Annotated in this window: 53 protein-coding genes and 1 tRNA gene (1 of these 54 cut by a window edge); 29 read left to right on the top strand and 25 right to left on the bottom strand. The window is 73.5% G+C overall.

Features of this window, described 5'->3' with window-relative positions:
* Together hpt and EAD89_RS30730 are read right to left on the bottom strand one after the other, a co-directional pair.
* Positions 1–273 carry the beginning of a hypoxanthine phosphoribosyltransferase gene (hpt, locus tag EAD89_RS12670; protein WP_074315138.1) on the bottom strand. The gene continues 303 nt to the left of window position 1, outside the view, so 273 of the gene's 576 nt are visible here — the first part of the coding sequence; its start codon is at positions 271–273; the stop codon falls past the left edge of the window.
* 100 nt (positions 274–373) lie between these two features.
* Positions 374–511, bottom strand: coding sequence for a hypothetical protein (locus EAD89_RS30730; RefSeq protein ID WP_199733497.1), 138 nt, complete (start codon positions 509–511; stop codon positions 374–376).
* Between the two features lie 150 nt (positions 512–661).
* Between EAD89_RS30730 and EAD89_RS12660 the strand changes: the two genes are divergently transcribed.
* The gene (locus tag EAD89_RS12660) at positions 662–1624 is read left to right on the top strand and encodes a GlxA family transcriptional regulator (protein ID WP_121675843.1); all 963 of its coding nucleotides are present in this window, start codon (positions 662–664) and stop codon (positions 1622–1624) included.
* A 106-nt stretch (positions 1625–1730) separates the two neighbouring features.
* Here the strand turns inward: EAD89_RS12660 and tilS are convergent, their stop codons facing one another.
* From tilS to dacB, 3 genes are all read right to left on the bottom strand, one after another.
* Positions 1731–2726 carry a tRNA lysidine(34) synthetase TilS gene (gene tilS / locus EAD89_RS12655; RefSeq protein ID WP_121675842.1) on the bottom strand — a complete coding sequence of 332 codons (996 nt, stop codon included), beginning with the start codon at positions 2724–2726 and terminating at the stop codon, positions 1731–1733.
* Positions 2727–2736: 10 nt separating this feature from the next.
* Complete coding sequence (locus EAD89_RS12650; protein ID WP_121653634.1) at positions 2737–3807, bottom strand: zinc-dependent metalloprotease; 1071 nt, start codon at positions 3805–3807, stop codon at positions 2737–2739.
* Positions 3808–3964: 157 nt separating this feature from the next.
* Positions 3965–5395 carry a D-alanyl-D-alanine carboxypeptidase/D-alanyl-D-alanine-endopeptidase gene (gene dacB / locus EAD89_RS12645; RefSeq protein WP_121675841.1) on the bottom strand — a complete coding sequence of 477 codons (1431 nt, stop codon included), beginning with the start codon at positions 5393–5395 and terminating at the stop codon, positions 3965–3967.
* Between the two features lie 621 nt (positions 5396–6016).
* Here dacB and EAD89_RS12640 point away from each other — a divergent pair.
* On the top strand, positions 6017–6523 hold the full coding sequence (locus tag EAD89_RS12640) for an inorganic diphosphatase (RefSeq protein ID WP_121656698.1): 507 nt from the start codon (positions 6017–6019) through the stop codon (positions 6521–6523).
* Between the two features lie 31 nt (positions 6524–6554).
* On the opposite strand, the gene eccD is transcribed toward EAD89_RS12640, so the two are convergent.
* Positions 6555–7958, bottom strand: a complete 1404-nt coding sequence (gene eccD / locus EAD89_RS12635) for a type VII secretion integral membrane protein EccD (protein ID WP_121675840.1) — start codon at positions 7956–7958, stop codon at positions 6555–6557.
* A gap of 101 nt (positions 7959–8059) precedes the next feature.
* On the opposite strand from eccD, the gene eccCa reads away from it, so the two are divergent.
* From eccCa to EAD89_RS12615, 4 genes are all read left to right on the top strand, one after another.
* On the top strand, positions 8060–12043 hold the full coding sequence (gene eccCa / locus EAD89_RS12630; RefSeq protein ID WP_121675839.1) for a type VII secretion protein EccCa: 3984 nt from the start codon (positions 8060–8062) through the stop codon (positions 12041–12043).
* Between the two features lie 70 nt (positions 12044–12113).
* Entirely contained in the window at positions 12114–13454 is a 1341-nt protein-coding gene (gene mycP, locus EAD89_RS12625; RefSeq protein ID WP_233578573.1) for a type VII secretion-associated serine protease mycosin, read from the top strand.
* Positions 13455–13509: 55 nt separating this feature from the next.
* Positions 13510–14304, top strand: a complete 795-nt coding sequence (locus EAD89_RS12620) for a phosphatase PAP2 family protein (RefSeq protein WP_121675837.1) — start codon at positions 13510–13512, stop codon at positions 14302–14304.
* A 37-nt stretch (positions 14305–14341) separates the two neighbouring features.
* Complete coding sequence (locus EAD89_RS12615; protein WP_121675836.1) at positions 14342–15049, top strand: phosphatase PAP2 family protein; 708 nt, start codon at positions 14342–14344, stop codon at positions 15047–15049.
* A gap of 12 nt (positions 15050–15061) precedes the next feature.
* On the opposite strand, the gene EAD89_RS12610 is transcribed toward EAD89_RS12615, so the two are convergent.
* From EAD89_RS12610 to EAD89_RS12585, 6 genes are all read right to left on the bottom strand, one after another.
* Entirely contained in the window at positions 15062–16240 is a 1179-nt protein-coding gene (locus tag EAD89_RS12610; RefSeq protein WP_121656704.1) for a MarP family serine protease, read from the bottom strand.
* Positions 16241–16304: 64 nt separating this feature from the next.
* On the bottom strand, positions 16305–16997 hold the full coding sequence (locus EAD89_RS12605; RefSeq protein WP_121675835.1) for a CoA pyrophosphatase: 693 nt from the start codon (positions 16995–16997) through the stop codon (positions 16305–16307).
* Positions 16994–17605 (bottom strand): TlpA disulfide reductase family protein, encoded by a 612-nt coding sequence (locus EAD89_RS12600; RefSeq protein ID WP_121656706.1) that lies wholly within the window; start codon positions 17603–17605, stop codon positions 16994–16996. Before EAD89_RS12600 ends, EAD89_RS12605 begins: the two co-directional genes overlap by 4 nt.
* On the bottom strand, positions 17602–18390 hold the full coding sequence (gene nth, locus EAD89_RS12595; RefSeq protein WP_121675834.1) for an endonuclease III: 789 nt from the start codon (positions 18388–18390) through the stop codon (positions 17602–17604). The genes EAD89_RS12600 and nth overlap by 4 nt, the downstream gene beginning before the upstream one ends.
* Before the next feature lie 40 nt (positions 18391–18430).
* Positions 18431–19606: a CapA family protein gene (locus EAD89_RS12590; protein WP_121675833.1), complete on the bottom strand. Its 1176-nt coding sequence runs from the start codon at positions 19604–19606 to the stop codon at positions 18431–18433.
* A gap of 56 nt (positions 19607–19662) precedes the next feature.
* A complete protein-coding gene (locus EAD89_RS12585; protein WP_121656363.1) occupies positions 19663–20325 on the bottom strand; it encodes an adenosylcobinamide amidohydrolase in 663 nt (220 codons plus the stop codon).
* Between the two features lie 143 nt (positions 20326–20468).
* Between EAD89_RS12585 and EAD89_RS12580 the strand changes: the two genes are divergently transcribed.
* From EAD89_RS12580 to EAD89_RS12540, 9 genes are all read left to right on the top strand, one after another.
* Entirely contained in the window at positions 20469–21146 is a 678-nt protein-coding gene (locus EAD89_RS12580) for a Crp/Fnr family transcriptional regulator (RefSeq protein ID WP_007466162.1), read from the top strand.
* A gap of 108 nt (positions 21147–21254) precedes the next feature.
* Complete coding sequence (locus EAD89_RS12575) at positions 21255–21998, top strand: metallophosphoesterase (RefSeq protein WP_121675832.1); 744 nt, start codon at positions 21255–21257, stop codon at positions 21996–21998.
* Between the two features lie 122 nt (positions 21999–22120).
* The gene (locus EAD89_RS12570; RefSeq protein ID WP_121675873.1) at positions 22121–22726 is read left to right on the top strand and encodes a TetR/AcrR family transcriptional regulator; all 606 of its coding nucleotides are present in this window, start codon (positions 22121–22123) and stop codon (positions 22724–22726) included.
* A 37-nt stretch (positions 22727–22763) separates the two neighbouring features.
* The gene (locus tag EAD89_RS12565) at positions 22764–23573 is read left to right on the top strand and encodes a TIGR03084 family metal-binding protein (RefSeq protein WP_121675831.1); all 810 of its coding nucleotides are present in this window, start codon (positions 22764–22766) and stop codon (positions 23571–23573) included.
* Positions 23570–25249, top strand: a complete 1680-nt coding sequence (locus EAD89_RS12560; RefSeq protein WP_121675830.1) for an acyclic terpene utilization AtuA family protein — start codon at positions 23570–23572, stop codon at positions 25247–25249. The genes EAD89_RS12565 and EAD89_RS12560 overlap by 4 nt, the downstream gene beginning before the upstream one ends.
* The gene (locus EAD89_RS12555) at positions 25246–26442 is read left to right on the top strand and encodes an acyl-CoA dehydrogenase family protein (RefSeq protein ID WP_121656360.1); all 1197 of its coding nucleotides are present in this window, start codon (positions 25246–25248) and stop codon (positions 26440–26442) included. The genes EAD89_RS12560 and EAD89_RS12555 overlap by 4 nt, the downstream gene beginning before the upstream one ends.
* On the top strand, positions 26439–28040 hold the full coding sequence (locus EAD89_RS12550; RefSeq protein ID WP_121675829.1) for an acyl-CoA carboxylase subunit beta: 1602 nt from the start codon (positions 26439–26441) through the stop codon (positions 28038–28040). The genes EAD89_RS12555 and EAD89_RS12550 overlap by 4 nt, the downstream gene beginning before the upstream one ends.
* Positions 28041–28053: 13 nt before the next feature.
* Entirely contained in the window at positions 28054–30060 is a 2007-nt protein-coding gene (locus tag EAD89_RS12545) for a biotin carboxylase N-terminal domain-containing protein (RefSeq protein ID WP_121675828.1), read from the top strand.
* Positions 30057–31220, top strand: a complete 1164-nt coding sequence (locus EAD89_RS12540; RefSeq protein WP_121675827.1) for an acyl-CoA dehydrogenase family protein — start codon at positions 30057–30059, stop codon at positions 31218–31220. Before EAD89_RS12545 ends, EAD89_RS12540 begins: the two co-directional genes overlap by 4 nt.
* A 50-nt stretch (positions 31221–31270) precedes the next feature.
* Here EAD89_RS12540 and EAD89_RS12535 read toward each other — a convergent pair whose 3' ends face one another.
* Both EAD89_RS12535 and EAD89_RS12530 read right to left on the bottom strand, forming a co-directional pair.
* Positions 31271–32467, bottom strand: coding sequence for a hypothetical protein (locus EAD89_RS12535; protein WP_121675826.1), 1197 nt, complete (start codon positions 32465–32467; stop codon positions 31271–31273).
* A complete protein-coding gene (locus tag EAD89_RS12530; RefSeq protein WP_121675825.1) occupies positions 32464–33405 on the bottom strand; it encodes a transporter substrate-binding domain-containing protein in 942 nt (313 codons plus the stop codon). Before EAD89_RS12530 ends, EAD89_RS12535 begins: the two co-directional genes overlap by 4 nt.
* A 210-nt stretch (positions 33406–33615) precedes the next feature.
* Here EAD89_RS12530 and EAD89_RS12525 point away from each other — a divergent pair, with 210 nt between their 5' ends.
* A complete protein-coding gene (locus tag EAD89_RS12525; protein WP_147458796.1) occupies positions 33616–33915 on the top strand; it encodes a hypothetical protein in 300 nt (99 codons plus the stop codon).
* On the opposite strand, the gene EAD89_RS12520 is transcribed toward EAD89_RS12525, so the two are convergent.
* The 7 genes from EAD89_RS12520 to EAD89_RS12490 form a co-directional block, all read right to left on the bottom strand.
* Positions 33902–35413, bottom strand: coding sequence for a serine/threonine-protein kinase (locus EAD89_RS12520; RefSeq protein ID WP_121675823.1), 1512 nt, complete (start codon positions 35411–35413; stop codon positions 33902–33904). The genes EAD89_RS12525 and EAD89_RS12520 overlap by 14 nt on opposite strands.
* 30 nt (positions 35414–35443) lie before the next feature.
* Positions 35444–35968: a hypothetical protein gene (locus tag EAD89_RS12515; RefSeq protein WP_233578564.1), complete on the bottom strand. Its 525-nt coding sequence runs from the start codon at positions 35966–35968 to the stop codon at positions 35444–35446.
* Positions 35969–36128: 160 nt separating this feature from the next.
* The gene (locus EAD89_RS12510) at positions 36129–39776 is read right to left on the bottom strand and encodes an adenylate/guanylate cyclase domain-containing protein (protein ID WP_121675822.1); all 3648 of its coding nucleotides are present in this window, start codon (positions 39774–39776) and stop codon (positions 36129–36131) included.
* Positions 39773–40609, bottom strand: coding sequence for an MBL fold metallo-hydrolase (locus EAD89_RS12505; RefSeq protein ID WP_121675821.1), 837 nt, complete (start codon positions 40607–40609; stop codon positions 39773–39775). Before EAD89_RS12505 ends, EAD89_RS12510 begins: the two co-directional genes overlap by 4 nt.
* A 121-nt stretch (positions 40610–40730) precedes the next feature.
* Entirely contained in the window at positions 40731–41192 is a 462-nt protein-coding gene (locus tag EAD89_RS12500; protein WP_121656350.1) for a RidA family protein, read from the bottom strand.
* On the bottom strand, positions 41189–41344 hold the full coding sequence (locus tag EAD89_RS12495) for a DUF4177 domain-containing protein (protein WP_088950574.1): 156 nt from the start codon (positions 41342–41344) through the stop codon (positions 41189–41191). The genes EAD89_RS12500 and EAD89_RS12495 overlap by 4 nt, the downstream gene beginning before the upstream one ends.
* 44 nt (positions 41345–41388) lie before the next feature.
* The gene (locus EAD89_RS12490; RefSeq protein ID WP_121675820.1) at positions 41389–41874 is read right to left on the bottom strand and encodes a hypothetical protein; all 486 of its coding nucleotides are present in this window, start codon (positions 41872–41874) and stop codon (positions 41389–41391) included.
* A gap of 357 nt (positions 41875–42231) precedes the next feature.
* On the opposite strand from EAD89_RS12490, the gene EAD89_RS12485 reads away from it, so the two are divergent.
* The 3 genes from EAD89_RS12485 to EAD89_RS12475 are packed head-to-tail and all read left to right on the top strand — an operon-like array spanning position 42232 to position 45173.
* Positions 42232–42963, top strand: coding sequence for a hypothetical protein (locus EAD89_RS12485; RefSeq protein ID WP_368666358.1), 732 nt, complete (start codon positions 42232–42234; stop codon positions 42961–42963).
* Between the two features lie 26 nt (positions 42964–42989).
* Positions 42990–43967 carry an ArsA-related P-loop ATPase gene (locus tag EAD89_RS12480; protein WP_121675819.1) on the top strand — a complete coding sequence of 326 codons (978 nt, stop codon included), beginning with the start codon at positions 42990–42992 and terminating at the stop codon, positions 43965–43967.
* A gap of 54 nt (positions 43968–44021) precedes the next feature.
* On the top strand, positions 44022–45173 hold the full coding sequence (locus tag EAD89_RS12475) for an ArsA-related P-loop ATPase (protein ID WP_199733496.1): 1152 nt from the start codon (positions 44022–44024) through the stop codon (positions 45171–45173).
* 6 nt (positions 45174–45179) lie between these two features.
* Here EAD89_RS12475 and EAD89_RS12470 read toward each other — a convergent pair whose 3' ends face one another.
* A complete protein-coding gene (locus EAD89_RS12470) occupies positions 45180–45500 on the bottom strand; it encodes a WhiB family transcriptional regulator (RefSeq protein ID WP_030328078.1) in 321 nt (106 codons plus the stop codon).
* 405 nt (positions 45501–45905) lie between these two features.
* Here EAD89_RS12470 and EAD89_RS12465 point away from each other — a divergent pair, with 405 nt between their 5' ends.
* Complete coding sequence (locus tag EAD89_RS12465; protein WP_199733495.1) at positions 45906–48341, top strand: transglycosylase domain-containing protein; 2436 nt, start codon at positions 45906–45908, stop codon at positions 48339–48341.
* 125 nt (positions 48342–48466) lie between these two features.
* Here the strand turns inward: EAD89_RS12465 and EAD89_RS12460 are convergent, their stop codons facing one another.
* Positions 48467–48922 carry a GatB/YqeY domain-containing protein gene (locus EAD89_RS12460; protein ID WP_121675816.1) on the bottom strand — a complete coding sequence of 152 codons (456 nt, stop codon included), beginning with the start codon at positions 48920–48922 and terminating at the stop codon, positions 48467–48469.
* A gap of 25 nt (positions 48923–48947) precedes the next feature.
* Between EAD89_RS12460 and EAD89_RS12455 the strand changes: the two genes are divergently transcribed.
* The 6 genes from EAD89_RS12455 (at position 48948) to EAD89_RS12430 (ending at position 52865) form a co-directional block, all read left to right on the top strand.
* A complete protein-coding gene (locus EAD89_RS12455) occupies positions 48948–49841 on the top strand; it encodes a metallophosphoesterase (protein WP_121656344.1) in 894 nt (297 codons plus the stop codon).
* A 219-nt stretch (positions 49842–50060) separates the two neighbouring features.
* Positions 50061–50137, top strand: a tRNA-Pro gene (locus tag EAD89_RS12450).
* Positions 50138–50530: 393 nt separating this feature from the next.
* Positions 50531–50788 (top strand): sigma factor-like helix-turn-helix DNA-binding protein, encoded by a 258-nt coding sequence (locus EAD89_RS31025; protein WP_233578562.1) that lies wholly within the window; start codon positions 50531–50533, stop codon positions 50786–50788.
* Complete coding sequence (locus tag EAD89_RS12440; protein ID WP_121675815.1) at positions 50785–51789, top strand: CU044_5270 family protein; 1005 nt, start codon at positions 50785–50787, stop codon at positions 51787–51789. Before EAD89_RS31025 ends, EAD89_RS12440 begins: the two co-directional genes overlap by 4 nt.
* 110 nt (positions 51790–51899) lie before the next feature.
* Positions 51900–52523 carry a TMEM175 family protein gene (locus EAD89_RS12435; RefSeq protein WP_121656341.1) on the top strand — a complete coding sequence of 208 codons (624 nt, stop codon included), beginning with the start codon at positions 51900–51902 and terminating at the stop codon, positions 52521–52523.
* Positions 52524–52604: 81 nt separating this feature from the next.
* The gene (locus EAD89_RS12430) at positions 52605–52865 is read left to right on the top strand and encodes an AAA family ATPase (protein ID WP_121656340.1); all 261 of its coding nucleotides are present in this window, start codon (positions 52605–52607) and stop codon (positions 52863–52865) included.
* Here EAD89_RS12430 and EAD89_RS12425 read toward each other — a convergent pair.
* Entirely contained in the window at positions 52826–53089 is a 264-nt protein-coding gene (locus EAD89_RS12425) for a hypothetical protein (RefSeq protein WP_147458795.1), read from the bottom strand. The genes EAD89_RS12430 and EAD89_RS12425 overlap by 40 nt on opposite strands.
* Before the next feature lie 90 nt (positions 53090–53179).
* Here EAD89_RS12425 and EAD89_RS12420 point away from each other — a divergent pair, with 90 nt between their 5' ends.
* Together EAD89_RS12420 and EAD89_RS12415 are read left to right on the top strand one after the other, a co-directional pair.
* Positions 53180–53611 carry a helix-turn-helix transcriptional regulator gene (locus EAD89_RS12420; protein WP_121675813.1) on the top strand — a complete coding sequence of 144 codons (432 nt, stop codon included), beginning with the start codon at positions 53180–53182 and terminating at the stop codon, positions 53609–53611.
* 78 nt (positions 53612–53689) lie between these two features.
* The gene (locus EAD89_RS12415; protein ID WP_121675812.1) at positions 53690–54508 is read left to right on the top strand and encodes a class I SAM-dependent methyltransferase; all 819 of its coding nucleotides are present in this window, start codon (positions 53690–53692) and stop codon (positions 54506–54508) included.
* A gap of 28 nt (positions 54509–54536) precedes the next feature.
* On the opposite strand, the gene EAD89_RS12410 is transcribed toward EAD89_RS12415, so the two are convergent.
* A complete protein-coding gene (locus EAD89_RS12410) occupies positions 54537–55010 on the bottom strand; it encodes a hypothetical protein (RefSeq protein ID WP_199733494.1) in 474 nt (157 codons plus the stop codon).
* A 147-nt stretch (positions 55011–55157) separates the two neighbouring features.
* Between EAD89_RS12410 and EAD89_RS12405 the strand changes: the two genes are divergently transcribed.
* Positions 55158–56441, top strand: coding sequence for an MFS transporter (locus EAD89_RS12405; protein ID WP_121656364.1), 1284 nt, complete (start codon positions 55158–55160; stop codon positions 56439–56441).
* Positions 56442–56443: the final 2 nt, after the last annotated feature.

Below are 56443 nucleotides of genomic sequence, written 5' to 3'. Positions count from 1 at the left end.
GCGGACCACGCCGGAGGAGGTGGTGCCCTGGCCATAGGAGGAGATGGCCATGAAGTCCAGCTCGGCCGGGGGGCCGTTGCGACCCAACGCCCGGGCGAAGTCCGCCATGAACATCACCGCGCCCTTGAGCACGCAGACCAGCAGCAGTCCGTCGCCCACGTGGGCGTAGTCGGCGGAGACCTGTTTGGCCAGTTCCGCCGTCTTCTCGCGGATCTGCGCCTCGGAAATGATCACGTGGTCGATGTCGGCGTCGTACCAGGAGCCGTCAGCCATGACTCCTAGCCTGCCGTACGTCTGATGGCCCCCGTCGGCGGGGCCGCACCTTTTGGCGCGGTCCCGCCCTGGATTTTTCTCGCAAAGGCCATCAAACACATCAGCTGGTACGGGACCGCCAGCGGCGGCCGTCCTCGCTGGGCTTCCAGTCGGCCGAATCGTGACTGTCGGCGGTGAGGCCGGCCGCCGAGGCGGCGACGAGCAGGACGAGGAACAGGAGGAAGAGCAGGAACTCCATGGCGGCGCTCGCTTTCGCATGGTTGCTGTCGGTTTCGCCGCCGGTGCGCACCGGACTGAGACCAGTCTGCGACGACTCACGTCGATCGAACAGTGGCAGAGATGCCACTGGGCATCGATTTTCTGCCATCGATCGGGTTACCCTCGTCACATGCTTCGTTCCGTGGCCGTCCTCGCCCTCGACCAGGTCGCCCCGTTCGAGCTCGGCGTGCTCGCCGAGGTGTTCGGCACCGACCGCACGGCCGACGGCTTCCCCGGTTACCGCTTCCACGTGTGCAGCCCGGACGGCGCGCCCGTGCGCACCTCGTCCGGCTTCCACCTCACGCCACACGCCGACCTCGGCCCCGTGGAGGAGGCCGACCTGGTGGCCGTTCCCGCGCACAGCCAGGGCACCGAGGTTCCCGGCCCGGTGCTCGACGCGCTGCGCCGGGCCGACGCGCGCGGCGCGCACCTGTTCAGCGTCTGCTCCGGCGCCTTCCTGCTCGGCGCGGCCGGGCTGCTCGACGACCGGGAGTGCACCACGCATTGGCGGTACGTCGACGAGTTGCAGAGCCGACACCCGGCCGCCCGGGTGCGCTGCAACTCGCTGTACGTCCAGGACGGTCGGCTGCTCACCAGCGCCGGCACGGCGGCCGGCATCGACGCCTGCCTGCACCTGGTCCGTCAGGAGCACGGCTCGGCCACCGCCACCCGGCTGGCCAGACGGATGGTGGTCCCGCCGCACCGCGACGGCGGCCAGTCGCAGTACGTCGAGGCACCCATCCCGAAGGCGCCCGAGGCGCCGACCCTGGAACCGGTGCTGGAGTGGCTGATGGGACACCTGGACCGGACGATCACCGTTGAGGAGCTGGCTGCCAGGGCCGGCATGGCTCCGCGTACGTTCGCCCGCCGGTTCCGGGCCGAGACCGGCACCACCCCGCACGACTGGCTCACCAACCAGCGGGTGCTCCTGGCCCGACGGCTGCTGGAGGAGACCCCGTTGAGCGTGGAGGCGGTCGCCGACCAGGCCGGCTTCAGCGACGCGGCGGCGCTGCGCCACCACTTCAGTCGCCGGGTGGGCGCCACCCCGCACGGCTACCGGACCACCTTCCGCGACCGGACGCACACCGCCTGAGGCACACCGGCCCGGTGCCACCACTCGGAGAGCCTCTGCTCTGCTTCACTCCACGCAACACCTGGCCGGCCGCTGGGTTGCGCCGGTTGAAGCAGAGCAGAGGGGCTCAGTCAGGTGGGTCCACGGGCGCCAGCCGGTCGGCACGGCGCAGCACGCGCAGACCACCCGGCAGATCGGCGGGGCCCTGACCGTGCCACCGGGTGACCAGGGCGTCCAGCGCGTCGACATGCCGGTACGAGAGGGCACCGGCAACCGCACCCAGCTCACGCGCCCAGGCATGCAGCACCCGGCCGCGTAGCGCGAGGGCCAGATCGGCCAGCGCCGGTACCGAGAGCCCGCCCGCGGGATGCCGGGCCGCCGCCAGCGCCGCCTGCGCCAGGTCGTCGAGGGCGGCGTTGTCGGCCGCCACCAGCCGGGCGGTACGCGCCAGATTGTCCAGAACGCCCGGCCCGAGTGCCCGCACCAGCGCCGGCAGCACGTCCGCCCGCACCCGGGACCGGGCGTACGACGGATCGGTGTTGTGCGGGTCCTGCCACGGGCTCAACCCGAGCACCTCACACGCGGCGCGGGTCTGCTCCCGGCCGATCTCCAGCAGCGGGCGCAGCAGCGGCACCCCGGACATCTCCCGCCGGGCGGGCATCCCGGCCAGACCGCGTGGACCGGCGCCCCGGGCCAGCGCGAGCAGCACGGTCTCCGCCTGATCGTCCCGGGTGTGCCCGGTGAGCACCGCGACCGCGCCCTGCTCCCCGGCGACCTCGGTCAACGCCTGGTAGCGGGCCTCCCGGGCGGCCGCTTCAGGTCCACCCGGCCGCCCGGCCACGTCCACCCGGACCACCGTCACCGGCGCGAACCCGGCCTCCCGGGCCCAGGCGGCCACCTCCCCGGCGCGCTGCGCCGAGCCGGCCTGGAGGCCGTGGTCGACGGTCACCAGGCCGGCGGTCCGATTCAGCCGGGGCGCCACGAACGCGGCGGCCGCGGCAAGGGCGAGCGAATCGGCGCCGCCCGAGCAGGCGACGAGCACCGGCCCGCCGGACGGCAGACCGGTCAGCGCGCGGCGGACCGCCACCCGGATCGCGGCCACGGGCGGGGCGAGCGCGGCCACCGGCGGACGGTCAGCCGGCGGCCGGGAAGGTGCCGGCCGGGCCGTGCACCCGGGCCACCCAGGCGTCCGGATCGCCCAGCTCGGAGAGCCGGGGCAGGGTGAGTGGCGAGTTGAAGATCGAGTTGAAGCCGTCCATGCCGACCCGCTCGACCACGCCGTGCACGAACTTGCGCCCCTCGGCGTACTGGCGCATCTTGACGTCCACACCGAGCAGCCGGCGGATCGCCTTCTCCAGCGGGTTGCCCGCCTCGCGGCGACGGTTGAACGACGCCCGGATCCGCTCCACGCTCGGAATCACCTGCGGGCCAACGCCGTCCATGACGAACTCGGCGTGCCCCTCCAGCAGGGTCATCAGCGCGGTGAGCCGGTCCAGCACCGCCCGCTGCGCCGGGGTCTGCACGATGTCCAGCACGCTGGTGCGGCTCTCCGGGTCGCGGATCGCATCGGACAGGGTCGCCACCCCACGCCGCAGCCGCTCGACCAGGTGCTCGCCGCCGCTGGACGAGGCGTCCACGAACGCCTGCACCTCGCTCAGGAAGTAGGCCCGCATCCATGGCACCGCGGTGAACTGGGTCCGGTGGGTGACCTCGTGCAGGCACACCCAGAGCCGGAAGTCCCTCGGGTCGGCGCCGAGCTTGCGCTCCACCTCGACGATGTTCGGCGCGACCAACAGCAGCTGGCCCGGGTCGGCGGAGAAGACCTCGTACTGGCCGAGCACCCGGCCGGACAGGTAGGCGAGCACCGTGCCGGCCTGCACCCCGGTCAACCGGGACCCGATCGCCTCGGTCAGCGCGCCCGGCTGCTTGTCGCCGGAGAGCCGGCTGACCAGCGGGGTGATCACCTCACGTAGCCCGGCGATGTTGGTGGCGGCCCAGTCCCGTCGGTCGACCACCCGCACCGGCGGATGCGCCACCTGCGCACGCAGCCCCGTGTAGTCGGCCACGTGCCCAGCTGCCTCGTCGGTCAGCCGCCGCAGGTCGCCGACCACGTCGGTGGCCTCGGTGTACGACACCCGGGGGCCCGACTTGCTCAACGCCCCCGCTGTGGCGGCGGCCAGATCCCAGTCCACGAACTGCGCCATGGACCCACCGTACCCGCGCCGCAACACCCTGGCCCGGGCTCGCGACGGCGGTCGAGGCGTCCACCACCGGTGCGAGCCGGGGCCGGCAACGGTGCGAGCCGGGGCCGGCAACGGTGCGAGCCGGGGCCGGCAACGGTGGCAGCCGGGCCGGCGACGGTCAGCGGCAGCCGCAGTTGGCCAGCGCGGCGGCGATCCGGTCGAGCGCCGGTTGGGCGGTGTCCGTGCCACCGGGCACCTTGTCGGTGAGCACGGCGAACGTGAGCAACCGGCCGTCGGCCGTGGTGACCAGGCCCGCGATGGCGTGCACGCCGGTCAGCGTGCCGGTCTTGGCCCGTACGGCGCCCGCGCCCGCACCGGTCCCGGGCGCTCCCCGGTAGCGGTCGTCCAGGGTGCCGGACCAACCGCCGACCGGCAGGCCGCCGAAGATGCCCGCCAGCTCCGGATGGTCGGGGCTGGCGGCCAGCCGGACCAGGTCGGTCAGCACCGACGGGCTGATCCGGTTGCGGCGGGACAGCCCACTGCCGTCGGAGAGGTTGATCTCCTCGGCGGGCAGGCCCAGCTCGGCCACCTCCGCGTCCATGGCGGCGGCGGCCCCGTCGAACGAGGCCGGCTGGTTGCGGGCCAGCGCGACCTGGCGGGCCAGCGCTTCGGCCAGGATGTTGTCGCTCTCGCTGATCATGATGTCGACCAGCCGGATCAGCGGCGGGGACTGCACCACTCCCAGCTCGGTGCCGGGCGCGGGAGAGGACCCACCGGCTGCCGCGGTGGGCGGGGCCGTGCCGCGCTCGACCGTGTCGGCCGGTACGCCGAGCAGGCGCGCGAACGACCGGCCGGCGGCCAGGTCGGGCTCGCTGACCCGCTCGGCTCCGCCGCTCCCGACGCTCGGGTCCCGGCGCGCGCCGTCGGTCATCAGCGCGGTGATCGCGCCGCCGTACCCGCCGGTGGGGATGTCGGCGTCCCAGCCGGGGCCGTAGCGCGGGCCGGAGTAGATCGATCCGTCGACGGTGACGCTGGTCGGTGCGACGCCGCCGAGCGCGGTACGTACCTGGGCGGCCAGGTCGTCGAGGCGCGCGGCACCCGGGTAGTAGCCCTTCTTGTCGACCGCGAGGGTGGTGTCGCCGCCACCGACGATGACCACCTCGCCGGGCTTCGCGCCGGCCACCGCCCGGGTCGGAATCCGGTAGCCCGGGCCACGCGCGGCCAGCACGGTCACCCCGGTCGCCAGCTTGGTGACCGAGGCGGGCACCGTCCCGTCGTCCGCCCCCTTGGCGAACAGCGTCTGGCCGGAGGTCACGTCGGCCACCGAGACGTTCACCCGGTCACCCAGGTCGGCCACCCCGACCAGCGGGTCCAGCGCGGCGCGTACCCCGTCGGGGCTGGGCAGGGGGGCGTTCGGATCCGGGCCGGCGAGCACGTCCGACGGGTCCGGCTCCGCGGACGCGCCGGCGGTCGGCGCGGGCCCGGCGTCGTCGCCCAGCCAGCCGGCGACCGGGCCGGGCCGGGTCACGCCGACCCCGACGCCGGCGAGCACCAGCAGCAACACCAGGGCCAGGACCACCGGCAGCCGCCGGCGCGGCGCGGCGGGCATGGGAGGTGGCACGGCGTCGGTGGACGCGGGAGGTGGCACGGCGCCGGTGGACGCGGGAGGCGGCGCGGCACCGGTGGACGCGGGCAGCGCGGAGATCGGCGGGCCCAGCGGCGGGGCGCCGGTCGGGAGCGGGATGGTCGACTCGTCGCCGGGCGGCGGGAGGCCCGGGGCCGGGCTGGTCGGGATCGCGGCCCTCCCGCTGGGCGGGGCGCTCGTGGGCCGGTTGCTGTCGAGGGCCGGGAAACGACCCGTGTTCGGGCCTACGGGAGCCGACCCCCCGGGTGGACGCCAGGGCAGCGGCGGGGGACGTTCGGGAACCGACTCCGGCACCGGAGGCGACGGCTCCGCCGCCCGGGGAAGGTGGGCGTCAGGCACCGGGACCCTACCGGTGGCACCACCGGAGCCGGATCGTCCGGTACCGCGCGCGGCGCCCCCGTCCGGGCGGTAGTGTGAATCTTCCCTCCCCACGACCCCCTCCTCCCCCAGCGAAAATCGGCTTGGGTGACACTACTTCGGTCCGAAGACTATGCGGCGGTCGGAGTCGGCGGGTGGGCATTCGCCTGTCCGAGGGGCCGCCAAGTGTTTCCGTTAGCCAGCGTGGGCAGACGAGGGAGCGTGCAGATGGATTTCGACGTGACGGTTGAGATCCCCAAGGGTCACCGGAACAAGTACGAGGTGGACCACGCGACCGGCCGGATCCGGCTGGACCGCACCCTCTTCACGTCCACCCAGTACCCGGCGGACTACGGGTTCATTGAGGGCACGCTGGGCGAGGACGGCGACCCGCTGGACGCCCTGGTGCTGGTCCCCGAGCCGACCTTCCCGGGCTGCCTCATCCGCTGCCGCACCATCGGCATGTTCCGGATGACGGACGAGAAGGGCGGCGACGACAAGGTCCTCTGCGTGCCCTACGAGGACCCCCGTCAGGAGCACCTGCGCGACATCCACCACCTGGGCGAGTTCGACCGGCTGGAGATCCAGCACTTCTTCGAGGTGTACAAGGACCTGGAGCCCGGCAAGTCGGTGGAGGGCGCGACCTGGGTCGGCCGCACCGAGGCCGAGGCCGAGATCCACGCCTCCTACCAGCGGGCCCGCGACGCCGAGGCCCGCGGCGAATCCACACACTGACGTTCGCTGACGTGCCGGGCCCGGGAGTCGCTCAACCGAGCAGCCCCCGGGCCCGGTCGTACAGGTCGAGCACCGCGCAGGCGATCGGCACCACGGCGACCACCAGCGCGGTGTCGGTCAGGTCCGCGATCCGGCCCAGGTACGGCGAGACCGGCCGGTGGGCGTACCCGGTGCCGGCCGCGACAGCCACCAGGGCCAGCGCCGCCCCACCGAGGACCAGTGCCAGGCGCCCGGCGTCGTCGGCCCGACCGACCAGCACCGCGCCCAGCACCGCGTAGCCGGCCAGACCGGCGAGTACCGCCGGCACCCGGTGCCGCAGCGCCACGAACAGCCGCGACCGCAGCAGCAGCACGGCCGAGGTCACCGCCACGAGCACCCGGCCGGCGGTCCCGCCGGCCACCCCCAGCACCGCCGCCGCGGCCACCGCCAGCAGGGCGTGCCCGAGCAGCATTCCGGTGAGCATCTCCTCGGTGCGGGTCACCGCCGCGTGGACCCGGCTCCGGTCCGGCAGGTCCCGGGCCGGCTCCGGCTCCGCCGCGGGGGCGGCGGCCGGCAGGGTGATCGGCGGCAACGGCAGCTTGCCCAGCCGGATGGCCAGCAGCGGGATCGCCCCCACGGCGAAGACCAACGTGCTGAGCAGCACCGCCGCCGTGCCGGCCGGGGTCAACAGCAGCCCGCCGAGCGCCACCCCGGCCCCGAGCAGCCCCACCGTGACGCCGGCCACGAAGACCCGCAGCCGGCTGGCCACCCCGAGCAGCCCCAGCAGCGCGACCAGCAGGAGCGCCGCCGAACCGGCCAGCAGTTCGGGCGCGCCGACCCAGCGCACCGGCCCGAACAGGCCGACCGGGTCGCCCGAGCCGACCGCGAGGGCGCCGGCCACGAACGCGTACGGCAGGGCGTAGCCGCCGAGCGTCGCCCCGGCGGCACCGTCGCCGTTGGCGCGGGAGGCGACCGTGCCAGCCACCGTGAGCAGCACCGCCACCACGGCCGCGGCCAGCCAGCCGCCGCGGTGCGCCGGACCGCCGGCGAGCAGGGCGAGCAGCCCGACGGCGAGCGGCACCGCGGCGCCGGCCAGGCCGGCCGTCCGGGTGGCGGTGGGCGACCAGGCGCCGCCCCGGCGACGGGCGCCGTCGGCGATCGCCTCCACCACGTCGTCGTACTCCAGCTCGGGCCAGTGGGCGCGGGCCGGCACGAGGTGGAGCACCTCACCGTCACGGACCCCCTGCGGCAGCAGCGCCTGAGCGGTCGCCAGCAGCGCGCCGTCGGTGCGGCGCAGGACCCAGCCGCCGTGCCGTTCGCCGTCGTCGGCCAGCCCCTCACCGGCGTGCCGGAGCACGTCGGGCAGCAGCTCGGCCAGGGGCACCTGCTCCGGCAGGGCGACGTCCACCCGTCGTTGCGGCGCGCTGATGGTGACGCGGGCCAGCCCGGTTGTCATCGACTGGTCTCCATATCGAGGGGGATCAGAGGCTGCGCGGACGACAGGACTTTACCTACCATGAGCCAGGCTCGGGTTACCCAGCGCTGTCAGGAGGCCGAGTGTCCACCGTCGTCATCAAGCGCCCGCCCCGCCGGCCGGCGCCGGAGATCCCGACCGGTGAGCTGCCGGTCGAGGCGCCGCCGGAGATCCCGGCGGTGACCGGTGGACGGTGGCAGCAGATGCTCATGCTGCTGCCCATGCTCGGCGGCACGGTGGCGATGGCGATGATGTTCGGCCGGGGCGGCGGCGCCTACTCGTACGTGGTGGGCGGAATGTTCGGGCTCTCCTCGTTGGCGATGCTGGTGACCTCCTGGGGCAGCGCGTCGGGCACCCCCAAGAAGTCCGAGATGATGGCGGCCCGCCGCGAATACCTGCGCCACCTCGCCACGCTGCGCGGTCGGGTCCGGCGGACCGTCGGGCAGCAGCGGGCCGGGCTCTACTACCGACACCCGGACCCGGGTCGACTGTGGTCGACGGTGGACAGCCACCGGGTCTGGGAGCGGCGGCCCGCCGACCCGGACTTCGCGGTGGTCCGGGTCGCGGTCGGCCCGCAGACGCTGGCCACCCCGCTCATCCCACCGGTCACCCGACCGCTGGAGGAGTTGGAGCCGATGACCGCCGGCGCGCTGCGCCGCTTCCTGGACGCGTACTCGGTGGTGCCGGACCTGCCGGTGGCGCTGTCGCTGCGCAGTTTCGCCCGCGTGTACGTGCGGACCGGCCCCCGCTCCGGCGGTGTCCCGGCCACCGGCGGGCCGCCCACCGGCGACCGGGCCGCGCAGGCGCTGGTCCGGGCGGTGCTGACCCAGCTGGCCGTGTTCCACGCGCCCGACGAGCTGCTGGTCGCGATCTGCGCCGGGCCGGAACGCCGGGCCGTCTGGGAATGGGTGAAGTGGCTCCCGCACGCCCACCATCCCGGCCGCACCGACGCGCTCGGCCCGGTCCGGCTGGTCACCAGCTCCGCCGCCGAGCTGGAACGGCTGCTCGGCGACGTGCTGACCAGCCGGTCCCGGTTCAGCCCGGCCGGCCCGGCCACCGACGGCCCCCATGTGGTGGTCGTCCTCGACGGCGGCGACCTGACCGGTGCCACCGACCTGACCGGCGACGGCGGCATCGACGCGGTCACCGTCCTGGACCTGGACACGCCGCCGCCGCGCCTGCTCGACCGGTACGCGCTGCTGCTGGAGCTGCGCGGCCGGCGGCTGCACTCCTGGTCGATCGAGGGGCACGCCGAGGTGGGCACCGCCGACCAGCTCGACCCCGCCGACGCCGAGGCGGTCGCCCGACGGCTGGCGCCCTTGCGGCTGGCCGGCACGGCGCGTGGGCCGGACGCCCCGCTCCAGGCCGAGCTGGGCCTTCCCGAGCTGCTCGGCCTCGGCGACCCGGAGAGCTTCACAGCCGAGCAGGGCTGGGCGCCGCGCTCGGCCCGGGACCGGCTGCGGGTGCCGATCGGGGTGGGCGTCGACGGCGGCGCCATCGAGCTGGACCTCAAGGAGTCCGCCCAGGACGGGATGGGCCCGCACGGCCTGCTCATCGGAGCCACCGGCTCCGGCAAGTCCGAGCTGCTGCGCACGCTGGTGCTGGGGTTGGCGGTCACGCACAGCTCCGAGCAGCTCAACTTCGTGCTGGTCGACTTCAAGGGCGGCGCCACCTTCGCCTCGTTCGACCGGCTGCCGCACACCGCCGCCGTGATCACCAACCTGGCCGACGCGCTACCCCTGGTCGACCGGATGGTGGACGCGATCAACGGGGAGCTGATCCGCCGCCAGGAACTGCTGCGGCGGGCCGGCAACTTCGCCAGCGTGCGCGACTACGAGCGGGCCCGCGCGGCCGGCACCCCGCTGGCGCCGCTGCCCTCCCTGCTGCTGATCTGCGACGAGTTCTCCGAGCTGCTCTCCGCCAAACCCGACTTCATCGACCTGTTCGTGCAGATCGGCCGCCTGGGCCGGTCACTCGGCGTGCATCTGCTGCTGGCCAGCCAGCGCCTGGAGGAGGGGCGCCTACGGGGGCTCGACACCCACCTGTCGTACCGGATCGGGTTGCGGACCTTCTCCGCCCTGGAGTCCCGGACCGTGCTCGGGGTGCCGGACGCGCACGAGCTGCCCCGCTCGCCGGGCCACGGCTACCTGCGTGCCGGCACGGACCCGCTGGCCCGGTTCCGGGCCGCGTACGTCTCCGGCGCGGTCCGCCGTCGGACCGCGCCGGCCGGGGCCACCGCCGGGGGCGGCGCCCGCCTGCTCACGTTCACCACCCACGTCGTGCCGGTGCCCGAGCCGGCCAGCCCGGTCGCGCCCGCGGTGGCCGAGGAGGAGATCGGCCGGGAGACCCTGCTCGACCTGCTGGTCGACCGGCTCGTCGGGCAGGGCCCACCCGCCCACCAGGTCTGGCTCCCGCCGCTCGGCCAGCCGCCGGCCCTGGACGACCTGCTCGGCCCGGTCGAGGTCGACCCGGCGCGTGGTCTCACCGTGGGCAACCCGGAGCTGCACGGCGCGCTGGGGGTGCCGGTGGCCATGGTGGACAAGCCACTGGAGCAGCGCTGGGACCTGCTCTGGCTGGCGCTGGACGGCGCGGCCGGGCACGTCGCGGTGGTCGGGGCGCCGCAGAGCGGCAAGTCCACCGCGCTGCGCACGTTGATCTGCGCGCTGGCGCTCACCCACACCCCGGCCGAGGTGCAGGTCTACTGCCTCGACTTCGGCGGCGGAGGGCTGGCCGCGCTCCGCGACCTGCCGCACGTGGGCGGGGTGACGGGCCGCGCCGACCCGACGGCGGTGCGGCGCACCGTGGGCGAGATGACCACCCTGCTGGCCGACCGGGAACGCCGCTTCGCCGAGCTGGGTGTGGAGTCGATGGCCGCGTACCGGCAGCGCCGGGCCTCGGCGGGGACGGCCAGCCAGCCGGGGGCCGACCCGTTCGGTGACGTCTTCCTGGTGATCGACGGCTGGAGCACGGTGCGCGGCGAGTACGACGACCTGGAGCCACTGGTCACCGAGCTGGCCACCCGGGGCCTGTCGTACGGGCTGCACGTGGTGGCCACGGCGCTGCGCTGGCTGGACTTCCGGCCGGCGATCCGGGACCTGTTCGGCTCCCGGCTGGAGCTGCGCCTCGGCGACCCGGCCGACTCGCTGGTGGCCCGGCGGGCCGCCGCGAACGTGCCCGAGCGGCCGGGTCGGGGGGTGACCGCGGAGAGCCTGCACTTCCTCACGGCGCTACCCCAGCTCGCCGCCGCTGGCGGGGACACCGCAGACCTGGTCAAGCGGGTCGCCGGCAGCTGGGCGGGTTCTCCGGCGCCCCGGGTGCGGCTGCTGCCGCCGGTGCTGCCGTACGCCGAATTGGACCTCGCGGCGACGACCGGGTTGCGGCTGCCGATCGGCATCGCCGAGGCGGACCTGCGCCCGGTGCTGCTCGACTTCGCCACCGAGCCGCATTTCGTGGTCTTCGGGGACGCGGAGTGCGGCAAGTCGTCGTTCCTGCGTGCGCTGGCCACCTCGATCATCACCCGGTTCGCCCCGGAGCAGGCCCGGGTGATCCTGGTCGACTACCGGCGCAGCCTGCTCGGCGCCATCGAGGCGCCGCACCTGATCGGCTACGGCACCGCTGCGGCGCGCACCGCCGAGCTGATCGAGTCGGCCGCCGGCTACCTGGAGCGGCGAGCCCCGGGTCCGGAGGTCACCCCCCAGCAGTTGCGTGACCGGTCCTGGTGGTCCGGGCCGGAGCTTTTCGTGCTGGTGGACGACTACGACCTGGTGGCGGCCGGTCCGGCGAACCCGTTGCGGGCCCTGGAGGACCACCTGCCGCACGCGCGCGACGTCGGCCTGCACCTGGTGCTGGCCCGCCGGTCCGGCGGCGCGGGCCGGGCCCAGTACGAGCCGATCGTGCAGCGCCTGCGGGAGCTGTCCACGGCCGGCCTGGTGATGGCGGGCAGCCCGGAGGAGGGCGCACTGGTCGGCCCGGTCCGGCCCGGGCCGCTGCCACCCGGCCGTGGCCGGTTGGTCACCCGGCGGGACGGTGTACGCCTCGTCCAGCTCGCTCAGCTGCCACCGACGTGACCCGTCTCCCCGGTTCCTCCCGTGACAGGTGGGGAAACCGGTAATCTCCGATCGTCATGGTTCCGTCGGGATGAGGGCTGAGGATGTGACTGGGGTTCGGCACAGCTGTCCGGCAGCGGCCCGACGGGCGACCGGCCGGATGCTGCTCGGTGTGGTGGCGGTGCTCGCCGTCGCGGCTCCGGCCGCGGCCGTCGCGCCCGTTTCCGTGCCCGCCACCGGTGGTCAGCTCGCCAGCGCGCCGATGGCGTTCGCCCCCGGTGACAGCGTGAGCCGCACCGACCAGGTCCGTGACGAGCAGTGGCAGCTCGACGAGCTGCGCGCCGAGACGGCCTGGCGCAGCTCGACCGGGCGGGGTGTGACCGTCGCGGTCATCGACTCCGGAGTGGACGCCAGCCATCCCGACCTGGTCGGGCAGGTGCTGTCCGGCACCGACCTGGTCGGCCCCGACGCCGCCGGCCCGGATCCGGTGGGGCACGGCACCACCGTCGCGGGCCTGATCGCCGGTCGGAAGGACGACAAGCGGGGAGTGGTCGGGCTGGCGCCGGACGCCCGGATCCTGCCGGTACGCGTGCTCGACGACGAGAACCGGTACGACGACGCGCTGATCGTCGCCCAGGGGGTGCGTTGGGCGGTCGACCATGGCGCCAGCGTGATCAACCTGTCGCTGGGCGGCAGCGGCGACAGCCCCGCCCTGGCCGCGGCGCTGGACTACGCGTTCGCCCGGGACGTGGTGGTCATCGCCTGCACCGGCAACCTGGCCACCTCCACCAACTCCAAGGTCTGGTATCCGGCCCGCGAGCCGGGCGTGATCGCGGTCGCCGGCCTGGAACGCAGCAGCGACAATCTCTGGTCCGGTTCCATCACCGGCCGCGCGACGGTGCTCACCGCTCCCGCCACCGGCCTGGTCGGCGCCCGTCCCCCGGGCGGGTACTGGCGGGTGCAGGGCACCAGCTTCGCGGCGCCGCTGGTGACCGCCACCGCCGCGCTGGTGCGGTCCCGTTACCCGCGGATGCCCGCCGGCGAGGTGGTCAACCGGCTGCTGGCCACCGCGCGCGACCTCGGCCCGACCGGGCGGGACGACCGCTTCGGGTACGGGATGGTGGACCCGGTGGCCGCGCTGACCGCGCAGGTCCCGCCGGTGACCGTCAACCCGTTGGACGACCTGACGTCGCCGGGCGTGGTCGGCTTCGGCCCGGCCCCCGGTTCCGCCGACAACGACCCGGTGACCGGCGCCGGCAGCGACCCGCTCGGCCTCACCGCACCCCGGCAGCAGACCCGGTGGACGGCCCGGGCGGCCGGCGCGCAGGCCGAATCCGCGCCGGAGCGCCTGTGGACCGGCGCCGCGCTCCTCGTCGCCCTGATCACCGGCGCGGCGTTGATGGTGCGCCGGTTCCGCCAGCGGGCCCGCTGAATCGCCGCCGGAGCCGCAGGGCTGAGCGCACCGTCGGTGGGGTAGAACCGTCCCCATGAACACCCCCGGCCCGCGCACCCTGGACCGCGCCCACCACCCGTCCTGGTGGTGGCGGCGCCGCCTCGACCCGGACCATTCGCTGGGCCTGCGGCTTACCCTGGCCGCGGCGGCGGCATTCCTGGTGCTGGTGCCGTTCGCGCTGCTCGCCCTGCTGGTGCTCGGGGGCTGGGCGCCCCTGCACCGGCTGGACGCGACGGTCACCGACGCGCTGCACGGCTACGCGCTCGACCATCCGGCCTGGGTCGCGGTGATGCGGATCTGGACCGAGGTGTTCGCACCGATGCCGCTGCGGGCCGTCGCCCTGCTCGTGGTGATCTGGCTGCTGCGCCGGGGAGCCCGGCGGCTCGCCCTGTGGGTGACCACCACCATGGTGGTGGGCGGATTGATCGGCCCGCTGCTCAAGCTGCTCGTCGGCCGGGACCGGCCGGACCTGCTCGACCCGGTCGCCCGGGCCGCCGGCTACGCGTTCCCCTCCGGGCACGCGCTGAACGCCACCCTGACGGCCGGGGTGCTGCTGCTGGTGTTGCTGCCGTACGCCCGGCGGGGGCGGTGGCGGGTCGCGCTCTGGGTCGCCGCGGTGCTGGTCGCCGCGCTGACCGGCCTGAGCCGGGTGGCACTCGGCGTGCACTGGGCCAGTGACGTGCTGGGCGGGTGGCTGCTCGGTACGGCGGTGGTCGCCGCGACCACGGCCGCGTTCACCAGCTGGCGGGCGCACACCGGCCTGCGCCCGGTCCAACCCACCACCGAAGGCGTCGCGCCGGAGGTCGAGCGGCACCCCGAAGCCACCTGAGGCGTGCGTACGGCGCCCGCCGGGTACTGGCCGGGCCATGTCCGACACCGTGGTCCAGATCGTCCGGCGGGTGCTGCTGCCGGTGACCCTCCTGCTCGGCGTCATGGTGCTGCTCGGGGTCCTGGTCACCCGGGTGTTCGCCCGGACCTGGCCGTTCACCGTGGAGGACGGGGTGAACCGGGAACTCGCCGCCGACCGCACCAACGGCTGGAACGACGTGTCGCTGGTCTTCAGCACGCTCGCCAGCACCCAGATGATCGTCGTGGTCACCGTGCTGGTGGCGCTGGCGCTACGGCTCTGGCTGGGCCGCTGGCGGGAGCCGCTCTTCCTGTGCGCGGCGGTGACCGCCCAGGCGCTGGTGTTCCTGCTGACCACGCTGGCGATCGACCGGCGCCGGCCGGCGGTCGAGCACATGGACGTCTCTCCGCCCACGTCCAGCTTCCCGTCCGGGCACACCTCGGCGGCGGTGGCGCTCTACGTCGGCATCGCCGTGCTGCTGGCGCTGCGGTCGCGGCGTACCGGGGCGAAGGTGGCCTGGTGGACGCTGCTGCTGGTGGTGCCGCTGGGCGTGGCGCTGACCCGGATGTACCGGGGGATGCACCACCCGAGCGACGTGGTCGCGTCCTTCCTCAACGGCGGCACCTGCGTCGCGATCATGGCGCGGAGTGTGCTGGACCGCGGGGTGCGGTGGGGACGGGCGCAGCTGCCCGCGACGGGGCGACCCGCCGAACCGGCCCGGAGCTGACCCGGACGGCGATCAGGTGCACTCGCCGGTGCCGACGCGCCGGTTGCGTTCCGCGCCGGCCAGCGCCACCGGGCGCGCCTCGGCGGCGGTCACCGCGAAGCCGGTGTTCGGGTCGTCGGCCGCCGCCGCGAAGATGACGCCGAGCACCAGGCCGTTGGCGGAGACCAGCGGACCGCCGGAGTTGCCGCTGCGGACCAACGCGCGGATCGTGTAGATCTCCCGGGTGACGTCCCCGGACGCGTAGATGTCCGGCCCGGTGATCCGGTCGACGTCGCGTACGCGCGCCGACTGGGCGTTGTACGGGCCGTCGAGCGGGAAGCCGAGCACGATGGCGTCCGTGCCGCTGCCCGCGTTGCCGGCCGCGAACCGCAGCGACGGGCCGGGCAGCCCGGGTACGAGCAGCACGGCCAGGTCCCGGTTCGGGTCGTAGACCACCACCTCGCCGTCGTACCGGTCGCCACCCAGCTCCACCGCCACCGAGCGGGTGCCGGCCACCACGTGCGCGTTGGTCATCACCCGGTCGTCGGCGTACACGAAGCCGGAGCCCTCGATCCGGCGCGAGCAGCCGGGCGCGGAGCCGAGCACCTTGACCACCGACCGCTGGCCGTTGACCACCACCTGGGAGCCGGCCAGCGCCGGGTCGGGAGGCTCGACCTGCCGGGCCCGGGTCGGTGCGAGGTCACCGAAGACGTCCGGGAAACCGTCGGTGTCGACGGTGTCCCGGAGCGCGGTGGAGAGCTCGTGGGCCTGGTCCGGCAGGACCTGGTTCACCACGGTGATCAGCGCGCTGTTGCGCACCGACGCGGCGAGCCAGGGCACCGAGGACGAGCCGAGCGGCACGGCGACCAGCCAGGCGAGCAGGAGCACCGCGAACAGCGAGACGAACGCCCCACCGACGTCGTCGACCTGCTTGCCCACCTCACTGGTGATCGTCTTGCGTAGGTGCGAGCCGAGCCAGCCGGCGAGCGCCTGCCCGACCACGGCCAGCCCGAAGACCGCGACCAGCGAGATCAGCACCCGGACGCCGGGGTCCACGAACTGCCGGGCGAACAGCGGCCCGAGCTGGAGACCCAGCAGCAGCCCCAGGAAGAAGCCGGAGAGCGACAGGATTCCGATGACGAAGCCCTGACGGTATCCGCTGATCGCGAACACGAGCATGAGCAGCAGCAGGACGAGATCCACGACGGACACGGGGTCCAGCGTACGGGCAGGGCGCCCGGCAGATGACCATCGCTTCCGGAAGGTGACCGAGCGGTCAGCGCAGGGCGGTCTCGTCGGCGTCGTCGGTGCCGGCCGAGGGCGCCGGTGTCGCCCCGGTCGGCGGCAACTCAACCACGCGGCCACGCGGCCACGGTCGGGCCCAGCCGCCCATCTCCAGCAGGGTGGCCAGCACCCCGGCGGTGAACCCCCAGACCAGCATGCCGCGCGCCGAGAACGCCGGCCCGATCCAGCCGCTGGGGTGGCGGACGCGCAGCCGGTTGGCCGGGTCCACCAGCTCGCTCACCGGCAGCCGGGCCACGTGCGCCACCTCCGCGGGCTCGCGGGGGTGCACCGGGTGCGGGTCGTGCCACCAGGCCAGCACCGGGGTGACCACGAAGTCGCTGACCGGGATCCACAGCTTCGGCAGCTCGGCCAGCACGGTCACGCTCGCCGGGTCGAGGCCGACCTCCTCGTTCGCCTCGCGCAGCGCGGTGGCGCGGACGTCGGCGTCCTCGGGGTCGGCCGCGCCGCCGGGAAAGGCCGGCTGACCGGCGTGGTTGCGCAGGGTGGCGGCGCGCTGCAGGACGAGCACGTCGGGACCGACGCCGGGCTGCTCACCGAGCAGCACCAGCACAGCGCTCTCCCGGCCACCCTCGGCCGGGGTGACCAGTCGGGTGAAGTCCTCGGCGCTGGCGGTGCCCAGCCGGGTCAGCAACGGCTCGATCCACTCGGGTGGGCGGCGGGTCACGCCGGCACCGCCAGACCGAGGTGCTGACGGACCAGCTCGGCGAGTCGGGCGTCGTCGAGCGCCCCGGTCGTGTCGATGTGCCGGATCCGGCCCTGGGCGTCGACGAAGAGGGTCAGCGGGATGGCGTTGCGTTTCAGCGCCCGTTGCAGCGCCTCGCCCTGATCCACCAGGATCGGGAACCGGACGCCGAAGTCCTCGCCGATGGACTGGGCGCCGTCGCGGCTGTCCCGGTTGTTCACCCCGACCACCTGGAGCCGCCCGGCGGTCCGCTCGCTGAGCCGCTGGAAGGCGGGCAGCTCCTTACGGCACGGCGGACACCAGGACGCCCACACGTTGATCACCGCCGGCCCCGCGACCTCGCGCAGCGCGACCGGGGCCCCGCCGGTGAAGCAGGCCAGGGTCAGCTCCGGCAGGGCCTCGCCACCGGTGCCGGGCGCGGCCGTGCCCGCACCGGCCTGGGGTGCCGTGCTCAGCTTCGAGCAGTCCTGGAACGGCGACGGGCGCTGAGCGGCGGCCGAGCGGGGTGCGGGGGCGTCGTCCGCGGCGGTGGTGCACCCGGCGACGAGCAGCAGCAGCGGCAGGACCAGCAGGGCGAGGCGCCGGTTCACGGCACCTCCGCGGCAACCGCCTGGGCGGGCACCAGCTCCGGGTCGACGCCGGCGGCCGCCGCGAGGTCACGGGCCCGGGGCCCCTTGAGCAGCTTGGCGGCGGCGGCCGGCTCGGTCGGGCCGGTGCCGTACGAGGGGCAGAGCTTCGCCAGCGTGCACGCGCCGCAGGCCGGCTTGCGGGCGTGGCAGACGCGCCGCCCGTGGAAGATGATCCGGTGCGACAGCATCGTCCAGTCCCGCTTGTCGTACAGCGCGCCGACCGCGTGCTCGATCTTGACCGGGTCGGTCTCGGCGGTCAGCCGCCACCGGTGGACCAGCCGCTGGAAGTGCGTGTCGACGGTGATGCCGGGGACGTCGAAGGCGTTGCCCAGGATGACGTTGGCGGTCTTGCGGCCGATCCCGGGGAGCGTCACCAGGTCGACGAGCCGGCCGGGGACCTGGCCGTCGTACCGGTCGAGGAGGGCCTGACCGAGCTTGAGCAGGGAGTCGGTCTTGTTGCGGTAGAAGCCGGTGGGCCGGATCAGCTCCTCCATCTCGCCCCGGTCGGCGCTGGCGTACGCCGCGGCGGTCGGGTAGCGGGCGAAGAGCTTCGGGGTGACCTCGTTGACCTTCTTGTCCGTGCACTGCGCGGAGAGGATGGTGGCGACGGCCAGCTCCAGCGGAGAGGAGTGGTCGAGCTCACAGTGCGCGTCGGGGTGCGTCTCGGCCAGCACCCGACCGATCTTGCGGGCACGGCGTTTGCGCCCGAGGTCGGTCTCGCTGGCACCGGGAGGGCTACTGGTCACGACGGTCAGCCTACGTCGCGCCCCGGACGTTCCCGTCGGGTCAGCCGGCGCTCGGCGGGGAGATCTTGCCCTGCTTGTCGAACCGGGCGCCGTCCTTCGGGAAGTCACTGCGGCTCAGCTCGCCGAGCAGGCCCAGGCCCCGGTCGTCCGGGTCCAACGTCGGCTTGCCCGCCGAGTTCATGTACGTGGAGGTGAACGAGCCGCCGGCCCAGGCGCCGTCCGGCTTGAGCGACACCTTCAGCACCCCGCCCCAGCCGAGCCGGCCGGTGTTGCTCAACGAGTTGCCCCCACCGGCGAAGTTGCCCAGGCTGTACGCGATCAGCCGGCCCTTGTAGAACTCCATACCGCGCAGCACGTGGGGTCCGTGCCCGACGATCAGGTCGGCGCCCGCGTCGATCATGGCGTGCGAGAACTTGACCGGGTCGCCCCGGTTCTCGCCGAGGAACATCTCGGTGCCCGGCTTGACCCGGGTCTTGTCCGCGCCCTCGCCGCCCATGTGCACCTGCACCACGACCACGTCGGCCATGGTGGCGGCCTTGGCGATCACCGCCTTCGCCTTGCTGATGTCGACGAGGCTGTTGGACCACACGTACGACGAGAAGCCGGCCACGGCGACCTTGACGCCCTTGACGTCGACCACGGTGATCTGGTTCGGAGCCCCGGTGTGCGCCAGGTCGTACTTCTCCAGCGCCTTCTGGGTGTTCTGGTAACCCTTCGGGCCGTAGTCGTAGCCGTGGTTGTTGGCCTGGTTGAGCAGTTCGAAGCCGGCGTCCCGCAGGTGCGCGGCGTACTCCGGTGGGGCCCGGAACTGGAAGCAGCGGGTCGAGTTGGCCCCGCACTTGCCGGTGCCGGTGTCCACCGTCAGCGGCTCCTCCAGGTTGCCCATCACCAGGTCGGCCTTGAGCGCCTCGGTGACCGAGGTGAAGAAGCCCTTCCCGCCGGCGGCGGGCAGCCGGCTCGGCGCGTTGCCCATGATGATGTCGCCGGTGGCGGAGAGCGAGATCGCGCCGCCCCCGCCGGCCGAGGCGCCGCCGCTGGCCTTCGGGCCGGCCGTCGTCACCGGCGCGCCGGTGCCACCGCCGCCGGCGCCCGGCTGCCAGACGGGCGCCTCCGCGGAGTCCGCACAGCCGGCGACGAGCAGGGCGGCCAGCAGCGCGGCGAGGCCGAGGGCGACACGGCGGCGCGGGCGGGGCGAGAGGGGCTCGGGAGCGTACATCGTCCGCGACCCTACCGTTCGTTAAACGCGCCGACGAGGGCCGATCGGTCGGAAGTTCAGCCGGCCAGCCGGTCTGACCAGGGCACGACCGGCCGATCGCCGCCAGCGAACACCGCGGCGTGCACCGCTCGGGCCAGCGGGGCGCCCCAGGCGGAGCGGGGACCGCCGTACGCGGCCTCCGGCCCGTCCACCGGGCAGAGCACGGTGACCGAGTCGGTCGGCGTGCCGGTTCCCGGCAGCCCCAGCTCGCTGATCGCCTGGGTCTTCGCCTCGGTCGCGGTGGCCACCGCGTTGACCAGAGCTGAGTCGGCGAGCCGGGCCGGCACGTACACCACGATGTTGACCGTGCCGACCCGCTGGGTGAGCGCGGCCGGGGCGGGCGCGGCGGCCGGCACCGGAATGCCGAGCCCGACCGTCGCCCAGGCACGGACGCCGGTGTCGGTCCGGGCCACCACCTCGGTCACATCGACACCGGTCAGCAGACCCACCCCGGGCCCGTCGAGGGCCAGGTCGCCGGCGAGCGCGGCCAGGTGCGCGGCGGGGTCGTCCCGGTCGTACGACATGGGCACGGTGGCGTTGAGCACCCAGCGCCGGACGCCGATACCACCGCCCAGCGGGCCGCTGCTGACGGCCCGCAGCGGGACGTCCGCGCGCCAGACGAGCAGCGGGACCTCCCGCCCGTCCTCGGTGCGGCTGGTCAGAGTCGGGTCGCTCAGCACGTCGGGCAGGTTACGCCCACCGATCAAGATTCCAGGGGCGACCTCTGATTCCAGCTCACGTGCGCCTAGACTTGGCGACGCGCGAGGGGATCAGCGGACGGCGGACCCGGCCGACGGACGGCACGCGCAACCGGAGGTGCGCGATGGACGAGGTACTGGCCCGCAGCGGGATCTTCCAGGGTGTAGACCCGGAGGCTGCCGAGGCGCTCGCCAAGGAGATGGAGACGATCGAGGTCCGCAAGGGCGAGATCGTCTTCAATGAGGGCGAGCCCGGTGACAGCCTCTATATCCTGCTGTCTGGAAAGATCAAGGTTGGGCGCCGCGCAGCGGACGGCCGGCAGAACCTGATCGCGGTGATGGGCCCGTCGGACATGGTCGGTGAGCTGTCGCTCTTCGACCCGGGTCCGCGTACGGCGACCGCCACCGCGGTGACCGACACCCGGCTGGTGCGACTGCGCAAGCAGGCGCTGCGGCCGTGGCTGAACAACCGCCCGGAGATCGCCGAGCAGCTGCTCCGGGTGCTCGCCCGGCGGCTCCGCCGGACCAACGACTCGCTCGCCGACCTGATCTTCACGGACGTGCCGGGCCGGGTCGCCAAGAACCTGCTCCAGATGGCCGGTCGGTTCGGCACCCGCGACGGCGGCGTGCTGCGGGTGACCCACGACCTCACCCAGGAGGAGATCGCCCAGCTCGTCGGCGCCTCCCGGGAGACGGTCAACAAGGCTCTGGCCGATTTCGCCTCGCGCGGCTGGCTGCGCCTGGACGGCAAGAGCATCATCATCCTGGACCCGGAGCGCCTGGCCCGCCGCGCCCGCGTCTGAGCGGTACGTCCCGTCCCCGCCTCCCGTCATGGACCGGAGGCGGGGACGTTCCGTCTGCCTGGCGCAGAAGCGCTGGACGGGGTGCGGGTGCCCGGCGAGGGTGGAGCGATGCTGAGCCGAGTAGCTGTCCTGTCCGACATCCACGGGGTACTGCCCGCACTGGAGGCGGTGCTGGCCGAGCCGGACGTCGTCGCCGCCGACCTGATCGTGCTCACCGGTGACATCGCCGCCGGCCCGCAGCCGGTCGAGGTTCTGGACGTGCTCGCCGATCTCGGTGATCGGGTGTGCTGGGTGGGCGGCAACGCCGACCGCGAGCTGGTCGAGGCCCGCGCCGGTCAACCCGCCTCGATCGAGGTGTCGAACTGGGCCGCCGGGCAGTTGCGCGAGGACCAGGTAGCCCGACTCGCCGCGCTGCCGCCGACGGTCACCCTGAAGATCGACGGCCTCGGTCCGACGCTGTTCTGTCACGCGACCCCCCGCGACGACGAGGAACTCGTGCTCGTCGACTCCCGGATGTCGCGCTGGGCGGAGGTCTTCGAAGGTCTTCCCGCCGAGGTCGCGGCGGTGGTCTGCGGCCACACCCACATGCCCTTCACCCGGCTGGTCGACCGACGCCTGGTGGTCAACCCGGGCAGCATCGGCATGCCGTACGGGGGCGCGGGCGCATGGTGGGCCCTACTCGGGCCGGGCGTCCAGCTGCGGCGTACCGCTTTCGACGTGGATGCGGCGTGCGCCCGGGTGGCGGCCGAGTCCACCTTCCCCGACGCCGCCGCCTGGGCCGACGAGTACCTGCGCTCCCAGCACAGTGACGCCGACGCCCTGGCTGTCTTCGGCCCCCGCGACGGTCGCTGACCACCCAGCCGAGGGTCCGGGTCAAGATGGCCAGCGTCCTCAGCGGCTGTCGCTGAAGCAGGCGATGGCAGCCTTAAAAAGTCAGTCTTGACTGTTTGTTTCCTGGGCCGCAGGCTATGCCCGTGTCCACCGCATCGACCCGTGTCCCTCAGCAGGAGCGCAGCCGGGCCACCCAGGCCCGGCTGCTGGAGGCGACTGTCGACTGCCTGGTCGAGCACGGCTGGTCCGGCACCACCACGACCGTCGTCGCGGCCCGGGCCGGCGTCTCGCGGGGCGCCCAGCTGCACCACTACCCCACCAAGGCCGCGCTGGTCACGGCCGCCGTCGCCCACCTGGCCGAACGCCGGGCCGACGAGCTGCGCACCGAGGCGGGGGCGCTGCCGGCCGGGCCCCAGCGGCTGGACCGGGTCATCGATCTGCTCGGCGCGGCCTTCACCGGGCCGCTCTTCGTGGCCGCGCTCGAACTCTGGGTCGCCGCCCGTACCGACCGGGAGCTTCGGGACGCCCTGGTCCCTCTGGAGGCGACGGTCGGCCGGGAGATGCACCGGCTCACCGTCGCCCTGCTCGGCGTCGACGAGCGCCGGCCCGGCGTCCGGGAGGCCGTGCAGGCCACCCTCGACCTGCTTCGTGGGCTGGGCGTGGCGAACCTGCTCAACGACGACTCGGCCCGGCGTACCGCCCTGTTGACCACCTGGAAACGCCAGCTCGCCACTCTGCTCACGCCCTGACCGCCGGTCGCACCGGCCCGCACCAACCGGAGGCACCATGGTCGACCTCAGCGACCTGCTCACGGACCTGGCCGACGAGTCCGCTCAGCTGGACGCCCTGGTGGCTCCACTTTCGGCGGCCGACTGGTCACGGCCGACCCCCGCGCCGGGCTGGAGCATCGGGCACCAGATCGCCCACCTCGCCTGGACCGACCACGTGGCGCTGCTGGCCGCCACCGACGCGGCGGCGTTCTTCGCGACGGTGACCTCCGCACCCGATCCGGCCCGAATGGTCGACCTCGGCGCCGAGGAGTTCCTCGCCCCGCCGGCGGAGCTGCTGGCCCGGTGGCGCGACGGCCGCGGCGCGCTGACCGCGGCGCTCGCTGCCGTCCCGGCCGGCGAGAAACTGCCCTGGTACGGCACCCGGATGTCGCCCACCTCGATGGCGACCGCCCGGATCATGGAGACCTGGGCGCACGGCGAGGACGTGGCCGACGCGCTCGGCGTCGCCCGCCCCGCCAGCAACCGGCTCCGGCACGTGGCGCACCTCGGCGTGCGTACCCTCGGGCACGGCTTCGCCGCGCACGGCCGACCGGCACCGACGGCGCCGGTGCGGGTCGAGCTGACCGGGCCCGGCGGCGACACCTGGAGCTGGGGTCCGGCGGACGCCGCCGACCGGCTGACCGGCCCGGCCCGGGACTTCTGCCTGCTGGTCACCCAGCGTCGGCACCGCGCGGACCTCGCCCTGCTGGCGACCGGGCCGGTCGCCGACGAGTGGCTCGACGTGGCACAGGCCTTCGCCGGCCCGCCGGGTACCGGCCGGGAGCCGTCCGCCACGTCGGCCGGTGGGCAGGGAGTACGGGAGTGATCCGCATCGGCAACGCCTCCGGCTTCTACGGTGACCGGTTCACCGCCTGGCGGGAGATGCTCGACGGCGGCGAGCTGGACGTGCTGACCGGCGACTACCTGGCCGAGCTGACCATGCTGATCCTCGGCCGGGACCGGCTGCGCGACCCCGATCTGGGCTACGCGAAGACCTTCCTGCGCCAGCTGGAGACCTGCCTCGGCACCGCCCTCGACCGGGGGACGCGGATCGTGACGAACGCCGGTGGGCTCAATCCGGCCGGCCTGGCCGCCGCCATCGAGCGGCTCGCCGACCGGCTCGATCTGCCGGTGCGGGTCGGGTACGTCGAGGGCGACACGATCCAGCGACCGGACGCGCTGACGGCGAACGCCTACCTGGGCGCCTTCGGGATCGCCGCGTGCCTCGACGGCGGAGCGGACGTGGTGGTCACCGGGCGGGTCACCGACGCGTCGCTGGTGGTCGGTCCGGCCATCGCCCGCTACGGGTGGGGCCGCGACGACCTGGACCAACTCGCCGGTGCGACCGTCGCGGGGCACCTCGTCGAGTGCGGCGCGCAGGTCACCGGGGGCAACTTCAGCTTCTTCACGGAGCTGCCCGACGGCGGGCACCGGCCCGGCTTCCCGATCGCCGAGGTGCACCCGGACGGCTCCACGGTGCTCACCAAGCACCCCGGCACCGGCGGTGCGGTCACGGTGGAGACGGTCACCGCCCAGCTGCTCTACGAGGTCGGCGGGCCGGCGTACCTGGGGCCGGACGTGGTGACCCGCTTGGACACCGTGACGCTGCGCCCGGACGGGCCGGACCGGGTCCGGGTCTCCGGCGTCCGGGGCACGCCACCACCGGCCACCCTCAAGGTCGGCGTCAACAACCTCGGTGGCTTCCGCAACTCGATGACGTTCGTGCTCTGCGGGCTGGACATCGAGGCGAAGGCGGCCCTGGTCCGGGGGCAGATCGAGGAGGCGGTCGGCAAGGACGGGCTGGAGTTCGTGCTGGCCCGGACCGACCATCCGGACGCCACCGCCACCGAGGCGGCCAGCGCCCTGCTCCACGTCCACCTGCGGGACAGCGACAAGACACGGGCCGGACGGGGCTTCTCGGCCGCCGCGGTCGAGCTGGCGCTCGCCTCGTACCCGGGCTGCACCCTGACCACCCTGCCGGGCGACGCGTCACCGTACGGCGTCTTCACCGCCGACACGGTGCCGCAGGACGCGGTGGCGCACGTCGCGGTGCTGCCCTCCGGCGAGCGGGTGCCGATCGCCCCGCCGTCGACCACCGGTTCGCCGGAGACCGTCGCACAACAGGATCCGGTCACCGGGGGCCCCGCCGCACCTCGGACTCGGCGGGGTGCGCTCGGCGAGCTGGTCGGCGCGCGCTCCGGCGACAAGGGCGGGGACGCCAACCTCGGTGTCTGGGCGCGTTCCGACGCCGGGTACGCCTGGCTGCGCGGCTGGTTGACCGTCGAACGGCTGGCCGAGCTGCTGCCGGAAACCGCGCCGCTGGTGGTACGACGGTACGAGCTGCCGAACCTGCGCGCGGTCAACTTCGTGATCGAGGGCCTGCTCGGAGCCGGGGTGGCCGCGTCCACCCGGTTTGACCCGCAGGCCAAGGCGCTCGGCGAGCTGCTGCGCTCGCGGGTCGTCGACCTGCCGTCCGACGCCGCGCCGGGGGTGGCCGCATGAGCATCGTGGACACCCCGGAGCGGCGGCAGCTGCGCGAGCTGACCCGGGCCTTCGTGACCCGGGAGGTGCTGCCCCACCTCGACGAGTGGGAACGGGCCGGCGAGGTGCCCCGGGCGCTGCACGCCACCGCCGCGAAGCTCGGTCTGCTCGGCATCGGCTTCCCCGAGTCGGTGGGTGGGAGCGGCGGCGACCTGCTCGACTCGATCCTCGTGACCGAGGAGCTGATCCGCTCCGGCGGCTCGTCCGGCCTGGTCGCGGCCCTGTTCACGCACGGCATCGCCCTGCCGCACATGGTCGCCGCGGCGGGCGCGAGCGCCGGCGGCTCGCTGGGCGGCCGGTTCGGCGGCACCTCGACGCCCGGCGACGACGACCTGATCCAGCGGTACGTCCGGCCCACCCTGGCCGGCACGATGATCGGCGCCCTGGCGATCACCGAGCCGGACGGCGGTTCGGACGTGGCCGGCATCCGCACCACCGCCCGCCGCGACGGCGACCACTACGTGGTGAACGGGTCGAAGACCTACATCACCAGCGGGCACCGGGCCGACTTCGTGACCACCGCGGTCTGCACCGACTTTCCCGGCAGCGGCTCACTCACCCTGCTGGTCATCGACAAGGGCAGCCCCGGCTTCACGGTGGGACGTCGGCTGGAGAAGCTGGGCTGGCACTGCTCGGACACCGCCGAGCTGTCCTTCGTCGACGTGCGGGTGCCGGTGGCCAACCGGATCGGCGCGGAGGACACCGGCTTCCTGGCGATCATGCAGAACTTCGCCGCGGAGCGGCTCTCGCTGGCCACCCAGGCGTACGCCACGGCGCAGCGCTGCGTCGAGCTGGCGGTGCGCTGGTGCCGGGACCGGGAGACCTTCGGGCGTCCACTGGCCAGTCGGCAGCTGGTCCGGCACCGGCTGGCCGAGATGCACACCCGGGCGGAGGCGGCCCGGGCGTACGTGCACGAGGTCGCGGTTCGGGTGGCGGCCGGCGAGCCGGTGGTGACCGAGGTGGCGATGGCCAAGAACGTCGCGGTGGCCGCCTGCGACCACGTCGTCGACCAGGCGTTGCAGCTGCACGGCGGGTTCGGTTACATGCGCGACGCCGAGGTGGAGCGGCACTACCGCGACGCCCGGATCCTCGGCATCGGCGGCGGCGCCACCGAGATCATGAACGAGATCATCGCGAAAGGCATGGGTCTATGACCACCCTGGACAGCGCGATCGACCCGTCCGCGCCCGGGTACACGGCGAACCGGGCCGCGTTGCTGGAACGGCTGGCCGAGCTGGACGCCGCGCTGGACCAGGCCCGGGCCGGCGGCGGCGAGAAGTACGTGACCCGGCACCACAAGCGCGGCAAGCTGCTCCCCCGGGAGCGGATCGAGCTGCTGGTGGACGCCGACAGCCCGTTCCTGGAGCTGTCGCCGGTCGCCGCCTACGGGACGGACTTCCCGGTCGGGGCCAGCGTGGTCACCGGCATCGGGGTGGTCGAGGGTGTGGAGTGCCTGATCGTCGCCAACGACCCGACGGTCCGCGGCGGCGCGGTCAACCCGTGGTCCCTCGCGAAGACCCGGCGGGCCGGTGAGATCGCGCTGGCCAACCGGCTGCCGATGGTCAACCTGGTCGAGTCGGCCGGGGCGGACCTGCCCACGCAGGCGGAGATCTTCATTCCGGGCGGCCGGGTGTTCCGTGACCTGACCCGGCTCTCGGCGGCGGGTATCCCCACGGTCAGCGTGGTCTTCGGCAACGCCACGGCCGGTGGCGCGTACGTGCCGGGAATGTCCGACCACGTGATCATGATCCGGGACCGGTCGCAGGTCTACCTGGCCGGGCCGCCGCTGGTGAAGATGGCCACCGGCGAGGTCACCGACGACGAGTCGCTGGGCGGCGCGGCGATGCACGCGGGCACGTCCGGGCTCGCCGACTATCTGGCCGAGGACGAGCGGGACGGCATTCGGCTGGCTCGGCAGTGCGTCCGCCGGTTGAACTGGCGCAAGCAGGGCCCGCCGCCGCGTACGCCCGTCCCGCAGCCACCGAAGTACGACCCGGAGGAGTTGCTCGGCATCGCCAGCGCGGATCTGAAGGTGCCGTTCGACCCGCGGGAGGTGCTGGCCCGGATCCTGGACGGCAGCGACTTCGACGAGTTCAAGCCGGCGTACGGCGACGCGCTGGTCACCGGCTGGGGCGAGCTGCATGGGTATCCGGTGGGCGTGCTGGCCAACGCCCGGGGGGTGTTGTTCAGCGAGGAGGCGCAGAAGGCGGCCCAGTTCATCCAGCTCGCCAACGCCGCCGACACTCCGCTGATCTTCCTCCAGAACACCACCGGCTACATGGTCGGCACCGAGTACGAGCAGCGCGGCATCATCAAGCACGGCGCGCTGATGATCAACGCGGTGTCCAACTCGACGGTGCCGCACCTGACGGTGAACCTGGGCGCCTCGTACGGGGCCGGCAACTACGGCATGTGCGGCCGGGCGTACGAGCCGAGGTTCCTGTTCACCTGGCCGAACGCCAAGTCGGCGGTGATGGGTCCGGCGCAGCTCGCCGGCGTGCTCTCCATCGTGGCCCGGCAGGCCGCCGCCGCACGCGGACGCGACTACGACGAGGAGTCCGACGCGGCGATGCGGATGATGGTCGAGCAGCAGATCGAGTCGCAGTCCGGGGCGCTGTTCCTCTCCGGTCGGCTCTACGACGACGGGGTCATCGACCCCCGGGACACCCGGACCGTCCTCGGGCTCTGCCTCTCGGCGATCCACAACGGACCGGTGAAGGGCGCCGACAGCTTCGGCGTCTTCCGGATGTAGGGGGCTTGCGCTCGTGATTACTCGACTTCTGGTGGCCAACCGGGGGGAGATCGCCCGCCGGGTCTTCGCGACCTGCCGGGCGCTCGGCGTGGAGACGGTCGCCGTGCACTCGGACGCGGACGCCGCCGCGCCGTTCGTCGCCGAGGCCGACCAGGCGGTCCGGCTGCCCGGGGACACGCCGGCCGAGACGTACCTGCGGGTGGACCTGATCCTGGACGCGGCCCGCCGCAGCGGAGCGGACGCCGTCCACCCGGGCTACGGCTTCCTCGCCGAGAACGCCGAGTTCGCGGCGGCGGTGACCGACGCCGGGCTGACCTGGGTGGGGCCGCCGGCCAAGGTGATCGCCGCGATGGGCGACAAGCTGGCCGCGAAGGCCCTGCTCGCCGAGGCCGGCGTGCCGATGCTGCCCAGTTGGACCGACACCGACGAGATCACCGACTTCCCGGTGCTGGTCAAGGCGTCCGCCGGCGGCGGCGGGCGCGGAATGCGGATCGTCCGGGACGCCGCCGGGCTGGCTGAGGCCGTCGCCTCGGCGCGCCGCGAGGCGGCCGCGGCGTTCGGCGACGGCACGGTCTTCATCGAGCGGTACGTCGAGCGCGGCCGGCACGTCGAGGTGCAGATCATCGGCGACACCCAGGGCCGGGTGGTGTCCCTCGGCGACCGGGAGTGTTCGATCCAACGTCGGCATCAGAAGATCGTCGAGGAGGCGCCCGCGGTCGTGCCGGAGCGGGTGCGGACGGCGTTGCACGAGGCGGCGGTGGCCGCTGGTCGCGCGGTCGACTACCTCGGCGCGGGCACGGTGGAGTTCCTGCTCGCCCCGAGCGGGGAGTTCTTCTTCCTGGAGATGAACACCCGGCTCCAGGTGGAGCATCCGGTCACCGAGCTGTGCACCGGGCTGGACCTGGTCGGGCTGCAACTGCTGGTCGCCGAGGGTGCGTCGCTGCCGGCGGCGCTGCCGGACAGCACCGGGCACGCCATCGAGGTACGCCTCTGCGCCGAGGACGCGGCCGCGAGCTGGCGGCCGGCCACCGGCACCCTGCACCGGTTCGCGGTCCCCGGGGTGGCCGCCGAGTTCGGCACGCTGGCCCGGCCCGGCCTGCGGCTCGACTCCGGCGTGGTGACCGGTTCGGTGGTCGGCGTGCACTACGACTCGATGCTGGCGAAGCTGGTCGCCTGGGGCCGGACCCGGGCGGAGGCGACCCGGCTGCTGGCCACCGCGCTGGCCCGTGCCGAGCTGCACGGGGTGACCACCAACCGGGACCTGCTGGTCCGGGTGCTGCGCAGCCCGGCGTTCGCCGCGGTGGAGATCGACACGGGGTTCCTGGACCGGCATCCCGAGGTCTTCGCGCCGCTGCTGCCGGCGGCGAAACTCCCGGTGGCCGCGTTGGCCGCCGCGCTCGCCGCGGCCGCCGGCCGCCGCGTCGGGTCCCGGGTGCTGGCCGGGCTGCCGTCGGGCTGGCGCAACGTGCCCGCCGTCCCGCAGGTCACCCGCTTCGCCGGGCCGGACGGCGAGATCGAGGTCCGCTACCGGCTGGACCGTACGGGCGGGCTCGCCGAGTGGTCCGTCGACCCCACCGCCGCCGAACCCACCGCCGCCGAACCCAGCGCCGCCGACCCGACTGTGGCGCTGGTCGAGGCCGCCCCGGACCGGGTCGTGCTCGACGTCGACGGCGTGCGGCTCGCGTACCGCGTACACCGGGCGGGGTCGGCGGTCTTCGTGGACGGCCCGGACGGGGCGGCGAGCCTGGTCGAGTTGCCGCGGTTCCCGCTGCCCACCGCGGAGCTGGCCGCCGGGTCGCTGCTCGCGCCGCTGCCCGGCGCGGTGACCCGGGTGCACGTCCAGGTCGGCCAGCGGGTCGCGGCCGGCGATCCGCTGCTCACGCTCGAAGCGATGAAGCTGGAACATCCCGTGCTCGCCCCGATCGACGGCGTGGTCGCCGAGCTGCCGGTGCCGGCCGGCGGCCAGGTTCGCACCGGCGCCGTGCTGGCCGTGGTCCATTCAGAGGAGGATCCCCGATGACCTTCGACCTCACCCCCGAGCAGGACCAGCTGCGCGACGCCGTGCGGGCGCTGGGCCGCCGGTACGGCCACGGCTACTTCGTCGAGAAGGCGAAGGCCGACGAACACACCACCGAGCTGTGGGCCGAGGCGGGCCGGCTGGGCTACCTGGGCGTCAACATCCCCACCGAGTACGGCGGCGGGGGCGGCGGCATCACCGAGCTGGCCATCGTCTGCGAGGAGCTGGCGGCGGCCGGCTGCCCGCTGCTGCTGCTGGTGGTCTCCCCCGCCATCGCCGCCACCGTCATCAACCGGCACGGCACCGAGGACCAGCGCAAGCGGCACCTGCCGGGCCTCGCCGACGGCTCCCAGAAGATCGTCTTCGCGATCACCGAGCCGGAGGCCGGCTCCAACTTCCACCGGCTGGGCACGGTGGCCCGCCGGGACGCCGACGGCTGGCTGCTCTCCGGCCGCAAGTGCTACATCTCCGGGGTCGACGAGGCCGACCACGTGCTGGTGGTGGCCCGTACCGAGGAGGCGGGCACCGGAAAGCTCAAGCCGGCGCTGTTTCTCGTGCCGACCGACGCGGCCGGGCTGACCCGCTCCAAGCTGGACATGGAGATCCTGTCGCCGGAGAACCAGTTCCTGCTCTACCTGGATGACGTACGCCTGCCGGCCGACGCGCTGGTCGGCGAGTCGCTGGACGCCGGACTGCCGGCTCTCTTCGCCGGGCTCAACCCGGAGCGGATCACCGTCGCCGCGATGGGCGCCGGCACCGGCCGGTACGCCATCGAGCGGGCAAGCGAGTACACCGCCGCCCGCAAGGTCTGGGGCGGCCGGAGCATCGGATCGCACCAGGGCGTGTCGCACCCGCTGGCGCACGCGGCGGTGCAGGTCGAGCTGGCCCGCTTGATGATCCAGAAGGCGGCCACCCTGTACGACGCCGGCCGCGACCTGGAGGCCGGGGTGGCCGGCAACATGGCCAAGTACGCCGCCGGGGAGGCCGCCGCGCTCGCCGTGGACACCGCCGTCCAGGTGCTCGGCGGGGCCGGTATGACCACCGAGTACGGGGTGGCCACCCTGCTCGGGGCCGTCCGGGCCGGCCGGATCGCCCCGGTCAGCCGGGAGATGATCCTGAACTTCGTCGCCCAACACGTGCTCGGTCAGGAGAAGTCGTACTGACCGCCTGGCCGGTGCCCGTTCGTGCCGCCCGCGAGCGGCGCTGCCGACGGTCAGGCCGGGGTGCGGCAGGCGGCGTCGATGCGGTGCACCGGACGGACTCGACGACCCATGCCCTCCAACAGCGAGTCCTCGACATGGAAGTCGTGAATGCGTAGCTGGTGGCGGGGCAGCTCCTCCTCGCTCGGGCAGAGCACCTGGGCGCGGACCAGATCGACCGGCACGTACCGGACGCCGCCCTGTTCCTGAAGGATCACCATGTTGACGTCGTCGGTGGTGACGACGTGCCCGCGTACGTCCTCGGTGGGGCCGCTCTCCGGGCCGACCGTGGTGACGGTCAGCGGCAACACCGGTGTGCTGATCACCGGCACCGCGGCCCAGACCAGGGTGGCCAGCACCGCCACCTCGGTCACCGACGCCAGCGGCCGGATCACCAGCCCCGGCAGCGGCCCGGCGATGAACACGGCTAGCAGCGGAGGCACCACGAGGAGCGCCAGCACCAGCCACTCATCGCCCTGCTGCACCGCGTCACGCAGCGTGGGCAGCATCAGCCAGCCGTACCCGGCGAGCAGCGCGCCGATCAGCAGCAGCCGAGGCGCGACCCGTTCGTGCAACCGCCCCGGACGCAACTGGAATGCGGCCACGAACGCCGGCACCAGCAGCGGAAGGTAGAGCAGCGGCCAGGTGATCAGGGCGAGCAGGAAGCTGGCCAGCACCACCCAGGCCGGGGTGATGTCGGCCCAGCGGGCGAAGAGCGGGCGGCGACGGGTGCCCGGCGGGAGTCGGTCCGCGCTGACGGCCAGCACCGCCCCGAGCGCGAAGACGGCGACCATGCCGGTGGAGAGCAGCCGGGCGGCCGTGGTCAGGAAGCCGGCGAGCAGGTTGACCGGCCCGACGTTGGCCACCAGCAGCAGCGTGGTCTGGAGTTCACCGCCGGCCTCCACGCCGAGGCGGAGCACCGAGAAGATCGCGGGTACGCCCACCACGGCGGTCCAGAACGACTGGCTGGCGCGGGCGCGCCGCTCCGCCGGATCCCACCGGACCCGCCCGGGCTCGACCTCGGCGACGACCGGCGCGGCGGGTTCGGCGACCGGCACGGCGGTTGGCCAGGCAACGTCACCCACCGCACCGGCCGGCGGCGCTGCGGCCGTACCGTCGAATGTCGGTGGGTCGGTGGCGACGCCGGGCGCGGACGTGCGTGGCGGCGGGACCGGCCCGTCGCCGCCGGTGGCGGTCGGCGCCGCGCTCACTTCGCGGGCGCCTTGTCGTCGAAGTCGACCAGCTTCGGCACCTCCAGCGGCTGCGGCTGGCGCTTCTCGGCCTTCAGCCAGGGGCCCAAGGTCCGGTTGTACGCGGTCTGCCAGGGGCTCGCCTGCCCGTCCCGGCCCTGCTGGTAGCTCTTCTGAAGGAAGAACGCGACGAGGTCGCGCAGCGCGGGGTCGCCGATCGGGACGCCGATGCCCAGCAGCTCGCTGGTGCCGAACGGCATGTCGACGATCTCGAACTCCTTGGGGAAGCTGGCCAGGAAACCGGCGAGGATCGCCTCGTCGGAGCTGACGGCGTCGTACCGCCCTTTCCGGATGCCGTCGACGCAGTCGCCGACGTCCTTCACCACGAACGTCTTGACCTGGTGCTTCTCCAGCTCGGCTTCGGTCGTGGACCCGCCGCTCGTGCAGACCTTGTAGGCCGGGTCGCGGAGGTCCTCGATGGTGCGGATCCGGTCCTTGAGCCGGGTCGGCACCATCACCTCCTGCGTGGTGACGAAGTACGGCCCGGCGAAGTTGACCAGCTTCTTGCGGTCCTCGGTCATGGAGAAGCTCGACACCACCAGGTCGACCGTGCCGCCCTGCAGGGCCGGAATCCGGTCCTCCGTGGACACCGAGACGAACTCCAGCCGTTGGTCGCCCTCGTAGCCGAGCGAGGCGGCGACGTACCGGCCGATCTCGACATCGAAGCCGACGTGCTGGCCGTTGCGCAGCTCGCCCATCAGTGGCTCGTTGGTGGCGACGCCGATGCGCAGCTTCGACTGGCCGTAGATGTGCGTCTCGCGCAGCTTTTCCTGCACCGACGGCAGGTCCGGCTGCTGCCGGCTGTCGCAGCCGGCGGCGGCGGCGAGGGTGAGGGTCAGGGCGACCGCCAGCGTCGTCGCCATCGCGCGGAGCCGGGACTGTGCGGTGCGTGTGTTCATGGGCGACCTCGCTGACGGAACCGGCCTGCGGGACACCGAGAGTAGTGGCTTCCGTCCACTCCGTGTGGACGCTGACCGGTCATGTCGACTGGTCCGATTGGCGACGCCGATCGGCACGCCGGGCAGGTCTGCGGTTGACAGCGGGTCCTGCGACGACATGCTGGAGGGGTGAGTCGATTGTCCAGGCCTGATGCGCGGACGGTAGCGGTGGTGGCGGCGCTGGGAGCCGTTGCGCTGCTGGTCATGCTGGTCGTCTGGCGCCGTCAGGATCTCCTCGGCGTGGTCCTCGCGTTGCTCTGCGTCCTGCTGACCATGGTGGCGGGGGTGTCCGTGTCCGCGGCCCGGCAGGGCGACGACCCCGAGCCGGTGGACCGTCCGCTCGCCGCCGGGCCACCGGAGTTGATGCCGTACGGGATCGACGCGGACACCCTCGAAGCCCTGGACAGCCGGGACGCGTTGCGTGCGGTGCGTGACCGGCGGCGCGGGTCGGGCGGGCTCAGCGACCGGTGAGCGTGGGCGCGGTGAGCGCGTCGACACCCCGCCCGGCCAGGCACCGGTAGGTCCGGTCGAGGCTGCCGTCCACCGGCGGCAGCACCTCCAGGTGCCAGCCGACCGGCTCGGTGATTCCCGTGGTCAGTCGGAAGGTGGCCGCGCTGCACACCTGGCGCACCGGCTCGGCGGCGACCACGTCGTCATACTCGGCGCCGACCAGCGACACCGGCAGGATGCCCTCGGCGTACGTCTCCCAGGTGTGCCGGCCGACGCAGGGGACCCGGGCCGCCTCGGCGCGGGTGCCGCGGATCCGCACCGGACCGAAGCACTCCAACTCCGGCAGGCACCGGGCACCCGAGGGCAGAGCGGTGGGCGCGCCGGTGCCGGTCGTGCAGCCGGGAAGCGGCCCGGTCGCCGGCGCGGCGACCCGGCTGACCGAGGGGGACGGGTCGGGTGGTGGGCCGCTGCCGGCCATCCAGGCGCCGGCGCTGGCGGAGGCGGCGATCGCGAGCGCTCCGGCGCCACCGAGGAACCAGCGCCGCCAGCGCCGGCCACCGGGGACCGTCGGGTGGATGTCCTCAACCGGGGGGCGCGGCAGCGGCTGGCCGGCGACGTACGGGCCGGCGTGGCCCGTGCCACCGCTGACCGTGCCACCGCTGACCGGGGCGCCGCTGACCGGCGCCGACGGCGGGCCGAGCGGCAGGTTGGAGAGCAGGTCGTGCAGTTCGAGAGCGGAAGGTCGATCGGCCGGGTCGTTGGCCATGCCGGCGCGGAGGACGTCGATCAGCTCGTCCGGTACGCCGGGCAGGCGGGGAACCGGCTGGTTGAACATCTCCAGCACGGTGACGAGGCTGGGGTTGCGCTCGGACTGCCAGCGCGGCGGCCGGCCGTGCATCACCGCGTAGAGGGTGGCGCAGAGCGCGTACACGTCGACGGCCGGCGACGGTGGGCTGTGGTTGAACATCTCCGGCGGCGCGTACGCCGGGGTGAGCACCTCCAGGGTGACCGAGGCGTCCCGGGCCTCGGCCAGCACGGCCAGCCCGAAGTCGGCCAGCACCGCCGAGTTGAAGTGCGAGTAGAGGATGTTCGCGGGCTTCACGTCCCGGTGCAGCACCCCGGCCGCGTGCGAGTGGGCCAGGGCGTCAGCGATCTTCAGGCCGAGGTCACGGGCCTCCACCGGGCCCAGCGGCGAGGTGCGCATCCGTTCGGCGTACGAACCGTCGCAGAGTTCCATGATCAGGTAGGGATGCTGGTCGACGGTGACCCCGACGTCGAAGAGGTCCACGACGTGCGGGTGTGACGACATCCGCCCGGCCGCCCGCGCCTCACGCAGGAAGCGGGCCTGGTCGCGCTCGCTGTCCAGCGTGCGGTTCTCCACCTTGACGGCGACCTCACGGCCCACCGAGATCTGGGTGGCCTGGTAGACGGTCGCGTAACCACCTCGGGCAAACACCCGCAAGTCGGTCAGACCGGGCACGTTCGGCACCGGCAAGCCGCCGGTCGGGGTGTCGGTCACTGCTCGAAAATACCCAACCCTGCCGGTGGCTCAGCGCACCGCGTCCGCCGGAGCGGCACCGGCCGCGCCCGGTCCCTCTCCGACGTCGCCGGCCACGTCGGTGCCATCAGCCGTCGCAGCGGTGCGTTCCGGCGTCGCGCCGGCGCCGGTCGGCGCGCCCCTGCGCGAGTCCACGCGCAGGCCGACGGCGGTGGCCAACGCGCCCAGGCCCTCCCAGGCGGCCACCCCGAAGAACCGGTCGGGGGCGATGTCGGCCAGCACGGCGATGCTGAACACGGTGAACGTGACCAGCCGGAAGACCACCGTGAACCGGTAGAACGCCCGCCACTCGGTCACCGTGGCGAGCAGGTAGTAGACGCCCATGTTGAACGACGCCATCGAGGACGCCAGCAGAAAGGTGCCGGTGTGGTCACCGACGGCACGGGTGGCCGGAACGTCCAGCCCGAGCAGGCGCAGCATCGCCTCCGGCCAGAGCAGCCCGAGCGCTCCCATCAAGAGCGCCAGCACGCCGAAGACCGCGATGGTCCAACCCGCCACGGAACGCGGCAGCTTCATGGAGAGCCTCCCCAGGCACGGCGAAGGTCGCCACTGTGGACCCCGCACGGTGTTGACACGCTAGCCGCTCACCCCGACCACCACATCCCCGAAACCGTCAATAACCGACCCACGCCACGGCAGCCTCCCGACATCGGCGCGGGGCCGGGAGAGGGCGGGATCAGGAGGTGGTGGTGAGGCGGGCACGCAGCGCGTCCGCCTCGGCGCGCTCGCTGCGCTGCTCGGTGGCGTACGCCAGGCGGACCGCCTCGTCGGCACAGGACAGCGCCTCGGCCGGGCGACCGCAGGCGGCCAACGCCTCGGCCAGCACGCTGGCCGCGATCACCTGGCTGCGCACGTCCTCGGCCGGTGCGGTGACCGCCCGCCGCGCCCAGTCCAGCGCCTGGTCCCGCTGACCGTGGGCGAGCAGCGCCGACGCGTACCGGGCCATCGTCTGGCGGCGGGAGAAGAGCAGCGACGGCGCGTTCGCGGCAGCGGTGGCCACCGGGGCGAGCAGCCCGACCGCGGTCGCCGAGTCGCCGGCCGCCAACCGGGCGGTCGCCAGCAGCACCCGGGGCGCGACCTGCGCCGGCGCCTGCGGGTTGTGCGGTTCCACGGCGGTCAGCACCGCACGGGCAAACCGCTCGGCGGTCTCGCAGTCACCCATGTCCATCGCCACGAAGCCCCGCAGCGTGCCCGCCATCCCGGTGAGCAGCGGATGCGAGGTCCGCTCGGCGTACGCCAGGGCGTCGGTGAGCAGGTCGGCCGCGTGCTCCGGCTCTCCCAGCCCGCGCGCCACCACGGCGCGGACCACCAGCGCGAACCCGCGCCCCCAGTCGTCGGACGCGGCCGCGAACTCCCGGTACGCCCGCCGGGCCTCCCGGTCCGCCTCGGCCAGCTCGCCCAGCTCGGCCGTGGCGAACGCCGCCACCGCCCGCAGCGTGCCCACCGCCCACGCCTCACCGACCCGCTCGCCGAAGGGCAGGAAGACCTGCGCCAACCGGCACGCCTCGCGCAGCCGGCCGGCGAGCAGGCGGGCGAACGCCGTGGTGCCCCGCAGCCAGGCCCGCCCGTACGGGTCCTTCAGCTCGGCGAAGAGCCGGGCGGCCCGGCCCAGCACCGCGTCGGTGCCGGCGAAGTCGCCCCGGGTGGTGGTCACCCACGCCAGGTTCTGCAGGGACCAGGCCTGCCCGCGCCGGTCCTGCGCGCCGAGGCTGACCTGGTACGCGGCGGCCAACCGGCTGCTCGCCTGACTCAGCCGCCCGGTCACGAATTCCGCCATGCCGAGCCGACGCATCGCCGAGGCGCGCAGGGTGGGCAGCCCGCCGGCCGTGGCCACCTGCAACGCCTCCTGCCAGGCGGCCACCGCCCGGCCCTGGTCGCCGAGGGTCTGCTGAGCCTGCCCGGCGAGGAGCAGGGCACTGGCCCGAACGGCCTCGTCCCCCGCGTTCGCGGCGATCTTCTCGGCGTAGGCGAGCGCGTCGACGACCCGGCCGATCTGGAGCAGCGCCCGGGCGTGCACCACCCGGTCGGCCGCCGGAACCCCGTCGCGGGCCAGTTCGGTGGCGCGCTCGGCGTACTCCACGGCCAGCGCCGGCTCGCCGGCCGACAGCGACCGGCGGGCGGCCCGGCCCAGCGCGGCGACCCCGAGCGGAACCACCGCGCGGGCCGGCGCGTCCGGGCGCAACTTCACCGCGTCCGCGAGCGTGGCGGCCCGCTCGACGTGGGTGGCCACGAAGTCGTCCCGGGCCTCGTCGGTGAACCCGCCCGGCGTGCCGGCCCTGGCCTCGTCCCGCGGCGCCGCCCAGCGGGCCAGCGCGGCGTGCCGCTCGGCCAGCTCCGCCTTGCTCACCCCCGCGTACGCCGCCTCCCGCATCAGCGGGGTGGCGAACGCGTAGCCGAGGCGGGTGCGGTGCAGCATCCGGCGTTGCAGCAGCTCGTCGACGGCCCGATCGAGTTCCACCGCGGCCACGGCCGAGGGCCGGCCGTCGCGGCCGCCGTGCTGCTCGCGCAGCGCCTCCAGAGCGCCCGTCGGCACCGTGTCACCGATGACGGCGGCGTCGCGCAGCACCGAGCGGGCGTCCGGCGGGAGCGCGTCGATCCGGGCGGCGAGCACCGCGGCGAGGTCGCGGGAGAGCAGCCGGCTGCCCAGCGAGCCGGGCACCAGCCGCCAGCCGGCAGTCGAGCCCTGGTCCCGCTCGCCGGGTGCGGCACGGACACCGCGCGCCGGCTCCACCGGGTCACGGACACCGCGTGCCGGCTCCACCGTGGTGAGCGCCCCGCGCTCGATCAGCAGGGTGACCAGCTCGGCCAGGTAGAACGGGTTGCCCTGGGCGGTGGCGAGCAGCCGGTCCGCGTCGGCCGGCGGCAGCTTGCCGCCACCTAGGTAACTGGTCAGCAGCCGAGCCGCGTCGGCGCCGCGCAGCGGCGGCAGCGAGTGCACCTCGGCGTCCGCGACCCGGGTCAGCGCACCGGCGGTACGGACCAGCTCGGGGCGGCCGAGCAGCAGCACCAGCACGGGGCCGGTGAGCCGGGACAGGGTCAGCCCCAGCGCACGGATCGTCTCGGCGGTGGCGTCGTGCAGATCGTCCACCACGATCACCAGCGGCGCCTCCGCGGCGAGCCCGCTGAGCAGGTCGGCGACCGCGTTCGGCACCGCCTCGGCGTCGGCCGCCGGCACGCCCGCCCACTCGCCGTTGTCGGTGCCGGCGTGGGCGGGAAGCTCGGCGTAGCCGAGCAGCGCGAGCAGCTGGTCGGTGGCGATCGGCGCCGTCTCACCGCCGGCGCGGGCGAGCCGCTGGCCGAGCCGGCGAAACCGCTCCTCCACCGCCGGCCGGGTCAGCGCGGTGGCCGCGTCACCGGGCAGGCCGACCGCGGCGCGGACCAGGTCGGCCAGCGGCGCGAGCCGACGCCGCTCACCGAAGGCGGCGCAGCGCACCGAGAGCACCCGGGCGCCGGTGTGCGCGGCGTACCGGCCGGCGCCCACGTCGTATCCGGCGGCGAGCCGTTCCACCTCGGCGGCGAAGCGGGACTTGCCGATGCCCGCCTCGGCGGTCATCAGCAGCACTCGCGGGTCACCCTGGTCGATCACCTCGGCGAGCCGGCCGGCGACCCGACCGATCTCGGTCTCCCGGCCCACGTAGGGCGCCTCGTCACCGAGCCCCGACCGGGTGCCCGGCGCGTCCAGCAGACCCAGCAGCTCGTACGCCTCGACCGGTTCGCGCTTGCCCTTGAGCCGCAGCGGGCGCAGCGCCCGCCACGAGGCCACGTGCCGGGTGGCGGCGGAGGTCCGGCCGCCGGCATAGACCGCGCCGACGGCGGCGGCGTCGGCCAGCCGGGCGGCGGTGTTGACCGTGTCTCCGATGACCGTGTACTCGATGGCGGCCTGGATGCCCGCGATGACGTCGCCGGTGTTCAGCCCGACCCGCAGCCCGAGCGGCGCGCCGCCACCCCGCTCGTCGTCGAGCACCCGGCGGACCGCCCGCTGCATGGACAGGGCGGCCCGGACGGCCCGCTCGGCGTCGTCCTCGTGCGCCACCGGAGCGCCGAAGACGGCCATGATCCCGTCACCGGTCAGCTTGTCGACGTGCCCGCCGAAGGTCTTCACCGCTCCGGCGAGGGCCGCGAGCACCCGGTCGGTGACCGCTCCGACGCGTTCCGGGTCGAGATCCTCCGACCACGAGGTGAATTCGGAGAGGTCGCCGAAGAGCACGGTGACCACCCGGCGCTCGGCCGCCGGCAACGTCGCGGCGGCCGGTAGCGCGGCCCCGCAGTTGTGGCAGAACCGGGCACCGGGAACGGCGACGGTTCCACACACGGGGCAGGTCACGTCTGCTCCAACCCGCTGACCCCGGGCTCAGATTCCCCGGTGCCCACACCCAGGTGTTCGAGCTGGGCGCGGACCGACCACTCGGCAGCCCACCAGAGCGAGCGGTCCACGTCCGCGTAGACCACGGCGACCACCTCGCCGGGGGTGCGGGCGCCCGCGGCGACGGCCGCCCGGACCTGGTCGAGCCGGGCCCGGCGGTGGGCGAGGTAGAACTCGGCGGCGGCGGCGCAGTCGGCCAGCGCCGGGCCGTGCCCGGGCAGCGCCGGGATCCCCCGGTACGCGCTGAGCAGCTCCAGGCTGGTCAGGTAGTCGCCGAGGTGCCCGTCCGGGTGCGCCACGACGGTGGTGCCGCGGCCGAGGATGGTGTCACCGGTCAGCACCACCCGCTCGTCGCCGCGCTCGACCAGGAAGCAGACCGAGTCGGCGGTGTGCCCGGGGGTGTCCAGCGGACGGATCGTGAGGCCGAGGCCGTCGAGGTGCGCGCCCGGCCCGGCCAACGGCTCACCGCCGATGGTGTGCGCCGGGTCGACGGCGAGGACGTGCACGCCGCCGAGCAGTTCACTCAGCCGCGGCGCGCCCTCGGTGTGGTCGGGATGGCCGTGGGTGATCAACACGACGCCGACGGGCCCGTGCGCGGCGATCGCCGCGAGGTGCCCCTCGTCGGCCGGGCCGGGGTCGATCACCACCGCCGGCTCGCCCGGGGCCGCCCGCAGCACCCAGGTGTTGGTGCCGTCGAGGGTCATCGGGCCCGGGTTCGGCGCGCGCAGCAGCGTCACCCAGCTCGGCAGCTCGTCGGCGAGCGCCGCCGCCGGCGCCGTCACGTGCCCGCTCATGGCTGCGATCGTACGGCCCCGCCCGCCACACCCCGCGATCTTGCACTTGAGGTCCCTGATTCGTCCCCGTTCAGGGCTTTCATCCGGCCAGGAAGCGCACGACCGCGGGGGCGGCGACGCGTCAGGCGACCTCGACGATCAGTTCGATCTCCACCGGGGCGTCCAGGGGAAGCTCGGCCACCCCGACGGCGCTGCGGGCGTGGCGGCCGGCCTCACCGAAGACGGTGCCCAGCAGGTCGGAGGCGCCGTTGATCACGGCGGGCTGGCCGATGAAGCCGGGCGCGGAGGCCACGAACCCGGTCAGCTTGACCACCTTGACCACGTTCTCCAGGCCGACCAGCGAGTCGACTGCCGCCAGCGCGTTGAGCGCGCACCGCTGCGCCAGATCCTTCGCCTGCTCGCCGGAGATCCCGGCGCCCACCTTGCCGGTGGCCAGCAGCTTGCCCTCGGCGATCGGCAGCTGCCCGGAGACGTACACGTGCTGCCCGGACTGCACGGCCGGCACGTAGCTGGCCACCGGCGGCACGACCTCGGGCAGTTCGAGACCCAGCTCGGCGAGCTTGGCGTGCGGACCGTTGCTCATGCCTTGGGCCGCTTCAGGTACGCGACCAGCTGGTCCGGGTTCGGCCCGGGGATCACGGCGACGAGTTCCCACCCGTCCTCGCCCCAGTTGTCGAGGATCTGCTTGGTCGCATGGACCAGCAGCGGGACCGTGGAGTATTCCCACTTCTGCATCGCTGGAGGGCTCCCTCTCGGTGCGGACGTATTCGAGGCACAGCCTACGGTCCGCTGGCGGGGCGAGGTGCGGGACGCTGCTCCGGCGCCGCCGGCAGTTCCCCACAGGGCCCCTCGTGCTCGTACCCCTGGGGGCAGCGGGAGCGGTCGGGCAGCAGCAGGTCGCAGAAGACCCGGTGCCGGTTGTTCTGGTCGTCGGCGTTGGACACGGTGGTCTCACCGGCGTCCAGCTCCGGCAGGAAACCCAGGGACACCGCCACCCGCCCGGCGAGCGCGGTCGCCGCCGCGAGGTCGGGTACCCGGATCGGCAGATGGATGACGAAGCCCGGCTCCTCGTCGTCCCGGCCCCGCTCAGTTGGGCGACTCGACGCCACGGCCACCTCCGGCGGCGGCTCGGGCACCCGGCGGTACGACCGCTCGTTGACCGGCAGGCTGCCGATCGGCCCGTCGGCCTCGCCCCGGGACCCGGACCGGCGCGGCCGGTCGTTGGTCGGGAACTGGGTGCGAGGGATGTTGTCCACGTCGCGCATGCACTGCCTCCGGTCGTACCTGTCGGATCACGCCTCCGGTCCGGACCATCCGTCCGCTCCGGCCCCCGCACCCGGAATCGACGGTAGGTCCGTGGCCGCAGTCCCGCCAACAGGACGCGCACGGCCGGTGACCCGTAGTCACATATGCGACAGATCGCAGGTAAGAGGCCCGACAGCGCACCGCACCGGAGATCCCGCCGGCCGGATCCGTGGCCCCTGCCGGCCGGCCGGGGCGACACCGGTTCGGTGATTGACCGCTACCCTTCCGGTCGGACGGTCGCGCAGTGCCGGCCACCCGCTCGATCACGCTCGGCGCCAGGGGTGGCGGCGGGCGCCCGCACCCCCCGGGGGAAAGACATGACCCAACCGCCCAGCGGCGACCAGCCCGCGCTCCCGCCGGCCCACCCGGATCCCGCCGGCCCGACCGGCGCCCCGAGCGTTCCCGACCAGCCGGCCCCCGCGGCGCAGTCCGGCCCGCTCGCCCTGCCCGCACAGCCCGACCGGTCGGCGCTCCCGGCACAGCCGGCCGAGCCGACCTTCCCGGCGTCCCCGGCCGGGTCGACCGCGGCGCCGGGCACCTCCGACCCCTCGGCGATCCCGCCACCTCCGCCCGGCTACCCCCCGTACCAGGGCACCGCCGAGCCCAAGAAGAAGCGCGGCCTGCTGATCGCGGCGATCGCGCTCGTCGTGATCATGGTGCTCTGCGTGGGCGGCGGTGTGGTGGCGTTCCTGACCCTGCGCGACGCCGAGACCGGCCAGGGAGCCAAGGAACCGACTGTCGCCGTCGACGAGTTCCTCACCGCGGTCTACAAGGATCGCGACGCGACCAAGGCGGCCGGCCGCGTCTGCGCCGCCTCCCGGGACGACGAGAAGATCGCTGCGAAGATCGCGGAGGTGCAGAAGTACACCGCCGAGTACCAGACCCCCCGTTTCCGGTGGACCAGCCCGAAGGTGGACAACCAGACGGGGGACCGGGCCACCGTCTCCACCCGGCTCACCATGACCACCGCGGACGAGAAGGTGGCGGACCAGGATCTGCGCTTCACGGTGGTGCAGAAGTCGGGTTGGTGGGTCTGCGAGGTCGCGTGACCGGCCGGCCTGGATAGGCTCGACGGGTGCGTGCAGCTGAGCGGCCGACCGACCCGGCCGGCAACGGATGGTCGGCCCGTCTCCACGTGGTGACCGGCAAGGGCGGCACCGGCAAGACCAGCGTGGCCGCGGCGCTGGCCCTGGCGCTCGCCGCCGGAGGCCGGCGCACCCTGCTGGTGGAGGTCGAGGGGCGGCAGGGCATCGCCCAGCTCTTCGGCATCGACCCGCTGCCGTACGAGGAACGGCACCTCGCGGACGCCCCGGACGGCGGTGAGGTGCGCGCGCTGGCGGTGGACGCCGAGGAGGCGTTGCTCGAATACCTCGACATGTTCTACAAGCTGGGTGCGGCGGGTCGGGCGCTCCGCAAACTCGGCGCGATCGACTTCGCCACCACCATCGCCCCGGGCCTGCGCGACGTGCTGCTCACCGGCAAGGTGAAGGAGGCCACCACCCGCACCTCGGGGCAGCGACGCGCGTACGACGCGGTGGTGCTGGACGCGCCGCCGACCGGGCGGATCGGCCGGTTCCTCAACGTCACGGCTGAGACGGCCCGGCTGGCCAAGGTGGGCCCGATCAAGACCCAGAGCGAGGGTGTCTCGGCGCTGCTGCGGTCCCCGATAACCGCGGTGCACGTGGTCACGCTGCTGGAGGAGATGCCGGTGCAGGAGACGGTGGACGCCATCGCCGACCTGACCTCGCTCGGCTTCGGGGTCGGACGGGTGATCGTCAACGGCACGCGGCCACCGGTGCCCGCCGGTCGGGCGGTCAGCGCGGCCGAGCTGCGGCGCGGTCTGGTCGCCGCCGGGCTGCCGGCCGACCGGGACACCATCGCCGGCCTGCACGACGAGGCGCGTGACCAGCTCATCCGGCGCGAGCTGGAGGATTCGCTCCGCGCCGAGCTGGTGGAGTTGGGGCTGCCGATGATCGAGCTGCCGTTGCTGCCCGACGGGGTGGACCGGGCGGGGCTCGCGACCCTGGCCCAGGCTCTCGTCCGGGCCGATTGACTCACACCTGAGGTCGGCACGGGCGCACGGACCCACCCGGCCCGATACGCTCGATTGGTGCCTTCCGAAGACGCGGCGCCGCAGCTGGACGTCGACAAGATCCTCGCCGACCCGGGCGTGCGGATCGTCGTGTGCTGCGGTGCCGGAGGGGTGGGAAAGACGACCACGGCCGCCGCGCTGGCGCTGCGGGCCGCCGAGCACCACGGCCGGCGCACGGTGGTGCTCACCATCGACCCGGCCCGCCGGCTGGCCCAGTCGCTGGGCCTGACCGAGCTGGACAACACCCCCCGCCAGGTCAAGGGGATCGACGTCGAGAGCAGCGGCGGCGAACTGCACGCCATGATGCTGGACATGAAGCGCACCTTCGACGACGTGGTGCTCCAGCACACCGATCCGGCGAAGGCGGCGGAGATCTTCGCCAATCCCTTCTACCAGGCGATGAGCTCGACCTTTGCCGGCACGCAGGAATACATGGCGATGGAGAAGCTCGGCCAGTTGCACGCCCGGGGCGAGTGGGACCTGATCGTCGTGGACACTCCGCCGTCCCGCTCGGCGCTCGACTTCCTGGACGCGCCGGCCCGGCTCTCCCGCTTCCTCGACGGCCGCATGCTGCGACTGCTGCTGGCGCCGGCGCGCAGCGGCGGGCGGAGCATGTTCAGCCTGGTCACCGCCTCGTTCGGGATGTTCTCGAAGGTGGTGCAGAAGGTGCTCGGCGCGCAGCTGCTCACCGACCTGTCCGGCTTCGTGGCCGCACTGGATTCGATGTTCGGCGGCTTCCGGCAGCGGGCGGAGCAGACGTACCGCATCCTCCAGGCGCGGGAGACGGCCTTCGTGCTGGTCGCGGCGCCGGAGCCGGACGCGGTCCGCGAGGCCGCCTACTTCGCCGGCCGGTTGGGCGAGGAGAACATGCCGCTGGCCGGCCTGGTGCTCAACCGGGTGCACCGGCCGGCGGTGCCGGAGCTGGACGCGGAGCGGAGCCGGGCCGCCGCGGAGCGGCTGACCGAGCTGGGTGGGCACGAGGCCACCGCCGACGTGCTGCGGGCGCACGCCGCGCTGGCCCGCCAGGCGGTACGCGAGCAGCAGGTGGCCGCGCGGTTCACCGAGGCGTTCCCGGCGGTGCCGGCGGTGTCGGTGACGGCGCAGCCCGCCGACGTACACGACGTCGACGGGCTGCGGACGATCGGCGCGGCGATCAGCCGGCCGTGACCGAGGTCAGTTGGCCGCGCTGACGAGGATCTTGTCCTTGCCGGCCTTGTCCTTGCTGTTCTTCTTCATCGCGGCCTCGAACATCTTGCGCCAGCTCGTCACCTGCGGGTGACGACGCAGCAACGCCCGGCGTTCGCGTTCGGTCATGCCACCCCACACACCGAACTCGATCCGGTTGTCCAGCGCGTCGGCCAGGCACTCGTACCGAACTGGGCAACTCCGGCAGATCCGCTTCGCCACGTTCTGTTCGGCGCCCTGTACGAACAACGCGTCCGGGTCCCCGTTCTGACACGCCGCCAGCGACGGCCAGTCAGTGATCATGCCCATGTGTACACGTCCCCCCTTGCAGTACCTACCGACCTCGTTGCACGTCAGCCGGCAATTCCCCCCGATCGCCCGGCTCGCCTTCCCCAAGGCGGCGCGAGCGACATGTGGCGCTGTCGCCGCCCCCCATCATGCTCTGTAGTCGCCTGATTACGCAACGTTGTCGGCGAAATCCATCATTCCGGACACTCCCGGCTTCCCGGGCTCTCGACCGCCGGTTACCCCGCCGAGGTCGGCGAAAACGCTGCGCCGCCTCCTCGGGTCGGAGGAGACTTCCGCCAGGTCACACGCAACCACGCACCGGGGGTCGTGCGTTTAGCACAACGAGGGCAGCGCGCGCAGGAAATGGGGAAACAACGCCCCAGCGCCCCTCGTTCCCTACTCGCGTACCCTGCTGAGGTGACCTGGATGCGGAAACGTGACCACAATGTGCTGACCAACGCCGCATCGCTGCTCGTATGCGGCCTGTTGGCCGGCGTGGTGGTCGCCGCGGCGGCCTTCCCCGCGGTGGCGATGTCCGGCCTGGCCGCCAAGGCCGGCGCCGAGACCTTCGGCGCCCTGCCCACGGAGCTGACGGTGGCCCGCTCGCCACAGGCCAGCTACCTGTATGCCTCGGACGGCAAGACACCGCTGGCGATCATGTACGACGAGAACCGGCGCGACGCGAAGCTCGCCGACATCTCGCCGTACATGCAGAAGGCCATCATCGCGGCCGAGGACCATGACTTCTACAAGCACAACGGCGTCGACATCAACGGTGTCGCCCGCGCGTTCGTGAACAACCAGAACGAAGGCGCCGGCCGGCAGGGCGCCTCGACGCTGACCATGCAGTACGTCCGGCTGGCCATCGCGTACTCGGCCACCCACCCGGCCGACGTGGTCGCGGCGACCGAGGACACCAGCGCCCGCAAGCTGCGCGAGATGCGGCTGGCCCTCCAGGTCGACAAGGAATTCTCCAAGGACGAGATCCTCACCCGCTACCTCAACCTCGCCTCGTTCGGCAACGGCGCGTACGGCGTCTTCGCCGCCAGCCAGGTCTACTTCGGCAAGCCGCCGAGCAAGCTGAAGATCGAGGAAGCGGCGCTGCTGGCCGGGATGGTCAAGGCGCCCACCACCAACGACCCGACCACCAAGGCCGGCTTCCCGCTCGCCCTGGACCGGCGCAACTACGTCATCCAGAACATGGTCGACACCAAGGCCATCACCCAGCAGGAAGCCGACGCGGCCAAGGCGACCAAGCTGGTGGTGAAGGACAAGCGCACCCCGAACGGCTGCGTCGCCGCCAACGTCAACAGCTGGGGCTTCTTCTGCGACTACTTCTACCGCTGGTGGATGCAGCAGGAGACGTTCGGCTCGACGTCGTACGACCGTGAGCGGCGGCTGAAGAGCGGCGGCTACAACATCGTGACCTCGCTCGAGGTCCAGGCCCAGAGGGGCGCCGACAAGGCGGTCCGCAAGGCCAAGAGCGAGAACAGCAAGGAAGCCGCCATGGTCGCCGTGGTGGAGCCGGGCAGCGGGCGGGTCCGGGCGCTCGCGGTCAACCGGCAGTTCAAGCTGGACGACCCGAAGAACCCGAAGAACAAGCTCTCCAGCGATCCCGCGAAGAAGAGGAAGGGCATCCGGGGCAACTACCCGGCGACGGTCAACCCGCTGCTCACCGGCGGCGACGGCATCACCGGCTACCAGGCCGGCTCGACGTTCAAGATGTTCACCATCGTGGCGGCGCTGGAGAAGGGCATCCCCCTCAGCCACACCATCAACGCGCCGAAGCAGTTCAAGTCGGACTACATCATCGACAGCAGCAGCCCGGCGGCCTGCAAGGGCACACACTTCTACTGCCCCACCAACTCGACCGACAGCATGGCCGGCGTGCACAACATGTGGGGCGCGTTCGGCCGGTCGGTGAACACCTACTTCGTGCCACTCCAGCAGCAGGTCGGCGCGGAGAACGTGGTCAAGGCCGCCAAGAGGCTGGGGATCAACTTCCGGGCCCAGGAGGATCTGGACCTGGAGCGGGGGGCGCACCAGTGGGGCGCGTTCACCCTGGGCGTCTCGCAGACCACCCCGCTGGATCTTGCCAACGCCTACGCCACCCTGGCCGCGGACGGCAAGTTCTGCGAGCCGATCCCGGTGCAGGAGATCCGGGACCCGGACGGCAACAAGCTGGACATCGCCAACCCGCGCTGCGAGAAGCGGTTCAGCACCGACGTCGCCCGCGCCGCGGTGGACGCGGCCCGCTGCCCGGTCGGTGACCGGTCGTCGACCTCCAAGTGCACGGGAGCCACCGCCGGCAACGTGCGGGGCATCGTCGATGCGCCGGTGGCCGGCAAGTCCGGCACCACCGACTCGGAGAAGACCGCCGCCCTGGTCGCCATGACCAAGCAGTACTCGGTGGCCGGCATCATGGCCGACCCGGACTGGCCGCAGACCAACGTCGAGATGAAGCACGGCGAGAAGGACGGCATCAACCCGCCGGTGTACGAGACGCTGCGGGACGCCATGAAGAAGAAACCGCGGATCCAGTTCGAGACGCCGGGTCAGAAGATCTCCGAGGGTGACCAGCGCAGCATCCCCAACGTGAAGTGCGCGTCGGTGGACAGCGCGAAGTCCCGGCTCAAGGACGCCGGCTTCGATCCGGTCGTCGCCAGCGCGAAGGTGACGTCGACGTGCCCGGCTGGCACCGCTGCCGGCACCAGCCCGGACGGGCGCACCATCAAGGGCGGCGTGGTCACCATCCAGGTCAGCAGCGGCGGTGGCACCCCGCCGGGCACCACCAACCCGGGCGGACCCGGGCAGCCCGGCAACCCGCCCGGCCGACCCGGTGCGGGCCGCCCCGGCGGCTGAGCGAAGCAGAGGTACGAACGGGCGGGCACCCACTGCGGGTGCCCGCCCGTTCGTCTGTCGGGACTGTCGCCGCCGGCCGATCCAGCGCTGCTGGCGGTCGGGGCGTCAGATCGTGCGCGGACCGGTCAGAGGCCGAGCTGTCGGCGTACCTCGGCGGCCACCCGACCACCCTCGGCCTGGCCGGCCACCGCGGCCTGGGCCGCCTTCATCGCCGGGCCCATCTGGGCCTTGCCGGTGAAGCCACCCGCGGCGAGCGCGCCGGACACCAGCTCGGTCAGCTCGGCGTCCGAGAGCTGCTTGGGCAGGTAACGGTCCAGCACCTCGCCCTCGGCGGTCTCCTTCGCCGCCTGCTCGGAGCGGCCCGCGTCGGCGAAGGCGGTGGCCGCCTCCCGGCGCTTCTTCGCCTCCTTGGTCAGCACCGCGAGCACCTCGTCGTCGGAGAGCTCGCGCTTGGCCTTGCCGGCGACCTCGGCGGTGCCGACGGCGGCCAGGGCCATCCGCAGCGTGGAGGTGGTCAGCTCGTCGCGCGCCTTGAGCGCGGAACGCATGTCGGCAGTGAGGCGGTCCTTCAGCGTGCTCATGGACGGTCAAACTACCCTGAACGGCATGCGAAAGCGCACACTATTCCGGCTCGCCGCCGGAACCGCCGCGGTCGGAGCGGCCACCCTCGCGTACGCGTCACTCGTCGAGCGCAACATGTTCACCCTGCGGCGGTACGACGTACCGATGCTGCCGGCCGACGCGGAGCCGTTGCGCGTGCTGCACCTGTCGGACCTGCACATGATGCCCGACCAGGCGCGCAAGCAGCACTGGGTGGCGTCGCTGGCCGCCCTCGACCCGGACCTGGTCGTGGTGACCGGCGACAACATGGCGCACCCGGGCGCGGTCCCCGGGGTGCTGCGGGCGCTGCAACCGCTGCTGGACTACCCGGGAGCGTTCGTGTTCGGCTCCAACGACTACACCGGGCCGGTGTGGAAGAACCCGTTCACCTACCTGCTGCCCGACCGGGAGTACACCGAGGGCGTCGACCTGCCCTACGAGGAGCTGCGGCAGGTGTTCACCGGCGCCGGCTGGATGGACCTGAACAACGCCCGCACCATGCTCAAGGCCGGAGGCCGGCAGATCGACCTGGTGGGCGTGGACGACCCGCACATCGAGCGGGACGACTACGGCGCGGTGGACGGCGCGGTGTCAACCTCGGCGGAACTTTCCATCGCGCTGGCGCACTCCCCCGAACCGCGGGTGCTCGACCAGATGGCCGCGGACGGCTTCGGGCTGCTGCTGGCCGGGCACACGCACGGCGGGCAGGTCTGCGTACCCGGCGTCGGGGCGTTGGTCACCAACTGCGGGCTGCCCCGCTCGATGGCGCGCGGACTGCACCGGTGGCCGGGCTCGGACTCGTGGCTGCACGTCTCCGCCGGACTCGGCACCCACCCGACGGCTCCGGTCCGCTTCGCCTGCCCCCCGGAAGCGAGCATCCTCACCCTCATCCCTCGCTGACCGGGCGGCCCGCTCTCCCGCCCGCGCGCCCTCGTCCCTCGCCCGCGCGCCCTCGTCTCAAGATCCGCGCAACATCAGGGATGTTGGTGCCTCACGACGCGTTGAGGCACCAACATCGCCGAAGTTGTGCGGATCTTGGCTGCTCCGGGCGCGGTCCGACCCCCGGGGGTACCGAGTTTGACCATCGGGGCGGGTGGGCTACTATTTGTCGGCACGCCTCGGGGTGTGGCGCAGCTTGGTAGCGCGCTTCGTTCGGGACGAAGAGGTCGTCGGTTCGAATCCGGCCACCCCGACCAGAGGTAAGAGCAGATCGGGGCCCCTCCACGGAGGGGCCTTGATTCGTTTCCGGCCCTTCCTGTTCTGCTGGAAGCATTGTCCTGTAACCCTCGGCCGCTTACTGACACAAGTAGGGGTATGAGGGACGTCAACGCCCGGGGCGCCGACTGGTTCCGCGGGATCTACGCACGGCACTATCCAGACGTCGTGCGCTACGGACTGCGCCGACTCGACGGTCTGACGGCGGCGGAGGAACTGCCCAGGAGGTGTTCCTGGTGGCCTGGCGGCGCCGGTCGGAACTTCCGGCGCGGACGTTGCCCTGGCTGTATGGGGTCGCTCGTCGGCTGTTGGCCAACCATTGGCGCGCCCAACGGGCCGTACCGACGTCCGTTGAGCTGACCGAAGCTGCCGCGTTGGACCGTCATGACGGCGTCGTGCGGCTGGTCGACGTGCGCGCGGCGCTCAGCCGGCTGTCGGACGACGATCAGGAGATCCTGCGGCTGGTCGGCTGGGAGCAGTCGTCGCTGAGCGAGGCGGCGCTGGTCCTGGGCTGCGGTGCGGCCACGGCCAAAGTACGGCTGCACCGGGCTCGACGGCGACTGACCGAGATGCTCCGGGAACAGCCCGAACAGATCCTCTCACTCGACGGCCAGCTGGGAGGAGCGCGATGAACAAGCGAGTGCGAGAGCTGCTGGAGGCCGCGGACCCGGCGCGTGGGATCGAGGTGGGGGCCGGTGACGTCGAGGAAGTGTTGCGGCTCGCCAGCAACGACGTGACGTCCTACGACCGGGTGGTACCTGCTCGGCGGGCGCGCCGACTCGTTGCCGTCGGAGCGGCCTTCGCCGTGGTCGCCGTCGCGGCGATGACGGTCACGATCCTCCGGCCCACCACCGGACCCTCCGGATCATCCCAGCCTCCGACCGTTCCGGGTGCCGCGGGCGTTCCGGCTCACTGCCTGAGCACGATCGCGGATCGGATGCGAGCCACGTCGTACGACGGACAGGCCGGACGGTATGAATACCTGCACCGGAGGGGGCAGAGCAGCAGCTCGACTGCGCAGCCGGGTAGCCGCACCCAGTGGGTGAGCGTGCTGTTCAGCGAGGAGACGTGGCGGTGGCTCGCGGCCGACGGCTCGGGACGCCTGCGCATCGTGCGAGGAGCAACGACCTATCCGGACGAGGCATCGCGGACCTTCTACGCCGAGCACCCAGAAATGATCCCGAAGGAGGGTTCCGACACGGACGACCTGCGCCCGGGAGACTTCAGCGTCCTGCCACTGCCGGCGCCGCAACCTGCGGCCATGGGTGAGGCGCTGTACCAGGCGCGGGAGAACGGACCGTCGCACGTCCTTGTCAGCGTCGGGGAGCTGAACAACGAGCGGGTCGTGGACTTTGCGCGTCGGGCTGCGGTGCTGCGGTTCCTCGCCGGAACGGAGGGGGTGACCTGCCGCGGTGAGCAGACCGATCCGGCAGGACGGACCGGGACCGTGGTGTCGGCCGACTTCGGCCGAGGTCCCCGGCCGAGCCCCGGCGACTGGGGCAGGGAGTATCTGCTTTTCGACCCGCAGACCGGGGAGTTGCTGGCCAGGGGTAACGGCGCCAACTCCGCTGCCGGCGGTGTGACGTGGTCGACCGTGTACCTGGAACGGGGTTACTCGGACGTGCTCGGCTGACAACGCCCCGGCGACCTGCGGATTGGAGGAAGGAAGAGGCGGCCGGCCCGGCGGTAGTGGGCCGGGTTGAATGCCCACGGCGCGTCCGGGTGCTGCGGTAGAACTGTCGGGTGAGCCGAACCCGGCTGGAGGTGTTCAGCGATGCCGTCTTCGCGGTCGCGATCACGCTACTCGCGCTGAATCTGGCGGTCGCCGGCCCGGGTCATGGGCCGCTCCTGCATCAGGTCGCGGACCACTGGTCCTCCTTCGTCGTCTACCTGATCAGCTTCGGCACGATCGGGCTGATCTGGGTCAACCACCACGCCCTCATCGACAACCTCGTCGTCATCGACCGGACCCTGGCCCTCCTCAACCTCATCCTGCTGCTGTTCGTGGTTCTGATCCCGGTGGACACGGCGACGGTGGCCAAGTACCTCGCGCTGGGCGGGCAGGACGCCAAGGTGGCGGTGATTCTGTATGCGGCCGCCTTCCTGGGGATGGGACTGAGCTTCGCTGGGATCTTCGAATGGACCCTGCGTCCGGGGCGGCTCCCACAGCCCGTGCCGGGGGCGATCCGGTGGAAGGCGCGGCTGCGATTCGGGGCGGCGTCAATCCTGTATCTGGCCGCGATCGCCGTCGCCTTCGTCAGCCCGCCGGTGGCACTGGTCATCATCGCCGCCGTCCCCGTCTACTACATCTTCGAACGCGCACCGGCTCTCGGTTCTCCGGGTAGCGAGGCCACCCTGCCGCCGTAGCCGGTGATACCGGCGTCAACCCGGCCGTCGTCGTCTTCACCGGCACACGACTGGACGCCCCGCTGACTAGCATCGACCTCGATGGAGCTGCTGGAGCGTGCGGACGCGCTCGCCACCCTGGACGGGCTGCTGGCCTCCCCCGGCGGCGCGGTCGCGCTCGTCGCCGGCGAGGCGGGTGCCGGGAAGTCCGCCCTGCTCAGCGCGTTCGCGTCGACGGCCGCGCCGCGAGCCCGGGTCCTCTGGGGCAGCTGTGACCCGCTGCTGACGCCGCGGGCACTCGGCCCGCTGCACGACGTTGCCCGTCAGGTCGGCGGCGTCCCGCGCAGCCCGGCGGAAGCCTGATCCCCGCCCGGGTCACCCTGGGCCGCCTCGACGCCCGCCGGGGCGGCCCGGCCACCGGCGAGCATCTGGACACGGCGGCGCGCTGGGCGGCGCAGAGCCGCGAACTTCAGTTCGTCGTACCGGTCGCCGCCGCGCTGGCGGAGCGACACTGGCTGGCCGGCGAACCGGCGTCGGCGGTCCCCGAGCTGCGCCGCGCCCACCGGCTCGCTCTCGACGTCGGCCAACCGTGGTACGCCGGTGAGCTGGCGTACTGGCTCTGGCGGGTCGGCGAGCCGGTCGGGGACACCGGCGCGCTGGCGTCCCCGTACCGGCGGTTGATCGAGGGTGACTGGGCCGGTGCGGCCGAGGAGTGGCGCCAGCTCGGCTGCGCGTACCCCCGGGCGGAGGCCCTGGCCTGCGGCGACGACACGGCGGCCGGTGCGGCGCTGCGGATCCTGGACGGGCTGGGTGCCGTCGCCGTGGCCCGGCGGGTCCGGGCCGAGCTGCGCGGACGCGGGATGGCCCGGGTGCCACGGGGGCCGCGCCCGGCGACGGCCGCACACCCGACGGGCCTGACCGCCCGGCAGCGGGAGGTGCTCGCGCTGCTCGCCGAGGGGCTGAGCAACGCCGAGATCGCGGCCCGGCTGTCGCTCTCCACCCGGACCGTCGACCATCACGTGTCGGCGGTGCTGGACAAGCTCGCGGTGCCCAGCCGGGGGCACGCGGCCGCGGCGGCCCGACGGCGGGGCCTGATACCCCCAACATAGGTGTTTCTGCCGATCCCCCGGGCCAGCGCGCCACCTAGCGTCGGTGGCACACCGATCCGTCCGAGGGGGGAACCGCACATGACCACCGCACTCGATCTCAACGCCGTCAAGGCACGCCAGCAGGTGACCTGGGCCAGCGGCGACTACGGCGCGGTCGCCGCGCTCATCCACCCGATCGCCGAGTGGCTGGTGGCGGCGGCCGACCTGCCGGCCGCCGCCCGGGTGCTGGACGTGGCGACCGGCACCGGCAACGCCGCCATCGCCGCCGCCCGCTGCGGCTGCGTGGTGACCGGCGTCGACTACGTACCCGAACTGCTGGAGCGTGGCCACGCCCGGGCGGCGGCGGAGCGGCTGCCGGTCACCTTCGTGACCGGCGACGCGGAGCGGCTGGCGTACCCCGACGGGTCCTTCGACGCGGTGCTCTCCGTCGTCGGCGTGATGTTCGCGCCGGACCAGGAGCGGGCGGCGGCGGAGCTGCTCCGGGTCTGCCGACCCGGCGGCACGGTGGCGTTGGCGTCGTGGACGCCCCAGGGGTTCATCGGCGACCTGTTCCGCACGGTCGGGCGGCACGTGCCGCCGCCGGCCGGACTACGCCCGCCGGTGCAGTGGGGCGACGAGGGCCGGCTCCGCGAGCTGCTGGGCGGGTCCGTGGGCGAACTGCGGGCGGTACGCCGTGAGTTCGTCTTCCGCTTCGGCACCCCGGAGGAATTCGCCGACTTCTTCCGGGCCAACTACGGACCGACGTTGAAGGCGTTCGAGGCGCTGCCCGAGGAGCGGCGGCCGCACCTGCACGCCGACCTCGTGGAGCTGGCCCGGACGCACAACAGCGCCGGCGACGGCACGGTACGGATCCCGGCCGAGTATCTGGAAGTCGTGGCGCAGCGGACGCCGGCCTGACCCGGGGCGGAGCGCGCCGGGCGTGGTGTCAGTCCTGCCGCTCAGTGCGCTCGATCTCGGCGAACGCGGTTGCCAGGTAACCGTCGAGCGGCCGGCCCGCGGCCGACACCAGGTCGGCGACGAGCAGCGGGCCGTGCCGGGCGACCGCCGCCGGGCCCGGCGGGTTGTCGTCGTCGCCCGGGTCGTACACACCGAGCGCCCCGGCGAGCAGCACCAGCACCACGTGCGGGTCGACCTCCGGCAGCCAGTCGGCGGCCGAGCGAACGCAGACCTCCAGCACCTGGCGGACGTCGTCGCCGTCCAGCCCGTCGGGATGCGTCTCCTCCAACAGCAGCCGGACCGTCGCGCCGAGCACCAGGCCGGACCGGTCGGCACCGGTGAGGCGCGCCACGGCCGCCTCGTAGGCCGTGGCGTCGCGCTGTTGTGCGGCGGCGACGGCCTCTCCGGCGGCGACGGCGATCTCACGGGCCGATGCGGGCAGGTGTCGCCAGGTCACGCTCACCGGGCCAGCATGGCAGAGCGCACCGACACCGGGCGCGCGCACCGACCGGGCTGAGCGATGGGATCGGTCACGGCCCGCCGGCGGGCGCGCGGGGAGCCGCGGTAATCGGTTCGCCAATCGTCACACCCGGCGAACAGAATGCCGGACATGCTGCGTCGCTCCCTCCCCCGCCGCTCGGAAGCTCGCCGGCTCCTCATCGGCACCCTGCTGTCGGCGATCGGGCGCGGGCTGACCCTGCCGTTCCTGTTCATCTACCTGACCGACGTGCGCGGGCTCACCGACACCCGCGCCGGCCTGGTGATCGGCTGGTACGGCGCGGTCACCCTGGCGCTGTCGCCGCTGGGCGGGACGCTGATCGACCGGTTCGGCGCCCGCCGGGTGGTGGTGCCGTGCCTGCTGATCGAGGCGGTGGGCACCGGCTCGCTGGCGCTGGTCCACTCGACCGGCTCGGCGCTGCTGGTGATGACGGTGGTCGCCATCGGCAGCTCGGCGATCTGGTCCGGGCAGAACACGATCCTCGCCTCGCTCACCGAGGACGACGAGCGGCAGCGCGTCTTCGGGCTGAACTTCGCCCTGCTCAACCTCGGCATCGGCATCGGCGGTATGACCTCCGGCGCGATCATCGACACGGCCCGGCCCGCCACGTTCCAGGTGATCTATCTGCTGGACGCGGTGAGCTACCTGATGCCGGCGCTGATCCTGCTCACCCTGCCGGGCGTCGGCCACCGTCTCGGCCAGCGTCGGACCGGCGACGAGCCGTCGCCCGGCGGCTACCTGACCGTTCTCCGCGACCGTCCGTTCCGCCGGCTGGTCATCTTCGGTCTCGTCCTCACAACCTGCGGGTACGCCCAGATCGAGGTGGGCTTCGCCGCGTACGCCGTGCGGGTCGCCGAGGTCAACCCCCGGGTGGTGGCCTGGGCGCTCGCGGCCAACACCGTGATGATCGTGCTCGCCCAGCTGCTGGTGATCCGCCGCATCGAGGGGCGCAGCCGCACCGGTGCGCTCGCGTTGGTCGGCGCGGTGTTCGCGACCGCGTGGCTGGTCCTGGGCGCGGCCGGTCTGGTCAGCACCGAAAGCGCCCTGGTGGCCGCCCTGTGCGTGGTGGCCTGCTCGGCGATCTTCGGCTTCGGCGAGACGATGCTGTCGCCGGTGATGCCGGCGCTGACCAACGCCCTGGCCACCGATGAGCTGCGCGGCCGGTACAACGCCATGAGTTCGATGATCTTCGGGGTCAGTGGCGTGATCGGTCCGGTGACCGCCGGCCCGCTCATCGGCGCCGCCAACGGCATGGTGTGGGTCGCCGTCGTGGTCGGCGGCTGCCTGATCGCCTCGCTGGTGGCGCTCTCCCTGCGCCGGCTCCTCACCGCCGAGCAGGACGGCCGGGCGACGACCGGCTCGACCTCCCCCGAGCCGACACCCGCCCACGCCTGAAC

The organism is Micromonospora sp. BL4, assembly GCF_003667505.1.
Classification (GTDB): Bacteria; Actinomycetota; Actinomycetes; order Mycobacteriales; family Micromonosporaceae; genus Micromonospora.
This window is presented reverse-complemented; position numbering and strand designations above follow the sequence as displayed.

Excerpts from the sequence above, each read along its gene's own strand:
- EAD89_RS30730 (WP_199733497.1), bottom strand. The coding sequence starts at position 511 with ATGGAGTTCCTGCTCTTCCTCCTGTTCCTCGTCCTGCTCGTCGCCGCC.
- EAD89_RS12660 (WP_121675843.1), top strand. The coding sequence starts at position 662 with ATGCTTCGTTCCGTGGCCGTCCTCGCCCTCGACCAGGTCGCCCCGTTC.
- EAD89_RS12650 (WP_121653634.1), bottom strand. The coding sequence starts at position 3,807 with ATGGCGCAGTTCGTGGACTGGGATCTGGCCGCCGCCACAGCGGGGGCG.
- dacB (WP_121675841.1), bottom strand. The coding sequence starts at position 5,395 with ATGCCCGCCGCGCCGCGCCGGCGGCTGCCGGTGGTCCTGGCCCTGGTG.
- EAD89_RS12640 (WP_121656698.1), top strand. The coding sequence starts at position 6,017 with ATGGATTTCGACGTGACGGTTGAGATCCCCAAGGGTCACCGGAACAAG.
- eccD (WP_121675840.1), bottom strand. The coding sequence starts at position 7,958 with ATGACAACCGGGCTGGCCCGCGTCACCATCAGCGCGCCGCAACGACGG.
- mycP (WP_233578573.1), top strand. The coding sequence starts at position 12,114 with ATGAGGGCTGAGGATGTGACTGGGGTTCGGCACAGCTGTCCGGCAGCG.
- EAD89_RS12620 (WP_121675837.1), top strand. The coding sequence starts at position 13,510 with ATGAACACCCCCGGCCCGCGCACCCTGGACCGCGCCCACCACCCGTCC.
- EAD89_RS12615 (WP_121675836.1), top strand. The coding sequence starts at position 14,342 with ATGTCCGACACCGTGGTCCAGATCGTCCGGCGGGTGCTGCTGCCGGTG.
- EAD89_RS12590 (WP_121675833.1), bottom strand. The coding sequence starts at position 19,606 with ATGTACGCTCCCGAGCCCCTCTCGCCCCGCCCGCGCCGCCGTGTCGCC.
- EAD89_RS12580 (WP_007466162.1), top strand. The coding sequence starts at position 20,469 with ATGGACGAGGTACTGGCCCGCAGCGGGATCTTCCAGGGTGTAGACCCG.
- EAD89_RS12575 (WP_121675832.1), top strand. The coding sequence starts at position 21,255 with ATGCTGAGCCGAGTAGCTGTCCTGTCCGACATCCACGGGGTACTGCCC.
- EAD89_RS12565 (WP_121675831.1), top strand. The coding sequence starts at position 22,764 with ATGGTCGACCTCAGCGACCTGCTCACGGACCTGGCCGACGAGTCCGCT.
- EAD89_RS12555 (WP_121656360.1), top strand. The coding sequence starts at position 25,246 with ATGAGCATCGTGGACACCCCGGAGCGGCGGCAGCTGCGCGAGCTGACC.
- EAD89_RS12550 (WP_121675829.1), top strand. The coding sequence starts at position 26,439 with ATGACCACCCTGGACAGCGCGATCGACCCGTCCGCGCCCGGGTACACG.
- EAD89_RS12540 (WP_121675827.1), top strand. The coding sequence starts at position 30,057 with ATGACCTTCGACCTCACCCCCGAGCAGGACCAGCTGCGCGACGCCGTG.
- EAD89_RS12530 (WP_121675825.1), bottom strand. The coding sequence starts at position 33,405 with ATGAACACACGCACCGCACAGTCCCGGCTCCGCGCGATGGCGACGACG.
- EAD89_RS12515 (WP_233578564.1), bottom strand. The coding sequence starts at position 35,968 with ATGAAGCTGCCGCGTTCCGTGGCGGGTTGGACCATCGCGGTCTTCGGC.
- EAD89_RS12505 (WP_121675821.1), bottom strand. The coding sequence starts at position 40,609 with ATGAGCGGGCACGTGACGGCGCCGGCGGCGGCGCTCGCCGACGAGCTG.
- EAD89_RS12500 (WP_121656350.1), bottom strand. The coding sequence starts at position 41,192 with ATGAGCAACGGTCCGCACGCCAAGCTCGCCGAGCTGGGTCTCGAACTG.
- EAD89_RS12495 (WP_088950574.1), bottom strand. The coding sequence starts at position 41,344 with ATGCAGAAGTGGGAATACTCCACGGTCCCGCTGCTGGTCCATGCGACC.
- EAD89_RS12490 (WP_121675820.1), bottom strand. The coding sequence starts at position 41,874 with ATGCGCGACGTGGACAACATCCCTCGCACCCAGTTCCCGACCAACGAC.
- EAD89_RS12485 (WP_368666358.1), top strand. The coding sequence starts at position 42,232 with ATGACCCAACCGCCCAGCGGCGACCAGCCCGCGCTCCCGCCGGCCCAC.
- EAD89_RS12470 (WP_030328078.1), bottom strand. The coding sequence starts at position 45,500 with ATGGGCATGATCACTGACTGGCCGTCGCTGGCGGCGTGTCAGAACGGG.
- EAD89_RS12465 (WP_199733495.1), top strand. The coding sequence starts at position 45,906 with ATGCGGAAACGTGACCACAATGTGCTGACCAACGCCGCATCGCTGCTC.
- EAD89_RS12460 (WP_121675816.1), bottom strand. The coding sequence starts at position 48,922 with ATGAGCACGCTGAAGGACCGCCTCACTGCCGACATGCGTTCCGCGCTC.
- EAD89_RS12455 (WP_121656344.1), top strand. The coding sequence starts at position 48,948 with ATGCGAAAGCGCACACTATTCCGGCTCGCCGCCGGAACCGCCGCGGTC.
- EAD89_RS12440 (WP_121675815.1), top strand. The coding sequence starts at position 50,785 with ATGAACAAGCGAGTGCGAGAGCTGCTGGAGGCCGCGGACCCGGCGCGT.
- EAD89_RS12430 (WP_121656340.1), top strand. The coding sequence starts at position 52,605 with ATGGAGCTGCTGGAGCGTGCGGACGCGCTCGCCACCCTGGACGGGCTG.
- EAD89_RS12415 (WP_121675812.1), top strand. The coding sequence starts at position 53,690 with ATGACCACCGCACTCGATCTCAACGCCGTCAAGGCACGCCAGCAGGTG.
- EAD89_RS12405 (WP_121656364.1), top strand. The coding sequence starts at position 55,158 with ATGCTGCGTCGCTCCCTCCCCCGCCGCTCGGAAGCTCGCCGGCTCCTC.